Consider the following 56,522-nt stretch of genomic DNA (forward strand, 5'->3'; position numbering starts at 1 on the left):
CTGCGCCGGATGTACGGCGGCACCGACGGCGTGGACGGGTTCGGCGGCGAGGACATCTTCTACTACATCACCCTCTACAACGAGCCCTACTCCCAACCCGCCGAACCCGCCGACCTCAACGTCGAGGGCCTGCTCAAGGGCATGTACCTGTTCAAGAAGTCGCAGGCATCGGGCCCGAAGGCGCAGATCCTGGTCTCCGGTGTCACCATGCCCGAGGGGCTGCGGGCGCAGCAGCTGCTCGCCGACGAGTGGGGGGTGGCCGCCGACCTGTGGTCGGTCACCTCCTGGGGTGAGCTGCGCCGCGACGGCATCGAATCGGAGCGGCAGGCCCTGCGCGACCCCGGCACCGACGCCCCGCTGCCCTATGTCACGCAGGCGTTGTCCGACGCCGCCGGCCCGTTCGTGGCGGCCTCGGACTGGATGCGCGCGGTGGCCGATCAGATCCGTCAGTGGGTCCCCGGCTCGTACACCACCCTGGGCACCGACGGGTTCGGCTTCTCCGACACCCGCCCCGCCGCCCGCCGGTACTTCAACGTCGACGCCGAATCCATCGTCGTCGCCGTCCTGTCCGCCCTCGCCGGCGAAGGCACCCTCGACCGCTCCAAGGCCGTCGAGGCCGCCAACCGGTACCGCATCGACGACGTCCGCGCCGCGGCCGTCTCGTACACGGATACCGGTAGCGCGTAACGCGGAGATCCTCACCCACCGCCGCCCGTGTGTCCGTCGGACAACACGGGCGGCGGTGGGCGTAGGTTCTTGACTATGGTCGAGCAGAGTCCGTTGGTCTCCCGCAGACGACAAACCCGGGATCCGTTGCCCGACGCACTGTTGCGTCGCGTCAAACAGTTTTCCGGTCGCCTCTCGACCGAGGCCGTCACGACGATGCAGGATCAGCTGCCGTTCTTCGACGACCTCGACGCCGCTCAACGCTCCAACGTGCAGTTGCTGGTTCAGACGGCGGTCGTCAACTTCCTCGAGTGGCTCAAGAACCCGGACAGTGACATCCGGTTCAGCCTGGACGCGTTCCAGGTGATTCCGCAGGATCTCGCGCGCAGGCTAACCCTCAGCCAGACGGTGGACATGGTCCGCGTGGCGATGGAGTTCTTCGAGCAGTGGCTCCCGGCGCTCGCCCGCAACGACCAGCAGCTGATCGCCCTCACCGAGGCCGTCCTCCGTTACGGTCGAGAACTGGGTTTCGCGGCCGCCTCGGTGTACGCGAGTGCCGCGGAGTCCCGCGGTGCGTGGGACACCCGGCTCGAGGCACTGGTTGTCGACGCCGTGGTCCGTGGTGACACGGGTTCCGACATGTTGTCGCGGGCGGCGACCCTCAATTGGGACGCCACCGCTCCCGCCACCGTCATCGTCGGCACTCCCCCCGAGGACGAACGGGTCTCCGTCGTCGGCACGGTCCACACCATCGCGCAGAAGCACGGGCGCGCCGCCCTCGCCGTGGTACAGGGTTCCCGGCTCGTGATGGTCGTCAGCGGCGAGCTCCAGGAGGGGTCGGGGCACTCGAGTTTCATGACCGACCTGCTCGGCAAGTTCTCGGACGAGCCGGTGATCATCGGACCGACCACGCCGACGCTGGGCGCGGCTCACTTCAGTGCCGTCGAGGCGCTCGCCGCGATGCAGGCGGTCGCCGGCTGGCGGGGCGCCCCTCGGCCCGTCCACGCCGCCGAGTTGCTACCCGAGCGCGCACTGCTCGGGGACAACGCCGCAGTCACCGCTCTGAACGACCATCTGGTCGCGCCGCTGGCGGCCGCCGGAGGTGTTCTCACCGACACTTTGGACGCATATCTCGACTGTGGAGGTGCGGTTGAGACTTGTGCCCGGCAGCTGTTTGTTCATCCAAATACTGTGCGGTATCGACTCAAGAGAATCGCCGAAGTCACCGGTCGCGATCCGACGAATCCGCGGGATGCGTATGTACTCAGAGTGGCCGCCACGGTGGGTCGATTGACACATTCCCATAACGAACCCATATCACGTTTAACACCAGTCACACCCTTCCCATTCGGAGAAGCAGGGCTGTAACGAACGTCTGTCCAGATTCGATGCGAGGACCCCACGTGCAATTTTGTGGGAACCCAACAAATCCGCCGACAAAGGTTCATCCGCAACGACATCTCGCAGCACCCGGTTGACGGTGTTCTCTTGAAGAGTGATTTCGTTGCTCGCCCCGGGTCAGGGCTCTCAGACTCCCGGCATGCTCATCCCTTGGTTGGAGCTGCCGGGTTCTCATGACCGTGTCGCACTGTGGTCGAAGGCTGCCGGCCTCGACCTCGTCCGCCTCGGTACCACCGCGACAGCGGAGGAGATCACCGATACGTCGGTGACGCAGCCTCTCGTCGTGGCCGCCGCACTCCTCGCCTTCGAGGAACTCGACGCGCGTGGCCTGGTTCCCGCAGACACCGTCGCGGCCGGGCACTCGGTCGGTGAACTCGCCGCAGCCGCTGTCGCCGGAGTCCTCTCCGCCGACGACGCCGTCGCCCTCGCCGCCGTCCGCGGCGCGGAGATGGCCAAGGCCTGCGCACTCGAGCCGACCGGCATGTCCGCGATCCTCGGGGGCGACGAGGCCGAGGTGCTCGCCCGCCTCGACGAACTGGGCCTCGAACCGGCCAACCGCAACGCGGCGGGCCAGATCGTCGCGGCAGGTCTGCTGTCGGCGCTCGAGGAACTCGCGGCCAACCCGCCGGAGAAGGCGCGGGTTCGCGCTCTTCCCGTCGCAGGCGCGTTCCACACTCGGTTCATGGCTCCCGCGCAGGAGGCCGTCACCGAGGCTGCGTCCAAGATCACACCGGGTGAACCCACCCGCACTCTGCTCTCCAACGCCGACGGCGCACCGGTCGCATCCGGAGCCGACGCACTGACTAAACTAGCCGCGCAGGTAACCCGACCTGTGCGTTGGGACCTGTGTACCGCAAGCCTGCGGACCGCTCAGGTCTCCGCGATCGCGGAACTTCCACCAGCCGGAACCCTCGTCGGTATCGCCAAGCGTGAAATGCGCGGCACGCCGACTCTGGCTCTCAAGACCCCGGGGGATATCTCCGCGCTAGCCGAACTGACAGAACTCGGCTAGTTTGCTGCGCGCACCTCGGTGCGTGCAGGGCCCGCAGGCGCGGCCGATGGGGACGTGCCTGCACAACTCCAGATACATCTACACCGAATCAGAAGGGAGCCACTCAGTGGCCGCCACCCAGGAAGACATCATCGCCGGACTCGCGGAGATCATCGAGGAGGTCACCGGTATTGAGCCGTCCGAGGTGACCATCGAAAAGTCTTTCGTCGACGACCTCGACATCGACTCCCTCTCCATGGTTGAGATCGCCGTCCAGACCGAGGACAAGTATGGCGTGAAGATCCCCGACGAGGATCTCGCCGGACTGCGCACCGTCGGTGACGCCGTGTCCTACATCCAGAAGCTCGAAGCAGAAGGTGGCGCCGACGCGGACGCTGTGAAGGCGAAGCTCGAAGCTGCCAAGAACGACGAGGAGTGAGCTCAGCCGTGACTTCCGCCTCGACCAACGGGAAGCAGTTCCCCAACATCGTCGTCACGAGCCTCGCGGCCACGACGTCGATCGCTGGTGACGTGGATGCCACGTGGAAGGGCCTGTTGGCCGGCGAGAGCGGCATCGACACCATCCGGGAAGCCTTCGTCACGGAGAACGACCTTCCGGTGACGATCGGCGGCAAGCTCAAGGTGTCGCCCGACGAGTCGCTGTCCCGGGTCGAGATCCGCCGGATGAGCTTCGTCGAGCGGCTGGCGCTCGTCCTGGGCCGTCAGGTCTGGGAGAACGCCGGCAGCCCGGAGGTCGACAAGGATCGCCTCGGCGTCGTGATCGGCACCGGACTGGGCGGCGGCGAAGCTCTGATCGACGCCGTCGAGAAGATGAAGGCCGGTGGGTACCGCAAGGTGTCGCCGTTCGCCGTCCAGATGGTGATGCCCAACGGCCCGTCGGCCACCGTCGGACTCGAGCTCGGGGCCCGCGCCGGAGTGATCACTCCCGTGTCGGCGTGCTCTTCGGGTTCGGAGGCCATCGCCCATGCGTACCGCATGCTGGTGATGGGCGACGCGGACATCATCGTCGCCGGTGGTGTGGAGGGTTACCTCGACGCCGTGCCGATCGCGAGCTTCGCGATGATGCGCGCGCTGAGCACCCGCAACGACGATCCGAAGGCGGCTTCGCGGCCGTTCGACAAGGATCGTGACGGCTTCGTGTTCGGTGAGGCCGGAGCGATGATGGTCCTCGAAACCGAGGAGCACGCCAAGGCTCGTGGTGCCACCATCCACGCCCGTCTGCTGGGCGCGGGAATCACCTCCGACGGGTTCCACATCGTCGCTCCCGATCCTTCGGGTTCGGGCGCTGCGCGGGCCATGACGAGGGCGATCGAGACTGCTGGATTGACGAAGTCGGACATCCAGCACATCAACGCGCACGCCACGGCCACGCCGATCGGTGACACGGCAGAGGCGAACGCCATCAAGGCTGCCGTCGGCAACCATGCTGCGGTGTACGCACCGAAGTCCGCGTTGGGGCACTCGATCGGCGCCGTCGGTGCGCTCGAGGCGGTGCTCACGGTCCTGAGTCTGCGTGACGGAGTCATTCCGCCCACGCTGAATCTCGAGAATCAGGATCCAGAGATCGACCTGGATGTCGTCAAGGGCGAAGCCCGTTACGGCGAGATCGATTTCGCGATCAACAACTCGTTTGGTTTCGGTGGGCACAACGTCGCGCTCGCCTTCGGCCGGGCCTGACAGCCGGTCCTGCTAGATCGCGGGTGGAGACCCCTTCTCTGAAGGGGTCTCCACCCATCGACAGCCCACCCGGGCCCGCCACAAGGAGGACGCGATGACAATCTTGGCACCCGCGACGAAGTCCGATGCGTCGATCGATCCGCGCGATCCCCTTGCGCGCCTGGAGAAGCTGTTCGACGCCGGGACGGTCGTCCCACTCCATCCGCGTGACAAGTCCGGTGTTCTGGCCGCGTCCGGCAACATCGACGGTGTCCGCACCATCGCCTACTGCTCCGATGCCACCGTCATGGGCGGTGCCATGGGTGTCGAAGGCTGCAAGCACATCGTGACGGCGATCGACACCGCCCTCGAGGAAGACGCCCCGATCGTGGGTCTCTGGCACTCGGGTGGCGCGCGTCTCGCCGAGGGTGTCGAGGCCCTGCACGCCGTCGGACTGGTCTTCGAGGCCATGGTCCGCGCGTCCGGCCGCGTCCCACAGATTTCCGTCGTCCTCGGCTTCGCAGCCGGCGGTGCGGCGTACGGTCCCGCGCTGACCGACATCGTCATCATGGCGCCGGAGGCCCGCGTCTTCGTCACCGGACCGGACGTGGTCCGCAGTGTCACCGGTGAGCAGGTCGACATGGTGTCCCTCGGTGGTCCCGACACGCACACGAAGAAGTCGGGTGTCGCGCACATCGCCGCCCACGACGAGGGCGACGCCCTGCACCGGGCACGCCGCCTGGTGTCGATGTTCTGCGAGCAGGGCGAGTTCGATCAGGCCGCGGCCGCGCACGGCGACACCGATCTCCGCGCGCTCATGCCCGAGTCGGCGAAGCGCGCCTACGACGTCCGCCCGATCGTTCACGAACTTCTCGACAACGTCGAGGGTGAGTCGAGTTTCGAGGAACTGCAGGGCAATTACGCCCGCAGCATCGTGACCGGTCTCGGACGCCTCGGTGGCCGCACCGTCGGTGTCATCGCCAACAATCCGCTCCGCCTGGGTGGCTGCCTGAATTCGGAGAGCGCCGAGAAGTCGGCTCGTTTCGTCCGGCTGTGCAACGCATTCGGCATCCCGCTCGTCGTGGTCGTGGACGTTCCCGGATACCTCCCCGGGGTGAGCATGGAATGGGAAGGCGTCGTGCGCCGCGGCGCCAAGCTGCTGCACGCATTCGCCGAAGCCACCGTTCCCCGCGTGACTGTCGTGACCCGCAAGATCTACGGCGGCGCCTACATCGCCATGAACTCCCGCGCGCTCGGCGCCACCGCCGTCTACGCGTGGCCCGATGCCGAGGTCGCCGTCATGGGCGCCAAGGCCGCCGTCGGCATCCTGCACAAGCGCGCCCTGGCGGCAGCGCCGGAAGAAGAGCGCGAGGCCCTGCACGAGCGTCTGGCTGTCGAGCACGAGAGCATCGCCGGTGGCGTCGACCGCGCCGTCGCGATCGGTGTGGTGGACGAGGAGATCGACCCTGCCAAGACGCGCAGTGTCATCACCGCCGCCCTGGCCGCCGCTCCAGCCGGCCGCGGTGACCACAAGAACATCCCGCTGTGATCTGAGCTCTGTTCGAGAGAAGGCCCCCGCCGTTGTTGTGGCGGGGGCCTTTTCGCGTCCGTGAGCGGGGTGTCAGCCGACGTCGCGGCGCAGCCACGTGACCTCGGCGCCTTCTCCGCCGCTGCGGAACGGCTCGAGAGCCTCGTCCCAGGCGGTTCCGAGCGCGTAGTCCAGTTCGGCGGCGATGTCGCCCCCCGCTTGCATCAGTGCCCGCAGGCGCATCTCCCCCACGACGACATCGCCGTTCGCGCTGGTGGACCCGTGCCACAGGCCCATGCCGGGCACGTGGCTGTACCGTTCGCCGTCCACGCCCTCACTGGCGTCCTCGGTGACCTCGAACCGCAGCATCGGCCAGGCGCGGAGCGCGTTGACCAGCCGTGAGGCGGTGCCGACGGGCCCCACCCAGCTGGTGGTCGCGCGCAGAACGCCGTTGGAGGCCGGCTGCGAGGTCCATTTCAGGTTGGCTCGGCAGTCGAGGGTCGCGGTCAACGCCCACTCGATATGGGGGCACAACGCGGCGGGCGACGAGTGTATGTAGACAACACCATCCGTCGCGTCCGCGAACTGATTCAATGCGCGCACTCGAGCCTCCTGCTTCGACGAGGGACGTCTTCCCCAACGGCCTCAGTCGGTGTGTGCAGCACGCTCGGTTGACCAGTGTGCCTTGTGATGCCTGTGTTGCGCCAGTGATTCGAGCAATCGGTGTGTCATCACCTTCTGCGTTCCGAGAGGATACCGTCGCTCAGCTCAGTCCACAGAGGCTTGGCCCAGTCGCCGAAATCCCGGTCCGTCAACGCGACGCACGCCAGTCCGGCGGCCGGATCAACCCACAGGAAAGTGCCGGACTGACCGAAGTGGCCGAACGTCTGCGGCGAGTTGCTCGCGCCCGTCCAGTGCGGGCTCTTGCCCGAACGGATCTCGAATCCCAGACCCCAGTCGTTGGGCCGCTGTGAGCCGTATCCGGGCAGAATTCCGTCCAGCCCGGGAAACTGCACGGATGTGGCGTCCGCGAACGTCTGAGGCGAAATGAGGGCCGGGCGGAACAGTTCTGCTGCGAACCGGCCGAGATCGCCCGCCGACGCCTGCGCTCCGTGCCCGGCAGGCCCGACGAGCGCGGACGTGCCCATCGACAGCGGGGCGAAGACGGATTCCGCGACGTAGTCGGCGAAATCGATCGAGGTCTCGGCGGTGAGGAAGTCGGCGAGCACCTCGTAGCCGGCGCTCGAGTAGATCCGCTTGCGCTCCGGTGCCGTCTGCACACGGTTCGCGTCGAACGCGAGACCCGACGCGTGCGCCAGCAGATGACGCACGGTCGAGCCCTCCGGGCCTGCGGGCTGGTCGAGTTCGACGGCCCCCTCCTCGGTGGCCACCAGGACTGCGTACGCGCAGAGCAGTTTGGTCACCGAGGCCAGGGGGAAGACGCGCTGCTGGTCGCCGCACTCGCCGATCACCCCTTCGTCGCGCGACAGGACCACCGCCGCAGCGTTGTCCACGGGCCATCGGGCAATCTGATCGAGACTCTGCACCCGGTCAGCCTACGAGAGCGGCCCGCGGTCAGCCGCGGCGAGCCGTCACCAGTCGGCTTCGGTGTACCGGATGACGCCGCGAATGTTCTTGCCGTCGAGCATGTCCTGATACCCGTCGTTGACACCTTCGAGGGTGTAGGTGCGGGTGATCATGTCGTCGAGGTTCAGCTGCCCCGACTTGTACATGGCCAGCAGGTTCGGGATCTCGACCCGGGCGTTTCCGCCGCCGAAGATGGTGCCCTTCAGGTCCTTCTGCAGCATCGAGAAGAGGAACAGGTTCAGCTTGACGTCCATGTCGGTCATCGCGCCCATGGCCGTGACGACGCACGTGCCGAACTTGCTGGTGAGCAACAGGGCTTCCTCGACGTATTCGCCGTGCATCTCCCCGACCGTGATGATCGTCTTCTGCGCCATCAATCCGTTGGTGAGCGCGATGATCGGCTCGATTGCGGCCGCGGCACTCTCGAACGCGTGGGTGGCCCCGAACTTCAGCGCCTGTTCCCGCTTCCACGGCACCGGGTCGATGGCGAAGATCTGACGCGCTCCGGACGCCACCGCGCCCTGCAGTGCGCTCATGCCGACGCCGCCGACACCCATGATGACGACGGATTCGCCCGGCTTCACCTCAGCCATCCGCGTCGCCGAACCCCACCCGGTGGGAACGCCGCAGCCGACGAGGGCGGCGACGTCGAAGGGAATGTCCTTGTCGATCTTCACGACCGACGTCTCGTGCACGACCATGTAGGGCGAGAACGTCCCGAGGAGACACATCGGGATGACGTTCTCGCCGCGCGCGTGGATGCGGAAGGTGCCGTCACTGATCGCCAACCCGCTCAGGAGCCCCATTCCGAGGTCACAGAGATTCTGATGTCCCGCCGAGCACGCTGGACAGCGTCCACAGGCAGGCACGAACGAGAGCACCACGTGGTCGCCGACTTCGAGGTCCTTCACCTCCGGGCCCAACTTGGTGATGACGCCGGACCCTTCGTGGCCGCCCATCACCGGGAAGGACGCCATCGGCATCGAACCGGTGACGATGTGATGGTCGGAGTGGCACATTCCGGCGGCTTCCATGCGAATCTGCACCTCGCCCGCAACCGGATCGCCGATCTCGATCTCCTCGACCGACCATGGCTCGTTCAGGCCCCACAGGATCGCACCCTTGGTCTTCATGTGACTCCCAACCCTTCATTCATGTCTGCGCATCTGCTGATGTGACGATAGACACAAACGGGCCGAATTGGAACACGTTCTACCGAATCGGGTCCGGGAATCCGAAACTGTTACCCCGACACGTCGTGGAGGTGGTGGATCGGATCGTGGACGAAGTATTTGGCCAGCGACTCCACCGTGAACGACGCGCCGTCGCTCCGCCGTCCGGTCCGCACCCGCAATTCCGGCGCGACGGCCTCGAAGTCGTCCGCCACCGCCGCGCCTGCCGCACGCAGTTCGGCGTCGACGACGGCCGGATCCTGCTCGTTGTAGCGCTCGGCGACCGCGGTCTCGTCCTGATCCCAGTTCGGGAACAGTGGATCCGTCTCGTCGAGCACGATCCGGAGCCGGACGTCGAAGATCCGGAACACGTCGCGAACGTGTGCGGCGTACTCGAGCGCCGACCACGTCTGTTCGTCCGGCCGGACCGTCACGTCGGGGCGAGTGAGGACCGGCGACCAGGCCTCCACGTTCGCCCGGACCAGGGCCGGAATGTCCTCGTACCGGGTTGCCGCCGAGTCGAACCCGCAGTCGGGGCATGCCCGGTCGAGGACCCAGGTCCAGTTCTTCGTGTCGGGAGTGATCGCCATGTCGGTCATCGTAGAACGGCCACACGATCCCGCCGTCAGAGTGCCGCCCACCGGTACGGTCGCGAGCATGCACGCCACCTTCCTCGGTGTTTCCACGATCCTGTTGTCCGACGGCGAGACGTCGCTGATGACGGACGGGTTCTTCTCCAGACCTTCGCTGCTGCGATCGGTACTCCGGCCGCTGCGCCCCGACGGTGCCGCCGTCGACCGGGCCCTCACGCGAACCCGAACCGACCGCCTGGCCGCCGTCCTCGTCGCGCACTCGCACTACGACCACGCGATGGACTCGCCGACGGTGGCGGAGCGCACCGGCGCGGAACTCGCCGGTTCGCCGTCGACGCGTCACATCGCCGAGGGTTACGGGTTCGCGATGGACCGGTTCCGGACGATCCAGGTGCGGACTCCCCTGAGGTACGGCGCATTCGAGGTGACGGCGCTGCCCGCCGAGCACAGCCCCCGAGCGAAGTTCCCGGGCACGATCGAACATGCGGTGCACCCGCCGGCGTCGATCGGCGAATACGCGCAGGGCGACTGCTTCTCGTTCCATTTCGCGCACCCCGACGGCCGCGTCCTCGTCCACGCCAGCGCGAACTTCGTTCCCGGAGCGCTCGACGGATACGACGCCGATACCGTCTATCTCGGCATCGGCACGCTCGGCAAGCAGTCCGACCGGTTCCGCCGCGACTACTGGGACGCACTCGTGACCCGGACCGGAGCACGTCGCGTGATCCCGATCCACTGGGACAATTTCTGGAAGCCGCTCGACCGGCCGCTGACGCCGCTCCCCCGCTTCGCCGACAACTTCCGGCGGTCCCTGCGGTTCCTCACCGAGAAGGGCCGGGCCGAGGGTGTCGACGTGCGACTCCCGGTTGCCTGGGAACGCATCGATCCGCTGGCCTAGTCCGGGCTCCGCCCACTCATAGCTTGTAACCGATCGTCCGGAGCAACGCCTTACGGTCGGCGACGTCGGCATCGGCCTCGACGCCGGCAGGCGGGCGGCCGTCGATCACGCCGGCGATGCCCCGGCCGAGTTCCGTCTCGGCCACGATGATTTCGAGGGGGTTGGCGGTGGCGCAGAAGATGCCGCACACCTCCGGCACCTGCTTCAGCGTGTTCAGGACGTTCACCGGGTAGCCGTCCTCCACGAACACGAAGAACGAGTGTCCCGCTCCGACCGCGACGGCGTTGCGGGTGGCCAACTCGACGAGACGGTCGTCGTTGCCGGAACAGCGCACGAGGCGAGGCCCCGAGGCTTCGCAGAACGCGATACCGAACCGGAGGTGGGGGCTCACTCCCACCAGCGCCTCGTGCACGTCCTCGACGGTCTTGATGAAGTGGGACTGACCGACGATCACGTTCATGTCGTCGGGCTTGTCGATCGCCACGATCTGCAGCTCCACGATGGCCTCCTCGGATGACCTTTCAGTCTGCCCCGCTGCGGCGCGGAGAACAACGACGGAGCGGGCGTTCGACCACCTGGGATCCGCGGAAAACGGTGGGGCGGGCGGGGCTCGAACCCGCGACCAATGGATTATGAGTCCACGGCTCTAACCGACTGAGCTACCGCCCCATCGCCGCACTATTCGCGATCGCGGCGTGCCGATGTTACCGTGCGCCCGCCGTGGGCGCGTAGCCGGGACGAAGCCCGCCCTGACAGGACTTTTCGTGGTCGGCGGACCGAATCGTGTCCCGACGTGGACACTGCCCCGTCGCCGTGTGTGCGAACGCGTCTTCCGGGGTACGCGTGTGATCCGCACTGCGGAGGATCACGAGACGGGAGCACAGGATGAGCGTCGAACGACCAGGACCGGAACCGGACGATGCACCGGCGCTCGACGACGGAGGGGGCGTTCAGCCGGGTGACACGCCACCGGATGCCGGCCAGACCTCGGGTTTGTCGCATCCGCAGCCGATGCCGGGCCGGACGGTGCCGATCCTCGCGTTCATCGTGGTGGGGCTACTCGTCCTCGCGGTCGCGGCCTTCTTCGTCGCCCGCGTGTTTGCGTTGTTCGACTGAGGTGACCGGCGCCGATGCGTCTGCGACGAGTTCGTATCGTCGCCCGTACGTTTCGACGAGGGCCTGGATCGCGGCGACCACCGGCACCGACACCAGGGCGCCGACCGGGCCGAACAGCGAGGCGCCCACGATCACCGACCCGAACGCGACCGCGGGGTGGATCGAGACCGTCGCGGACGTGATGCGCGGGTGCAGCACGTAGTTCTCGATCTGCTGGTAGACGGTCCCGAACACGATCACCCACACACCGTCCATCGGCTGGGACGCCGCCGCGATGATCGCTGGGAGGGCGATCGCGAGGTAGGTGCCCAGGGTGGGGACGAACTGCGAGACGATGCCGGTCCACAGTGCCAGCGGCAGCCAGTAGGGCACACCGATCACCACGAGGAAGATGCCGGTGGCGACCGAACTCACGGCAGCGAGGATCAGCCGCGACACCACGTATCCGCCGGCCTTCTCGACCGAGATCTCCCAGACCACCGAGATGACCCGCTGTTGCCGCGCCGGACACCAGCTCGAGATCGTGCGGCGAAGCGCCGGCCCCTGCGCGGACATGTAGAACACGAACAGCAGCAGCGTCAGCATCTGGAACACGACGCCGAGCAGCGAGGACAACACACCCAGAACTCCCGGCGTGAACCGCTCGGCGAGGTCTCGGATGGTCTCGGGCGTGAGGTGGATCAGAGCCTCGCCGGTCGCGAAGTCGGTGTCGAACACACGATTGGACCAGTCGGTGACCGAGGACAACGCGCCCGGCAGGGCCTTGAGGAGCTGGGCGAGTTGCTGGGCGAGCAGTGTCCCGAAGAGTGCCAGGAATCCGATGGCGAAGACGAACAACGCCAACAGCACGAGTCCGGTGGCGGCGCCGCGCCGCAGCCCCCGGCGCTCGAGCCAGTCGACGACCGGTTCGATGGTGATACTGAACAACCACGCGAGGAACAGCAACCCCAGAAAGCTCCGCAGGTTGACGAACAGCCAACCCGACAACTGGTAGGCGGCGACGGCCAGCAGAACGTAGAGGATCGAGGGCGCCAGCCACCGCGGGGCGTCGCTCGTGCCGAAGCGCCCGATCGACCGTGCCCGCTCGGTTTCGCCGCCGTCCTCGCTCATCGCACACCCCGCGGTCGATTGCTGCCGATACAGCCGGAATGTACTCGCCCGCGAGTGTGCACCGATCCGAATTGGCCGGGCGCAGCAGAAAACCCCGCCCGGATGAACCGGACGGGGTTTCGATGCTCCCCCGGCTGGACTCGAACCAGCAACCGTCCGATTAACAGTCGGAAGCTCTGCCAATTGAGCTACAGGGGATTATTCTGCTGTGCTTCGCCGTTCCCGGCGATGCGAGAGAAACTGTAGCGCATTGCCCCACCCCAGTACCAAATCGCCTGCCTGTCGACGCATCAGGCAGGATGGGTGCAGGTCGTTGTGCGTCGGGAGGAAGCGGGAATGATGCGGTTGTTGATCGGTATCGCTGCGGGGTACGTGCTGGGTACGCGAGCAGGACGTGCGCGCTACGAACAGATCAGCCGGGCCACCAAGGCCGTGGCCACCAGCCCGGCCACGAAGAAGGTGTTGCAGATGTCGCGGCAGAAGCTGTCCGACTCCCTGAACACTCAGCCGAAGCTCGAGCCCATGAAGCCACTCGACGAGGAAACGACCATCCTGGTTCCCCAGGATCAGCTCAAGAAGAAGTAGCCGGCAGTGGCCGGTTCAGCCGGCCATCCCGTCCCGGTTGGTGTCACCGATCGCCTGATCGAGCAGGCTGCGGCGGTACTGCTCCAGGGCGACGAGGTCGCCGAGCAGCGAGTGGAACTCGTCCGACGCCGTCGCCGGCGAGATGCGCTGCAGCTTGGATTTCAGTTCCGCCACCTGCTCTCCCACCCACACCTCCTGCAGGCGTGCGATCACTCCGGAAATGTATCTCGGCACGGTGTCCTCTTCGGCGGGCAACGGCTCGACGGCGAGTTCCGACACGAGGGACGCCGCGGTGACGTCGTCGACACCGCGGCTGACCGCGTCGACCCATTCGCCGCCGCCGAGGCCCGCGCTGGTGCCGCCGGACGCGATCATCGACTCGCGGATCACGACGTACGTCGGATGCGTGAACGTCTCCACCGGCAGCGAGTCGAACACGGTGCCCGCGATCGACGGGTACTGCAACGCGCCCTTCAGCGCCTCCCGCTGCGCCCACAGCGTCGGATCGTTCGGCCGGGGCCGGGTGAGCCCGACCGGCAACTGTGGGGTGTCCTGGTCCTCGCCCCGGGAGGCCTTCTTCTTCAGCGGCGCAGGCAGCGACCCGCGGGTGGACGCCCGTTTGCGCGCCTCGTCCCGCACCCGCTGCCGGACGGCGGCGATGTCGTCCCAGCCCACCCAGCCCGACAACTGGACGGCGTAGCTGTCACGCAGCGTCGCTTCCTTGATCTGCGCGACCACCGGCACGGTGCGCCGCAGCGCCTCGACCCGGCCCTCGGCGGTCTCGAGGTCGTGCTCGGTGAGGATCGACTTGACCACGAACTCGAACATCGGTGTGCGACGCGCCACCAGGTCGCGCACGGCGGCGTCACCGGACTTCTGCCGCAGCTCGCACGGGTCCATGCCCTCGGGTGCCACGGCGACGAACGTCTGCCCGGCCATCTTCTGGTCGCCCTCGAACGCCTTCATCGCCGCGGCCTGGCCGGCGGCGTCCCCGTCGAACGTGTAGATGATCTCGCCGCGAAAGTAGCTGTCGTCCATCAGCAGTCGCCGCAGCATCGCGAGGTGGTCCTCACCGAACGCGGTGCCGCAGGCGGCGACGGCGGTCTTGACCCCGGCCACGTGCATCGCCATGACGTCGGTGTATCCCTCGACCACCACGGCCTGATGTCCCTTGGCGATGTCGCGCTTGGCGAGGTCGAGCCCGAACAGCACCTGAGACTTCTTGTACAGCATGGTTTCCGGCGTGTTGACGTATTTGCCGGGCATGGTGTCGTCGTCGAACAACTTGCGGGCGCCGAACCCGATGACGTCGCCGGACAGGTTCCGGATGGGCCAGAGCAGGCGCCGGTGGAAGCGGTCGATGTGACCACGCCGCCCGGCTTTCGACAGGCCCGCGGCCTCGAGTTCCTTGACGTCGAAGCCCTTGCCCAGCAAGTGCTTCGTGAGGATGTCCCAGCCGTCGGGTGCATACCCGCACCCGAACTGCTGCGCGACCTGCGCGTCGAAGTTCCGTTCCGTCAGGTAGTCGCGGGCCGCCTGCGCGTCGGGTTCCTGCAAGCGCGCCGAGTAGAACTCCTGCGCGGCCGCGTTGGCCGCGACCAACCGGGAGCGGGTGCCACGGTCGCGTTGTACCGAGGTGCCGCCGCCCTCGTACGAAATGGTGTAGTTCAACCGGTCGGCGAGCTGCTCGACGGCCTCGACGAAACTGACGTGGTCGATCTTCTGGAGGAACGAGTAGACGTCGCCGCCCTCGCCGCACCCGAAGCAGTGGTAGTGCCCGTGGTTGGGGCGGACGTGGAACGACGGCGACTTCTCGTCGTGGAACGGGCACAGCCCCTTCATGGAGTCGCCGCCCGCGCGCTTGAGGGAGACGTATTCCCCCACGATGTCCTCGATCCGTGTGCGCTCGCGAATGGCCGCAACGTCACGATCAGGGATTCTGCCAGCCACGAACGACAGTCTAGGCGCTCCGCCGCAGCCCGAACTTCCGCCTCTGGGTCAGCAGTTCGACGGGGCGGGAATCCCGGCGAATCGGTCGCCGAGATAGCCGAATGCGGGACCGGCACCGAGCATGGTGGCGGTGCCGTGGTCGGCGCCCGGGATCACGTCGAACTGCACGCGCGCACCCTGTGAGCAGTACCGGGCGACGGTGTTCTGCACCGGCCCGATGGCGACGAGAGGGTCCGCGCTGCCGTGCCAGACGAACATCGGCGTCCTCGGGACTCCCGGATACAGTTCGACGCTGTTCTCGTCCATCACCGCGCGGCCGGACGGGTCGGCGAGGATCCCGGGACCGTTGGTCAGGTCGGGCAGCGACTTCCCCGCACCGGCGCCGAGGATCGAATCGGTGCACATGTTGCTCATCTGTGTCCGCAGGGCGAGTCCGTCGCCGTTGAGGCCGTCCCCCAGCGGTGAACGCGTCGGGTATTCACGCTCGAGACCGATGGCGGCCGCGAAACCCAGGCCGAACGCCTGCGAGCGCGTGCTACCCAAACGGTCGGCCAGTTCACCGATGTTGACCGGTGTGCCGCCCTCGGCGGCGCCCACGATGTTCAGTTCCGGGGCGTAGGTGGGTGCGAGTGCCGCGGCCCAGTTGGTCGCCATGGCACCGCCCGAGTAGCCGGCCAGCCCGACCGGGCTGCCACCGAGACCCGCTTCCGGGAGCCGCTGCGCGGCGCGGACGCCGTCGAGCACGAGCCGGCCGCCGAGTTTCGCGGCCCCGTATGCGCTGGTCGGTCCGAGGTGGTCGGGCACGGCGACGGCCCACCCCCGCGCGAGCAGGGCGTTGAGGGCGGGCCCCTCCTGAATTCCGCCGTTGAACAGCTGATGCGATGGCGCGCACTCGAGCCCGAGCGCGTTGACGAACGGCTGATAGGACACCAGCGGCCGGTTCGCGGGAGTGCCGCGGGGTACCAGCACCGTGGTGACCGCGGCGATGGGCGCTCCGGCGGAGTTGGTCGACTTGTACTTCACCTGCCAGGCGTCGGCGGTGGGGAAACCGGTGGCGGCGACCGGTCGGCTCGCCAGCACGTCACCGTCGGCGCGTGCCCCGACGTCGGCGGGCGCACCGTAGAACGGGTCGGAGTCCGCGAACGGATACGCGGGCGCGGCCTGCGCCGCGGGTGGGGCCAGCAGGGCGGCACCGACCGCCACCGCCAGCGCTGCGGACGTCGAACCGATGACCTTGCGCACTGCAGACTTCATCCGGTCTCCCTGACCATTGGGTGCGAGCTGTCTGTAGACCTATTCGTAGCACCGCGGCGGCCGGATGGGTCCGACTTCCGGCTTTGTCAGCCCCAGCTCGCCTGGGCTCCGAGACTGGACTTGTCGACGCGTTCGAGCCGGCTCTCGGTGTAGGAGGCGATCTGGTCGACGACGACCCGGACCCGTGCGGGGTCGTCGGCCGCGGCGTTCCAGGCGGGAACCAGGATGGGGTCGAGACCGGCGGGTGCGGTCACGAGTAGCCATTCGGCGACGCGGTGGACGCGGTCACGCTGGCGTGCCTGCCGTGCCCGGTGGCCGGCATCCGACATCACGTAGTTCAGTGCGAACGTCTTGAGCAGCGCCACCTCCGCCGCGACCACCGGCGGGACCACCAGGTCGGCGTCGTACCGGGCGACCGGCTTGTCGCCGTGGACGTCGCGGGTCCCGATGATCGCGGCGGTCGCGAACCGGCCGACCAGTTCACTGGTGAGATTCTTCAGGGCGACCGAACTGGTGAGCGTGCCGTCGTAGCTGCCCACCTCGACGACGACGGGCAGAAGGCTCAACCGCGTCGCGGCCTCGACCAGTTCCTCGACGTCGAGTCCCGGGAACTCCGACGCTCCGAACTCGGCGAGCGCCCGCTGATCCACCGGATCGGCCAGCGAACGCAGATCGATGCGCCCGTCGATCACGCCGTCCTCGACGTCGTGCACGGAGTAGGCGACGTCGTCGGCCCAATCCATGACCTGCGCTTCGAGACACTGGTGGCCGTCGGGGGCCCCCTCGCGGATCCACGCGAGCACGTCGGCGTCGTCGTCGTAGGCCCCGAACTTCGCGCCGGGTCGCGGCCGGGTCCACGGATACTTGATCGCCGCGTCCAGCGACGCGCGGGTCAGGTTGAGCCCGGCACTGCTTCCGTCGGGGTACAGCACCTTCGGTTCGAGGCTCGTGAGGATGCGCAGATTCTGGGCGTTGCCCTCGAACCCACCGCAGCTTTCGGCGACCTCGTCGAGGGCCTTCTCCCCGTTGTGGCCGTACGGCGGGTGACCGATGTCGTGCGCGAGGCCGGCGAGGTCCACCAGATCGGGATCGCAGCCGAGACCGTCGGCGATCCCGCGGCCGATCTGCGCCACCTCGATCGAGTGCGTCAACCGCGTGCGCGGGGTGTCGCCGTCCCGGGGGCCGACCACCTGGGTCTTGTCGGCGAGTCTGCGGAGCGCGGCCGAGTGCTGGACGCGGGCGCGGTCGCGGGAGAAGACGGATCGGTGTTGCGCGGCCTCGATCTGGCTGCCCGGGATTCCCGCCCGTTTCGGTGCCTCGCGGACCCGGCGGGCGACGTCGTGCGCGGAGTACACGTCGCCGAGGGGTGTCGTGTGTGCTGTCATCGATGTCTACTGTCCCGCCGTGTAAGGGAAGTCGGCCGAGAAGTGGGTGAGCTGGTACCAGATCAGCGCCCCTGTCTCCCGGGCGATTCCGTGCAGCTGGGATTCGCGGGTGAACACGGCGGGCCCCTGCCGGGTGGGCGCCGTCCAGGCGTCGAGTCCGGCGTCACGTGCCATCGTCCGGGTCCGCAGCGAATGCCAGGGGTCGCTGACGAGGACCGCCGAATCGATGCCCTGCTCCCCCATCGCCTCACTCACCGCCTCGATGCTGAGCAGGGTGTCGGACCCTTCCTCGACCGCGGTGATGCTGTCGGCGGGGACGCCGCGCGAGATCAGATAGTTCTTGCCGGACGCCGCCTCGGTGTACTCGTCGCCCTCCTGCTTGCCGCCGACCGTGATGACCTCGGGGGCCACCCCCCGCTCGTACAGCTTGTATGCCTGCTCGAGCCGGGCCTCGAACACCGACGACGGGGTTCCCGAATACTGGGCGGCGCCGAGCACGACGATCGCGTCGGCGGCGGACGTGTCGTCGATCCGCGCGACCTGCCACACCCGGACCGCGGTGCCGAGCACCAGCGCTGCGGCGAGGAGGACGACGCCGGCGATGATCCGGCGGGTCCACCGGGCCAGCGTGCCGGCGAACCCCAGGCGCGCAGAACGGCGCGGGAGGTCGTGGCGTTCACGGCTCGGTGCAGAATTCACTCCCTGATTCTGCCAGCTGTCGCCGAACTGTCCCGATGACGACTCGCCACACCCGATAGATTTGCTGCCATGCCACTCGCAGCGCGCCTCGAGCAGACGCCGTCGTCCCGCCCCCGACTTCCCCGTGCTCGGCGGTTCGCCGCCCTCGGCGCCGTCTCCGCACTCCTGACTCTCGTGGCAATCCTGTTCTCTCCCGCGATCGCGTCGGCGGACGCACCGTTCCGCCTTCCCGGCCAGATCACGGACACCGTCGGCGTGCTCGACGCCGACCAGCAGAGCGACGTCCAGGCCGCGATCGACCAGCTCTACGACGAGCACAAGGTGCGGTTGTGGGTGGTGTACGTTCCCGACTTCAACGGGCTCGGCGCCGGTCCGTGGGCGGATCAGACGGCGCAGGCCTCCTCGCTCGGCGACCGCGACGCCCTGCTCGCGGTCGCGACCGTCGACCGCGAGTACGCCCTCATCGCACCGGACGGACTGTCGGAGATCACCAGCGACGAGGCCGAGTCGATCCGCGTCGATGCGGTGGAACCCGCCCTGCGCGAGGAGGATTGGGCCGGCGGCGCGATCGCCGCGGCAGGCGGCCTTGGCGACGCGATGAGTCCGGGCGAAGGAATGTCCGTGCGCACACTGCTGATCGGCGGAGGTGTGGTCGTCGTGGGTGCGGGTGGCGTCGTGCTGTATTCGCGGAAGAAGAAGCACGACCGCTCCCGGGCCGGGGTCGAGGCGGCGCGCAGCATCAGCCCCGAGGACACCGCCGCGCTGACGGCGCTCCCGCTGCCGACCCTGGACGAGCGCGCCAAGGAGGTGCTCGTCGAGACCGACGACGCGCTGCGCACGAGCCAGGAGGAACTCGAACTGGCCCGCGGCGAGTTCGGCGAGCAGGCCACGGCGTCGTTCACGGCGGCGTTCGACACGGCGAAGGCGACACTCGCGGCCGCGTTCACCGTCCGTCAGCGACTCGACGACGCGATCCCCGAGACCCCAGGGCAGCAGCGGGAGATGCTCATCGACATCATCACCTCGTGCGGGCGCGCCGACCGCGAACTCAACGAGAGGGTTCAGGAGTTCGACGGGCTCCGGGACCTGCTGATCAACGCCCCCGACCGACTCGACGCGCTCACCCGGGACATGGTCGCGCTGACCGTGCGCATCCCCGATTCCACGCAGACCCTCGCCACCCTGCAGACCGAATTCCCGGCCGCCGCACTCGCTTCCGTCGCCCACAACGTGACGATGGCGGAGGAGCGGCTCGCGTTCGCGGAACGGGCCGTGGCCGACGGCAGGGACGCGATCGCGTTGCCGCCCGGGAAGCAGGGGCCGGCGGTGTCGGCGATCCGCGGAGCCGAGGGCGCCCTCGAACAGGCCCGGACGCTACTCGACGCCGTCGACCACGCCGCGGAGGACATCCGGCACGCCATCGCCACGCTGCCGGCCGCGATCACCGACGTGGAGGCCGGGATCGCGGCCTCGGGACAGTTCACCGAGCAGGGTGGGGACCGGCTCGCGTCGGCCCGCGCCGCGGCCGAGGCAGCACTGGCGGCGGCCCGGACCGCCGCGGACACCGACCCGCTCGGCAGCTTCACCCAGATCGTCAAGGCCGACGCGGAACTCGACACCGTCCGCGCCGAGGCGCAGGAATCCCGGCAGCAGGCCGAGCGTGCGCAGCAGCGCCTCGAACAGGACCTCATGGCCGCGCAGTCGCAGGTCACGGCGGCGTCGGACTTCATCGGCACCCGACGCGGCGCGGTGGGAGCGGACGCCCGGACCCGCCTGACCGAGGCGCAGCGGCACCTGGCGGGCGCGCAGCAACTGCGCGCCACCGACGCCTCCCGCGCGCTTCAGCACGCTCAGGCGGCGGCCGGCCTGGCGGCCGACGCACTGCACCTGGCGCAGAACGACGTGAGCCGCTGGGAGTCCCGCCGGCGCCCCGGGCCCGGAAGCGGTGGCGGGAATGCCACCGGAGCGATCCTCGGCGGCATTCTGATCGACAGCATCCTGCGCGGCGGTTTCAGCGGCGGCGGCAACTGGGGAAGCCGGGGCTCCGGCGGCGGTCGCAGCAGCGGCCCGCGGTCCTTCGGCGGGCCGAGCAGCTCCGGCCGGATCAGTGGGGGCGGCCGATTCTGACGTCCTCCCCAGTCTTCGTCGCACTCGCCTGCGTCGCGGCCACCGCCTGCGGCGCCCTGTCGGGCTGCGCGGGCGGGGACCCGCCCGCGGACGACGCGATCCCGCTGTCGGCGGAGGCCTATCGCAGCCGGGAGGACGACGCGGCGGGCGGGCGGATTCACGTGCGGATAGCGAACACCGGCGATGCGCCCGTCGCCGTGACCTCCGTGGCATTGGACAGTCCCGGTTTCGAGGCGGCGCCCGAGACCCGGCGCGAGGTCGAACTCGGCCCCGGCAACCGGATCGATGTCGAGGCCGAGTACGGCCCGGTTCGCTGCGACACTCCCCCGGAGCCGGCGTACGCCCTGATCGGTGTGGCCGGCGCGTCACCGGTGCGGGTGCCGCTCACCACCCCATACGACGTCCTCGGCCGTATCCACGACGGCGACTGCGCCGCAGAGGATCTGGCGCGGGCCGTACCGGTGACACTGATCCCGGCGGCGGGACCGCCCGAGCCGACCGCACCCCTGCCCGCCCAGCTCGTCGTGAGCCGGGGAACGGCGTCGGGTGACATCCGGCTGGACGAGATCGGCGGCAGCGTCCTGTACGCGCTGCACGGCGCACTGCCCGCCACCATGCGGGCGGACGAGGACCGGCTGAGCGTGGACATCACGATCGACGCGGCGCGCTGCGACCCTCATGCCCTCGCGGAAGCGAAGAAGCCCTTCGTCTTTCCGCTGTGGATCGCCGTCGGCTCCTCGGAACCGGAATACTCGCGCATTCCGGTCTCCGAGGAGAACCGGCGAATCCTGACGAACTATCTGACCGCCACCTGCGACGCGCGCAGGTGACGGCGGATCAGGAACCGATGAGGCGCTGCGCCAGGTAACCCTCGACCTGGTCGAGCGCGACCCGCTCCTGAGCCATGGAGTCGCGCTCACGCACGGTCACGGCGTGGTCTTCGAGCGTGTCGAAGTCCACGGTGATGCAGAACGGGGTGCCGATCTCGTCCTGACGGCGGTAGCGGCGGCCGATCGCGCCGGCGTCGTCGAACTCGACGTTCCAGTGCTGACGGAGCGTCGCGGCGAGATCCTTGGCCTTGGGCGTCAGGTCCGCGTTACGCGACAGCGGCAACACCGCTGCCTTCACCGGAGCAAGACGACGGTCCAGACGCAGAACGGTGCGCTTGTCGACGCCACCCTTCGCGTTCGGCGCCTCGTCCTCGGTGTACGCGTCGACGAGGAACGCCATCAGCGAACGCGTGAGACCGGCTGCCGGTTCGATGACGTACGGCGTGTACCGCTCCCCGGTGGCCTGGTCGTAGTAGTTGAGGTCGGTGCCCGAGTGCTTCGAGTGGGTCGACAGGTCGAAGTCGGTGCGGTTGGCCACACCCTCGAGCTCGCCCCACTCACTGCCCTGGAAGTGGAAGCGGTACTCGATGTCGACGGTGCGCTTGGAGTAATGCGACAGCTTGTCCTGTGCGTGCTCGTACAGGCGCAGGTTGTCCTTGTTGATGCCGAGACCGGTGTACCAGTCCATGCGGTAGTCGATCCAGTACTGGTGCCACTCTTCGTCCTCGCCGGGCTTGACGAAGAATTCCATCTCCATCTGCTCGAACTCGCGGGTGCGGAAGATGAAGTTTCCGGGCGTGATCTCGTTGCGGAAGCTCTTGCCGATCTGGCCGATGCCGAACGGCGGCTTCTTGCGCGACGTGGTGAGCACGTTGGCGAAGTTCACGAAGATGCCCTGCGCCGTCTCCGGGCGAAGGTAGTGCATGCCCTCTTCGCTCTCGACCGGGCCGAGGTACGTCTTGAGCATCATGTTGAAGTCACGGGGCTCGGTCCACTGACCGACCGTGCCGCAGTCGGGGCAGCCCACGACGTCCATCGGGACGTCGTCCGGGTTGTCGAGGCCCTTCTTCTCCGCGTACGCCTCCTGCAGGTGGTCCTGACGGTGACGCTTGTGACAGTTGAGGCACTCGACGAGCGGGTCGTTGAACACGCCGACGTGACCGGACGCCACCCACACCTCGCGGGGCAGGATGACCGAGGAGTCGAGGCCGACGACGTCCTCGCGGCTGGTGACCATGTTGCGCCACCACTGCTTCTTGATGTTCTCCTTGAGCTCGACACCCAAGGGGCCGTAGTCCCAGGCCGACTTCGTGCCTCCGTAGATCTCACCGCACGGGTAGACCAGGCCACGACGCTTGGCGAGATTGACGACGGTTTCGACTTTGGACTTCGGTGCCACTCGGGTGCTCTCCATCTGGGTAATAGATGCATGGTTCACGTGCGCTTTTCGGAGCCCAGCCTATCTGCCCGATCGCAGTCGGTTCACCCACCCGGTTGACATGCGTATTCGTGCATATCAAAATGGAATCGATTTGCAATAAGGTGAGGGTGATCCTCCCGGGGCCGACGGGCCTCGCGGCCACGGTCCCGTCCATTGTCCGGCACACCGAAGGAGATCACTGGTGAGCGTCATCGATCCCGGGGATCTGCATCCGTTCGAGGCGGCGGCGCCCGCTCCCGTGCCGTCGAAGGAGACGCTGGCAGCGGCCGGCGACATCCTGCGCGCCCTCGCGGCCCCCGTCCGGATCGCGATCGTCCTCCAGCTCCGCGAATCGGAACGGTGCGTGCACGAACTCGTCGGCGCACTCGGAGTCACCCAGCCACTGATCAGCCAGCATCTTCGCGTACTCAAGGCCGCGGGAGTCGTGCGCGGCGAACGCACCGGACGTGAGGTCCTCTACCGCCTGGTGGACGACCACCTCGCCCACATCGTCGTGGACGCCGTCGCGCACGCCGAGGAAGGATAGAAGCCTTGACCCAGAACACCGGCCAGCGCAAACCCGTCGTCGTGGGAGTACGCGCGACCAAGCAGCGCAGCGCCATCTCCGCGCTCCTCGACGACATCGAGGAGTTCCGGTCGGCGCAGGAACTGCACGACGAACTCCGCAAGCGCGGCGAGGGCATCGGGCTGACCACCGTCTACCGCACCCTGCAGACGCTCGCCGACGCCGGAACGGTCGACGTCCTGCGCACCGACACCGGCGAATCCGTGTACCGGCGCTGCTCGTCCGGACATCACCATCACCTCGTCTGCCGTGCCTGCGGTTACACCGTCGAGGTCGAGGGACCGACCGTCGAGCAGTGGTCGCAGTCGATCGCCGACGCCCACAGCTTCTCCGACGTCAGCCACACCATCGAGATCTTCGGTCTCTGCAAGGACTGCACCGCGACGCAGTGAGCGTCAGGGGATCAGTCCCTGCCGGGCGGTGTCCGCGCCGCTCAACGCGAGAAGCAGCATCGTGGTCAGCGCCTCGTCCTGGAGCCCGGCCGCCGGGAACGTGTACCGCAGGATGACGTCCGCGAGCCGGCCGTGACCGAACACCGCGATCGAACCGAACTGCAGTGCGCTGTTCCGCTCCGCGACCTTCTTGTGCAGCGACGCGCTGACCGGGCGATCCCAGGCCAGCACGCACGTCATCGACAGCACATCGAGGCCCTCGGTGAGGGTCATCGCACTGATCGAGCACAGCGCCCCGGCGTACTCGAAACTCAGCGATCCGTCCTCCGCCCGGGCGACGGTGGCGAAGTGCTCGAGCGCGTCCGCCGCCCGTCCGAGCAGCGCGGGCGCCCCGTCGACGGTCATTTCACCCCACCGAACCGACGGTCACGCGACGCGTACTCGACACACGCCGCCCACAGGTCCCGGCGGTCGAAATCAGGAAACAGCTTCTCCTGGTACACCATCTCGGCGTAGGCCGACTGCCAGATCAGGAAGTTGGACGTACGCTGCTCGCCGGACGGCCGGAGGAACAGGTCGACGTCCGGCATGTCCGGCTCGTCGAGGTACCGGGCCACGGTCGCCTCGGTGATCTTCTCCGGGTCCAGTAGCCCCGCCGCGACCCGCCTGCCGATCTCCTTCGCCGCGTCGGCGATCTCCGCGCGCCCGCCGTAGTTGACACACATGGTCAGGTTCATGACCGTGTTGTGCTTCGTCAGCTCCTCGGCGATCTCGAGTTCCTTGATGACGCTGCGCCACAGCTTGGGACGGCGACCCGCCCACCGCACGCGCACCCCCATCTCGTGCATCTCGTCGCGGCGACGCCGGATCACGTCGCGGTTGAATCCCATCAGGAAGCGGACCTCCTCGGGGCTGCGTTTCCAGTTCTCGGTGGAGAACGCATAGGCCGACAACCATTCGACGCCCATCTCGATGCACCCGCAGACGGCGTCCATCAGCACGGCCTCGCCGCGTTCGTGGCCTGCGGTCCGGGGAAGTCCCCGCTCCTGCGCCCAGCGGCCGTTGCCGTCCATCACCAGCGCGATGTGCCGGGGAACGAGTTCGGTTTGCAGGCCGGGCGGGCGGGCGCCCGAGGGGTGCGGGTCCGGCGGCCGGATCTGGCGCTCGGCCCCGGAATTATGCGGGGCTCGAGGTTCGCGTCGTCGAATCACGGTCCCCATCCTGCCTGACCGAATCCTCCACCCGTACCGCCGCATGCGGTCGTGCTCGTTCGATCAGCGGGAGAGTGCGGAGTTGCCGTTCGAGGTGCCACTGCAGATGCGCCGCGACGAGACCGCTGGCCTGCCCCCGCAACGACTCGGGCACTTCCTCCGTGCTCGCCCAGTCGCCGCGAAACAGCGCATCCATCAGGTCGAGGACCCCCGGTGACGGCGTGGCGGCGCCCGGCGGCCGGCAATGGACACACACCGCTCCCCCGGCCGCCACGTGGAATGCCCGGTGCGGCCCGGGTGCGCTGCACCGCGCGCAGTCGTCGAGGGCGGGAGCCCACCCCGCAAAACCCATGGCCCGCAACAGGAAGGCGTCGAGGATCAGCTCGCACGGGCGGTGGTGCTCGGCGACGGCCCGCAGCGCCCCGACCGTCAGGCGATGCAGTTGCGGTGCCGGGGCCCGTTCCTCACCGGCGAGCCGCTCGGCGGTTTCGAGGATCGCGCACGCCGTCGTGTACCGGGAGTAGTCGTCGACGATGTCGGTCGCGAACGCATCGACGGTCTGGACCTGGGTGACGATGTCGAGGTTGCGGCCCGGGTAGAGCTGCACGTCGATGTGCGCGAACGGCTCGAGCCGGGCACCGAACTTGGACTTCGTGCGGCGCACCCCCTTGGCGACCGCGCGCACCAGACCGTGCTGCCGGGTGAGGAGTGTGACGATACGGTCGGCCTCGCCCAGCTTGTGCTGGCGCAGGACCACCGCAGTGTCTCGATACAACCTCACCGGTCCAGTCTCCCACGTCGAGGCGACCACATTCCGCAGGCCGAGCCGCGGGCGACGGTCAAGGCTGGGTGCGCCCGTCGCGCACAGCGTCGACGACGTCGCGGACCCCGTCGATGACGAGTTGGGGCTGTTCGATGTTGATGTTGTGGCCGCTGTTCGTGTTCGTGACATGTGTGGCACCCGGAACGAGTTGGGCCAGATCCTCCTGCGCCTTCGGCTGCACGGCGTCGAGGGCCGGGCCGTAGCCGGGATGGATGTCGGCGGGGAGACTTCCGTTCGCGATGCCCTCCGCGATCTGCGGCGCCACCGAGCGGTCGGCGGAGAGGACGACGAGCGGCTGGGGCCGGATCGGTTCGGCGGCGCGGATCTCGTCGAAACTGCGGACGAAGTCGACGCGCTCGAGGTCCGGGTATTCGTCGAGACTGTCCTGCTGCGGGGTGTTGAGCCGCAGGAACTCCTGGAACTGCTCCGGGGGCAGGAGTGTCTGCAACTCCTCCGACTGCGCGTCGATCAGCACCAGGCCCGCCACCTCGTCGGGATGGGTACCGGCGAAGAGTCTCGCGATCTGACCGCCGTAGGAGTGGGCGGCCAGAACATAGGGACCGGACCCGACCTCATCCGCGGCGCCCAGCAGCGACTGGAGGTCGGCGACCGCGTCCGCGGTGGTGATCGGCTGCGGGACCGGGTCGCTGCGGCTCAAAGCGTCCCCGCCCAGCACGACTCCCGGCCGATCATACGAGCAGACCCGCGTGAACTCGGCGACTCCGTCGAAGGCCGAGGTGCTCGCCGGATCGGCCGTCGTCGTCCACTGATCGGCACCGAACCGGAGACCGGAGACGAACACGACGGTCGGTGTGCCTGTGCCCGCACACTCGAGATAGATGTTCCGGCCCCCGCCGACGTCGACGGTGCCGGCGAAATTCTCGCTCGTATTGCCGTCGTCGCCCGTTCCGCACGCGGCGACGAGCACCACGACCCCCAGAGTCGTGAGCCACCCCGACAATCGCGGCCACATCGGCACGACGCACCTCGAAACCCGTCCGGAAACGCAGACCGCTTCCGGGTGATCCGTACCCCGCTCTCACCGGATCAAACCCCGGACGCCGCCCACGTCAGCTGAAACGCTGCTCGAGGTGCACCGTCACCTCCACTCCGGCACCGTCCTTACCGATCAGCTTGCACAGTGCGATCTTCAGGGGAAGCCAGTGCGGACCATCACCCGAGGGCATCAGGGTGGCAGTGAACGGGTGGCCGTCGATCGTCCCGCCAACCTTCACCGGCCGCCTCGTTCCGAGAAGCTCGGCGGAGTCCGGCACGGTCACGTACGTCGCGAACGCCCCGTCCTTCTGGATCGGCGCCGTAAAGGTGTGCGCGAGCGGTTGTGGGGTCTTCGGTGCCGGCATTCGTGGCTCCTCCGGTCGAGTGTGATGCTGCGGTCGAAGGTAGGACTCCCGGAGCGGGCCGGAATCATCGGTCGTGAGCAGGATCACCTCCCCCGGTCACACCTGGAACCGGTACCCCATCCCGGCCTCGGTGATGAGGTGACGCGGATGGGACGGGTCGTCCTCGAGTTTGCGTCTCAGCTGCGCCAGATACACCCGCAGGTAGTGGGTCTCGGTGGCGTACGCCGGGCCCCACACCTCCCGCAGCAGTTCCTTCTGCCCCACCAGCTTGCCCTTGTTCCGCACGAGCATCTCGAGCATCCCCCACTCGGTCGGCGTCAGGTGCACCTCGGCCCCCGCCCGCCGCACCGTCTTCGCCGCCAGGTCGACCGTGAACGAATCCGTCTCCACCACAGGTTCACTCGTGTCGACGGCCGTTGTCGCCCGGCGGGCGGCCGCACGCACCCGGGCCAGGAACTCGTCCATCCCGAACGGCTTGGTGACGTAGTCGTCGGCGCCGGCGTCGAGGGCCTCCACCTTGTCCGCGGAGTCGGTCCGCGCGGACAGCACGATCACCGGTGCGGGGCACCACCCGCGGAGGCCGGCGAGCACTTCGGTCCCGTCCATGTCGGGTAGCCCGAGGTCGAGCACGATCACGTCCGGCGGTCGCTCGGCCGCGGCGCGCAGGGCGGCGGCCCCGGACGCGGCCGTCACCACGTCGTATCCGCGCACACTCAGATTGATCCGCAGGGCGCGGAGAATCTGCGGTTCGTCGTCGACGACGAGAACTCTCGTCATGGATGCTCCCCTCCCGCCCCGGCCAGTTCCACCACCATCGTCAGACCACCGCCGGGGGTGTCGGTGGCGCTGATGGTCCCGCCCATCGCGTCGACGAATCCGCGGACGACGGACAGCCCGAGCCCGACTCCCGTGGTCGTGTCGCGGTCCCCCAGTCGCTGGAACGGGGCGAACATCTCGTCTGCCCGCCCACGCGGAATTCCCGGCCCGGTGTCAGCGACGGTGACGACAGCGCGGTCTCCCACCGCCGCGGCACCGACCCGGATCACGGAGTCCTCACCGTAGCGGAGTGCGTTGTCGATCAGATTCGCGAGCACCCGCTCGAGCAGGCCCGAATCCGCCATCGCTGTGACCGCCCCGACGTCGACTTCCACCCTTTCCCGGGCCCGGGTCCCGGTCCGGCCGCCGATTCCCAGACCCACCAGCGCCCGGTGCACCACCTCGTCGAGATACACCGGCCGCAGCGTCGGGGTCACCACTCCCGCCGCGAGCCGGGAGGAGTCGAGCAGGTTGCCGACGAGAGAGGTGAGGACGTCGGCCGATTCCTCGATGGTCGCGAGCAGTTCGGCGGTGTCCTCCGGGGAGAAGTCGACGTCGTCGCTACGCAGGCTGGACGCGGCGGCCTTGACCGCGGCCAGCGGGGTCCGGAGGTCGTGGCTGACGGCGGACAGCAACGACCGCCGCAGCCGGTCGGCCTCGGCCAGGGCCTGCGCCTGCCCCGCCTCCTGCGCGAGCTCGGTCTGGCGGATCATGCCCACTGCCTGGTTGGCGACGGCGAGCAGCACGCGACGGTCCCGGGCGTGCAGTTCGCTGCCGCGCAGTGCGAGCGCGTATTCCCCCTCCCCCACCTCGCAGACGGTGTCGGCGTCGTCGACGCTCACCGGTGGGTGCTGCCCGACGGACCCCACCGGACCGAGGTCCCGGTGCAGCACGCTGACCGAATCCTGGCCGTAGGTCTCGCGCACCTTCTCGAGCAGGGTGTCGAGGTCGGCACCGCGCAGTACCGATCCGGCGAACAGCGCCAGCAACTCGGCTTCCTGCGACGCCCGGCGCGCTTCCCGTGACCGCTTGGCGGCCGCGTCGACCAGGACCGCGACGGCGACCGCGACCACGAGCAGCACGACCGTGGTGATGAAGTTGTCCGGCTCGGCGATGGTGAAGCTGCGCACCGGCGGCGTGAAGAAGTAGTTGAGGAACAGACCCGAGATCAGCGCGGAGAACGCCGCAGGGGCGACACCGCCGAGCAGCGAGACGAGCAGCACCACGATGAAGAACAGGGCTCCCTCGCCGACCAATCCGAGCCACCGGTCGACGGCACTCATCACCACGGTGGCCACCGACGGTACGAGGACCGCGGCGATCCAGGCGATCACCGTGCGCGAACGGGATCCCACCGGCGACAACCGCCGCGGGCGATGGGACTCGCCGTGCGTCACCATGTGCACGTCGATCGACCCGGACTGGTGCAGCACGCTCGCACCGATTCCCTCGTCGAAGATCCGCGCCCACCGTGAGCGTCTCGACGTGCCCAGCACCAACTGTGTGGCGTTCGCGGTCCGGGCGAAGTCGAGCAGCGTGGTCGGGACGTCGTCGCCGACGACGCTGTGCAGGCTCGCCCCGATGCTCGCGGCGAGCGTGCGCACCTTACCCATCTCCGGAGCCGAGACACCGGCGAGGCCGTCGCCGCGCACCACGTGCACGACGATGAGCTCGGCGCTGGATCTCGACGCGATCCGGCCGGCGCGCCGAACCAGCGTCTCCGATTCCGCACCGCCGGTCACCGCGACCACCACCCGTTCCCGGGCCTCCCACGTGTCGGTGATCTTGTTCTCCGCACGATATTTCGCGAGTGCGGCATCCACCTGGTCGGCCACCCACAGCAGGGCGAGTTCGCGGAGTGCGGTGAGGTTCCCTTTCCGGAAGTAGTTGCTCAGCGCCGCGTCGACTTTGTCCGCGGCATAGATGTTGCCGTGGGACAGTCTGCGGCGCAAAGCCTCCGGAGTGATGTCGACCAATTCGACCTGGGTGGCGGCGCGCACCACCTCGTCGGGGACCGTTTCCTGCTGCACCACGCCGGTGATCCGCTGGACCACGTCGTTGAGGCTTTCGAGGTGCTGAACGTTGAGCGTCGAGAGGACGTCGATCCCCGAGCCGAGGAGGATCTCCACGTCCTGCCAGCGTTTCTCGTGGACGCTGCCCGGTGTGTTCGTGTGCGCGAGCTCGTCGACGAGGACCAGCGCCGGCCTGCGGGCCAGCACCGCCTCGACGTCGAGTTCCCGGCCGAGCGTGCCCCGGTAGGCGATCAGCTTGGGCGGAATCAGTTCGAGGTCACCGAGCTGCGCCGCCGTGCGGTCGCGGCCGTGGGTCTCCACCACGGCCGCGACCACGTCGCACCCCCGCTCCCGGCGGCGGTGCGCCTCACCGAGCATCGCGAACGTCTTGCCGACGCCCGGTGCGGCACCGAGATAGATGCGCAGTTCACCGCGTCGGCGTTCGACGTCCCGGCGCGCGCCGTCGGTTCCGGTACCACTCACCTCGCCATCATCCACCAGCGGTGGGGGCCGTGCACTCAGGAGCGGTCAGGCCGAGGGCCAGATTCAGTTCGAGGACGTTCACCCGTTCCTCACCGAGGAAGCCGAGTTGTCTTCCCTCGGTGTTCTCGTCTACCAGTTGACGTACCCGGGTCTCGCCGAGGCCGTTCACCGCCGCCACCCTCGGCACCTGCAACGCCGCGTACGCGGGGCTGATGTGCGGGTCGATGCCCGAGCCGGATCCGGTGACCGCGTCCGCCGGTACCGCGGAGGGGTCCACCCCTTCACGCGCGGCGATCGTCGCCCGCCGGTCGGCGATGAACGTCGCCAGGATCTCGCTGCTCGGCCCCTGGTTGGTGGGCAGGGCAGTAGCGGGGTCGCCCGGCGCGAACGGATCCTGTTCGGCCACCGACCCGGTGACCCGGTTGTGGAAGAACGGATCCGGCTCCCCCGCCGGCACCTGCGGGTCGACACCGACCCACCGGCTCCCGACGACGCACCCGGTGGTGTCGCGCATCGGGGAGCCCTCGGCCGCTCCGGCGCCGATCCTGCTCACCCCCCACACGGCGGCGGGATAGAGCACACCGAGGACTGCCGTGAGTGCGAGCAGGACGAGTAGTCCGGCCCAGGTCTGCCGGAGCAGACCGATGAGAAATCGCATGCGGGATCACCCAATTCCGGGAACGAGACGGACGACGAGGTCGATGAGCCAGATACCGGCGAACGGCGTGATCACGCCGCCGAGGCCGTAGATCAGCAGGTTGCGGCCAAGCAGCTTCGACGCCGAGGACGGACGGTAACGAACGCCTTTCAGCGACAACGGGATCAGCGCGACGATCACGACGGCATTGAAGATCACCGCCGACAGGATGGCCGATTCCGGGGTGGCCAGCCGCATGATGTTCAGCGTGTTCAGCTGCGGATAGATGCCGCTGAACAGGGCAGGGAGAATCGCGAAGTACTTGGCCAGGTCGTTGGCGAGCGAGAACGTGGTGAGCGCCCCGCGCGTGATGAGCAGTTGCTTGCCGATCTCCACCACCTCGATGAGCTTGGTGGGATCCGAATCGAGATCCACCATGTTCCCGGCTTCCTTCGCCGCCGACGTGCCGGTGTTCATCGCCACCCCGACATCCGCCTGGGCCAGCGCCGGGGCGTCGTTGGTGCCGTCCCCGGTCATCGCGACGAGCCGGCCGCCCTCCTGCTCCCTCCGGATCAGCGCGAGCTTGTCCTCGGGTGTCGCCTCGGCCATGAAGTCGTCGACTCCGGCCTCGGCCGCGATGGCCTTTGCCGTCAACGGGTTGTCGCCGGTGATCATCACCGTGCGAATCCCCATGGCCCGCAGTTCCGCGAACCTCTCGGCGATGCCCGGTTTCACCACGTCCGACAGCGCGATCACGCCGAGCACGGTCGCTGTGTCTCCGCGGACGGCGGCGACCACCAACGGCGTTCCCCCGGCCTGCGCGATCTGGTTCACACTGTCGGTGACCGCAGGCGCCGCCTGCCCGCCCAGCGCCTGCACCCAGGTCAGCACCGCGTCGCTCGCGCCCTTGCGGATCCGGGCGCCGTCGATGTCGAGTCCGCTCATCCGGGTCTGCGCCGTGAACGGCACGAACTCGGCCGCTCTCTCCGCCTCGGACGGCGCCGGGTCCAACCCGAAGTCGCGGGCACACAGGTCCACGATGCTGCGGCCCTCGGGGGTGCCGTCCGCGAGGCTGGACAACCGTGCGGCCGTGGCCAACTCGATCGCGGAAACCCCCGGGGCGGGATGCAAGGCCGTGGCCTGCCGGTTGCCGAACGTGATGGTGCCGGTCTTGTCCATCAGCAGTGTGTCGATGTCGCCGGCGGCCTCCACCGCCCGCCCCGACATCGCCAGGACGTTCCGCTGCACCAGCCGGTCCATCCCGGCGACACCGATGGCCGACAGCAGGGCCCCGATAGTGGTGGGGATCAGGCACACCAGCAGAGCGATCAGCTTGATCGGATCCTGCTCCTGGCCCGCGTACAGACCCATCGGACCGATCGCGACGACGGCCAGCAGGAAGATGATCGTCAGCGACGCCAGCAGGATGTTCAGCGCGATCTCGTTCGGCGTCTTCTGCCGCGCCGCTCCCTCCACGAGGGCGATCATCCGGTCCACGAACGACTGTCCGGGGGCCGCGGTGATGCGCACGACGATCCGGTCGGAGAGCACGGTCGTGCCACCGGTGACGGCACACCGGTCACCGCCGGATTCGCGGACGACAGGCGCCGACTCGCCGGTGATGGCCGACTCGTCCACGGTCGCAATGCCGTCGACGACGTCACCGTCCCCGGGTATCACCTCTCCCGCCTCGACGACGACCCTGTCGCCGACGGTCAGTGCGGTCCCCGCGACCGACTCCACCCCGCCGCTCGCCGTGATTCGGTGGGCGACCGTGTCCTGCTTCACCTTCCGCAGGCTCGCCGCCTGCGCCTTGCCCCGGCCCTCCGCGACCGACTCGGCCAGATTCGCGAACAACACGGTGAACCACAGCCAGGCGACGACAGCCCAGGAAAACACCGACGGGTCGACGAGGGCCATGACGGTGGTGACGACGGAACCGACGAACACCACGAACATCACCGGGTTGCGGGCGAGGTGCCGGGGGTCGAGTTTGCGCAGGGCGCCCGGTAGCGCCGTCACCAGCTGAGCGGGGCTGAAGATTCCCGCCTTCACGGGCGCCGGGCCGTGGCCGCCTTCCGGCGTGGTGGTCGCCGCCCCGGTTTCCGGACGACTGGTCACGTTCACACTCACTGCAGAGCCTCCGCGATCGGTCCCAGCGCGAGGGCCGGGAAGAATGTCAACGCCGCGACGAGCACGACGGTGCCGGTGAGGAGCCCGGTGAACATCGGGCCCGCCGTCGGCAGGGTTCCGGCGCCCGCTGCCGTCTTCTTCTGCGACGCCAGGGATCCGGCGAGCGCGAGGACGAAGATGATCGGAAGGAACCGGCCGAACAGCATGCACAGGCCGAGCGCGGTCTGGAACCAGTCGCTCGTCGCCGTCAGCCCGCCGAACGCACTGCCGTTGTTGTTCGAGGCCGACGCGAACGCGTACAGCACTTCCGAGAATCCGTGGATGGATCCGGGACTTCCCGGGTCGCCACCGTTGCCCTGGTAACCGGTGGTCGAGGACAGGATCACGGTGATTCCGGTCCCGATCAGGACGAGCGCCGGCATCACCAGCACGGACAGGGCGGCGAGTGTGATCTCCCGCTGCCGCAGCTTCTTGCCGAGGTATTCGGGTGTGCGGCCGACGAGGAGTCCACCGACGAAGACGGCGATCAGGGCGAGGACGAGAATTCCGTAGAGCCCGGTGCCGACACCGCCGGGCGCGATCTCGCCGAGCAGCATGTTGAGCAGAGCGGCTCCGCCGCCGAGCGGCGACAGGCTGTCGTGGGCCGAATTCACCGCGCCCGTGGACGTTCCGGTGGTGCTCACGGCGAACAGCGCCGTACCGGGGATTCCGAAACGAACCTCCTTGCCCTCCATCATCGCGCCCGCGGCGGTGGCGGCGACGCCGCGCCGACCCGACTCCGCGGCGAGCGTGACCGCGAGGAGCGATCCCCACAGGATGCCCATCACGGCGAGCAGGGTCAGACCCTGGCGGTGCCCGGACACCTCGCTCGCTCGGTCGTGAGGGTCGCCGACCATGGTGCCGAACGTGCGGGTGAGGGAGACCGGGATCAGCAGGATCGCGAGGATCTCGACGATGTTGCTGACCGGCGTCGGGTTCTCGAACGGGTGCGCCGAGTTGGCGGCGAGGATCCCGCCGCCGTTGGTGCCGAGTTCCTTGATCGCTTCCTGCGAGGCGACGGGCGCGAGTGCGTTGCTGACGGAGTTGCCGTCCAGACCGGTGGACGCGAAGCCCGGGTGGAAGGACTGGATCACGCCCTGGCTCAGCAGGATCAGCGCGATGACGAAGGAGAACGGCAGCAGAATACGCAGGCTGCCCCGGGTGAGGTCCACCCAGAAGTTGCCGATCTCACCGCCGCGCGACACCCGGACGAACCCGCGGATCAGCGCCACCGCGACGGCCATGCCCACGGCTGCGGACACGAAGTTCTGCACGGCGAGCCCGACCGGCTGGGTCAGGTTGCTCATCGTGGTCTCGGGCGCGTACGACTGCCAGTTGGTGTTGGTCACGAACGACACGGCCGTGTTGAACGCCACCGCAGGACTGACCCCGGAGAGGTCCCCGGACAGCGGCAGCACCCCCTGGATGCGCTGCAGGGCGTAGAGGAACAGCACGCTCGCCGCGGAGAATCCCAGCACGCTGCCCGCGTAGCCGTACCAGGTCTGCTCGGTGTGCGGGTTGATGCGGCACAGGCGGTACATCACGGATTCGACCCGCAGGTGACGGCGTGATTCGTACACGTGCGCCATGTAGTCGCCCACCGGCACGTACGCGACCGCGAGTACCGCGAGGACGAAGGCGACCTGCAGTCCGGCCGCCAGGGCAGGCGTCATCAGAACCGCTCCGGGTCGGTGAGCGCGATCAGGAGGTACACGACGAGCGCGGCGGCGATCGCGACGAGCGCGACCGCGAGTATCCCGGCACCCGTCATTTCACGCGTCCGGTCTGCAGGGCACGGAGAACGAGCGCGCAACAGGCGAATCCGCCGAGGACGAGCGTGACGTAGGCCACATCGGCCATGTGAGGATCCCTCTTCGTACTGATCCTGCGGTTCAGCGCAGGCATGACACCCCACGGTTGCGGGGTGTCATGCCAGCATCACGCCGGATCTCGGCGAAAGAGGCGGCGCTGACGAAGCGCTTACGGGACTCCTACGGCTCTTGACGCTTTCCTTACGCGGTCCGGGTCAGCCGCGACACGGATGCGGGTACGGGCGTGCCGCTCGCCACCCACGGTGCCGGGACGGGCGCACCGGCGACCGACCGAACGGGGACCACCCCGGCCCAGGCGCTGCTGGTTTCGGTGGGTTCACCCGGCGGTGCGTCCCGCACCTTGACGGTCCATTGGCCGGGTGTGATCGGGAGGGCGAGGGCCAGTGTCGCGGCGAGTTCCTTGCGCCGGTGCCCCCGGACCTCCGTGCTGCGGCCGGGGATCAGCACGTCCGACAGCGCGTTCAGGGCGTCGGCGGATTCGTCTGCGCCGAGGGTGACGAGGTTGCCCCGCACCACCGCCGAACGGTAGTTGGCGGACGAGTCGAACAGGGTGTCCGCGACGACGATTCCGTCGAGCATCGCGACGCACAGCACCGCCGGTGCGCCCGCCGCCACCTGCCGCAGCGCACCGGCCCCGGTGGAGCCGTGCAGCAGGATCCTGTCGCCGTCGCGGGCGTACAGCATCGGCACGGCCCACGGCAGCCCGTCGACGACGGTGGCGAGGGTGCCCATCGGCGCGGCGTCGAGGACGGCGTCGAGTTGCGCTCGTTCGGTGCGGGCACGGTCCGGGTATCTCATGATCTTGTCCACGACATCATCCTCACCCCCATGTGGATCACCTTCCAGATCCACAATCACCAATATCGGCAGACCAGTATTATAGGGACATGCCCCGGATCAGCCCCGAACTACACCTGACGTTGCGGCTCCCCGATACCGACGCGCCGCTGCGGCACCGCATCGCGGAGTCGGTCCTCGACGAGATCCGCGTGGGTCGCCTGCGGCCCGGCGACCCTCTGCCGTCCACGCGGGCGCTGGCCGAACACCTGACGGTCGCGCGGGCGTCGGTGGTCGATGCCTACGACGAACTCTGCTCGTCCGGGTATGCGCATGCCCGCGCCGGTTCCGGCACGCGGATCGCACCGGGCGCCGACGTGGCGGCCCGCGCGCACGTCGCCTCACACCCGGTCACCCGAACCTCGGAGCGGGCCTCCTCTGCAGCCCCCGCGAAGCCGGAGGCGCTGTGGGATCTCACTCCGGGTCACCCCGATCCCGCCCTGATCTCCACCACCGACTGGCGCCGGGCGTGGCGGTCGGCCGCGACCGCGGCCGTGACCTCGGACGTCCCGGGCCCCGACGCGCACCCGGAGTTGCGACGGTCCCTCGCGGAGCATCTACGCCGCACCCGGGGGATCGCAGCGCGCCCCGACGAGCTGGTGATCGTCCCCGGAGTGGGCGCCGCGCTCCGCACCCTCGTCGCCGCTGCGGGACTCGGCGGCCGGGACGTGGTGTTCGAGGAGCCCGGCTACAGCCGGGCCCGCACCGTCCTCGACGGTGCGGGGGTGCGGACGCGCTGCGTATCCGTGGACGGCGACGGCCTCGACTCCGCACTGCTGCGGGCGACCGATGCCGCGGTCTACTGCACGCCTGCTCATCAGTATCCGATGGGTGCCCGGATGCCGGTGGGCCGCAGAGCCCGGCTCGTGGCCGACGCCGCGGCGTCCGGAACGGTGATCATCGAGGACGACTACGACGGCGAGTTCCGCTACGACGTGTCGGCGCTGCCCGCTCTGCGCAGCATCGACCGCGGGTCCGAATGCGTGGCGTACGTGGGCACGGCGTCGAAGATCCTCACTCCCTCGATCCGGGTGGCGTGGGTGATCGCCCCTCCGGCCCTGCGGCCGAAACTCGTCCGGGCCCTCGACGCCAGCGGTGAGGCGTGCTGCGCGATCACTGCCCTCGCGCTGGCGCATTTCATCGCCTCGGGTGCGCTGTCACGGCACCTCGCCCGCGCCTCCCGCACCTACTCGGCCCGCCGGGCGGCCTTCGTCACCGCACTGCAGCAGCAACTGTCCGCGGTCGACACGGACGGTGTCGGGCTCGCGGGCATCGAGGCCGGTCTCCACGTCGTCCTGACGCTGCCCGGTTCCGTCGACGACGTCGCCTTGTCTGCTGAGCTGCAGGACCACGGAGTGACGGTCCCGAGCCTCGCCGACTACCGCACCACACCAGGCGGACCGCGGGGGCTGGTCTGCGGGTACGCCCGGCTGCCCGAATCGCGGGCTCGCGGGGCGGCCGAGGCGATCGGCGGGGTAGTCCGGCGACATCTCGGCTGATACTGTTCGTTCGAACGAACAGTCACGGGGAGGGGCGACATGAGCGCGGGACAACTGGACGATCGACGGCAACGCGACGACGACGGGGATCGGTCCCCGGGACTCGTCGAGCAGGTGCAGGCGCTGGCCTCCGGCGCCACCACCTCGGTCGCGGCCACCCGCGCCGCCCTCGACCGCATCGACGCGAGCCAGCCGACGCTCAACGCGTTCAAGGTGATCCGCCGGACCAAGGCACTCGCCGAAGCCGCCGAGGCCGACCGCCGGATCGCCGCCGGTGAGCGTCTGCCGCTGCTCGGGGTCCCGATCGCCGTGAAAGACGACGTCGACGTGGCCGGCGAGCCGACCGCGTTCGGGTGCCCGGGCGACTTCCCACCCGCGGCGCGGGACTCCGAGATGGTGCGACGACTGCGCGCCGCCGGTGCCGTCGTCGTGGGCAAGACCAACAGTCCCGAGCTCGGACAGTGGCCGCTCACCGGCGGACCCGCCTTCGGGTACACCCGCAATCCCTGGAACGGTGACCACACCCCCGGAGGCTCGTCCGGCGGCGCCGCGGCGGCCGTGTCCGCCGGTGTGGTGTCCGCGGCGATCGGTTCGGACGGCGCCGGGTCCATCCGCATCCCCGCCGCCTGGACCAACCTCGTCGGGATCAAGCCTCAACGCGGCCGAATCTCCACCTGGCCGGCAGCCGAGGCGTTCTACGGCCTCACCGTCAACGGCCCGCTGGCCCGGACGGTCGCCGACGCGGCCCTGCTCCTCGACGTCGCATCGGGACCGCACGAGGGCGACCTGCACACGCCTGCACCGGTCACCGTCAGCGACGCCGTCGGCCGCGACCCCGGACCGCTGCGCATCGCACTGTCGCTGCGGATCCCGTTCACCGCGACCCCCACGACGCTGCATCCCGAGGTCCGCCAGGGCGTCGCACGGGTCGCCGAGGCGCTGCGCAGGCTCGGCCATCGCGTCGTGGTGGACGACCCCGACTACGGGGTCATGTTCGGGCTCGGCTTCCTCCCGCGGTCGATGGCCGGCATCGACGACTGGGTGCGGAAGATCCCGGACCCGTCACTCGTCGACCCCCGCACGAAGGGCAACGCCAAGACCGGACGACTGTTGCGTGGGGCACCGCTACGGGCCGCCCGCGCAGCCGAGCCTAGGATGCAGCGACGGGTCGGGGCGATCTTCGACAAGTACGACCTCGTCCTCGCCCCGACCACCGCGACTCCCCCACCGAAAGTCGAGGGGATCGACGGCATCAGCTCGTGGGCCACCGACAAGGTGATCACCGCGGTCTGCCCATACGCGTGGCCGTGGAACGTGCTGGGCTGGCCGAGCGTGAACGTCCCGGCCGGGTTCACGTCCGGCAACCTGCCGACCGGAGCCCAGCTGATGGGACACGACGGCACCGAGCCGCTGCTGGTGTCGGTTGCGGCCCAACTCGAGTCGGTGCTGCGGTGGGACCTGGAACGTCCCGAGAAGTGGTGGTGACCGATGGCTTCGACGGACGTTCGTGACCGCATCCTCGCGGCGGCGTTGCACATCGTCGGCACGGAAGGCATTCCCGGCGTGACCAATCGGCGGATCGCCGCGCAGGCCGGCGTGTCGCTCGGCTCCATCACGTACCACTTCCCGACACAGACGGACCTGTTGCGCGCCGCATTGTCCGGGTTCGTGACGGAGGAGACGCAGCGTCTGTCGGAGCTGGCGGAGGGGTACCGGGACAAGGGGCTGAGTCTCGAGGACGCCGCGGCACTCACCGGGAAGGTCGCGAAGGATCTGGCGTTCTCCGCCGAGCGGATCGCCCCGTTCGAGCTGTACATCCAGGCGGGACGCGACCACGAGCTGCGTCAGGCCGCCGCCGAATGTTTCGCCGCGTACGACGATTTGACGGTGACGATCCTCACCGCCCTCGGCGTCCCCGACGCGGCGTCCGTCGCGCCGACCATCGTCGCCACCATTGCCGGTCTGCAGCTCAGGAGACTCGCGACCGGAAGTGACGGCGATCACGACTTCGCGACATCGGTGCTCCTTCTTCTCAGGGGCGCCGGCCCCGCCGCCTAGAACCCCAGGCGGCCCAGCTGTTTCGGGTCGCGCTGCCAGTCCTTGGCCACCTTGACGTGCAGTTCGAGGAAGATCCTGGTGCCGAGCAGCTTCTCGATCTGCAGCCGGGCCTTGGTCCCCACCTCGCGGAGTCGGGCGCCGCCCTTGCCGATCACGATGCCCTTCTGGGACGGGCGTTCGACGTAGAGCAGGGCATGGACGTCGAGCAGTTCGCCCTGCTTCTCGGTGCGTCCCTCGCGAGGGATGATCTCCTCGATGACCACGGCCAGGGAGTGCGGCAGTTCGTCGCCGAGGCCCTCGAGCGCGGCCTCGCGAATGAGTTCGGCCATCAGCGTCTCTTCGGGTTCGTCGGTGAGTTCGCCGTCCGGGTAGAACGCCGGCCCTTCCTCCATCTTCGACGCGAGGACGTCGACGAGCACCTCCACCTGCTCGCCGGAGGCGGCGGACACCGGCACGACATCCGACTCGGGACCGAGGAGCTTGGACACGGCCAGCAACTGCTGCCCGATCATGTCCTTGCTGACCTTGTCGATCTTCGTGACGATGCCGATGAGTGTGGTCTTCGGCGCGATGTGACGGACCTGCTGCACGATCCACCGGTCGCCGGGGCCGATCTTCTCGTCCGCCGGGATGCACAGGCAGATCACGTCGACCTCGGAGTAGGTGTCGCGCACGAGGTCGTTGAGGCGCTGGCCGAGGAGCGTCCGGGGGCGGTGCAGACCCGGGGTGTCGACGAGGATCAGCTGCGCATGGTCGCGGTGCACGATCCCGCGGATCGTGTGTCGGGTGGTCTGCGGACGCGAGGACGTGATCGCGATCTTGCTGCCCACCAGCGCGTTGGTCAGCGTGGACTTGCCCGTGTTGGGCCGTCCGACGAAACAGACGAATCCGGAACGGAATTCGGTTTTACTCATGTTGCTCCTCGATCACGGATCCATCGGTTCGCGCAAAGACGACGGCCGCCTGCGCACTGACTTCGTGTAGGGCGGCGACGCCCGGGTCTTCCGGGTTCCCGCCGATCACGACTGCGGCCTCGAAACCCTCGGCGCCACTGGACACCGCCGCCGCGACGGCCGCCTGCAGCGCGGTCAGCGACAGCGACGTCAGCGAGACCGCGCCCGCCGAGTAGGTACGGCCGTCGAGATCGCGGACGGCGGCACCCTGACCACTTCCGGTGCGGCCGAACGCTCCTCGCGCGAGCACGACCAGTTTGGCGTCTTCGTCGCCCAGGTCAGTCATCGTGATCCTCCCGGTCGCCGTCGCCACCGTCGTCGTCGATCGGCGCGCGTTGCACGAAGACCGTGCTGATGCGCACCCGTCCGCGCACGTCGGGTGAGCCCTCGCCGCGGAGGACGAGACCGTGCGACACGACCTCCGATCCCGGGAGCGGGACCCTGCCGAGTTCGTATCCGATGAGCCCACCGACTGTTTCGACCTCGTCGTTCTCCACCTCGATGCCGAACAGTTCACCGAGATCCTCGATCGGCAGGCGCGCGGAGACCCGGTACATGCCGTCGCCGAGATCCTCCACCGGCGGTGTCTCGTCCTGGTCGTATTCGTCAGCGATCTCACCGACGATCTCCTCGATGACGTCCTCGATGGTGACGAGCCCGGCGATTCCGCCGTATTCGTCCACCAGAACGGCCATGTGGTTGCGGTCGCGCTGCATCTCGGCGAGCAGACTGTCGAGGGGCTTGGAATCGGGCACGAACACGGCGGGCCGCATCACGTCGCCGACGCGGACGCTGCGTCCGCCGTCGCGCGAGTGGTACGTCTCCTGCACGAGATCCTTGAGGTAGACGACGCCGAGCACGTCGTCGACGTTCTCCCCGATCACGGGGATCCGCGAATGTCCGCTGCGGACAGCCAGCGACGTCGCCTGTCCGGCGCTCTTGTCGTTCTCGATCCACACCATTTCGGTGCGCGGCACCATCACCTCGCGGGCCGAGGTGTCGCCGAGTTCGAACACCGACTGGATCATCCGGCGTTCCTCGTCGGCCACCACGCCGCGTTCCTGCGCCATGTCGACGAGTTCGCGCAGTTCGATCTCGGAGGCGAAGGGGCCGTTGCGAAATCCCTTACCCGGGGTGATGGCGTTACCGATCAGGATCAGGAGGCGACTGATCGGGCCGAGCAGAGTTCCGATGACCTGCAGGGGTACCGACGTGATCAACGCGATCGAGTACGCGTGCTGGCGACCGAGCGTCCGGGGGCCGACCCCGATCACCACGTAGTCGACGAGCACCATGATGATCGCGGTGAACGTGAGCGCCCACACGGGTTCGAGGAGATCGGACAGGCCACCGACGAGCACCACCGTCGCCGTGATCTCGCACAGGATGCGCAGCAGCACCATGAGATTCACGTAGCGGGGGCGATCCGACAGGATGCGGAGCACGCGGGTGGCGCCGGGGCGATCCTCCTTCGCCATCTCCTCGATGCGCGCGGACGAGATCGTGTTGAGTGCGGAATCGACGGCGGCGAAGACACCACCGAGCGGGACGAGGACGATCGCGAGGACGATCAGCGCGATGGCGCTACTCACAGAAGACCCTTCACGTGGCGGTTACTGGTCCGGTGAGTCGAAGAAGCCGGCCTTGCCGAGCAGCTTCTGGTCCCGGGCAGCGAGTGCCGCGTCGCGTTCGGCCCTGCGCAGATCCTCGTACCAGTCGTCGAGCAATTGGTTCTGCAGGCCGAACATCTCCTTCTCCTCCTCCGGTTCGGCATGGTCGTAGCCGAGGAGGTGGAGCACACCGTGCACGGTGAGCAGAGCGAGTTCGTGTGCGAGCGGGTGACCGGCCTTGTCGGCCTGGTCCGCGGCGAAGGACGGGCACAGCACGATGTCACCGAGCATCGACGGTCCGGGTTCGGGCGAGTCCGGGCGACCGCCGGGCTCGAGTTCGTCCATCGGGAACGACATCACGTCGGTGGGACCGGGCAGGTCCATCCACCGCATGTGGAGGTCGGCCATGGTGGCCGAGTCCACGAGGACCATCGACAACTCGGCCGCGGGGTGCACGTCCAACCTCGCGATCACGAAGCGGGCAACGCTGATCAGCTCCTCCTCGGAGACGTCCATGCCCGATTCGTTCGAGACTTCGATGCTCATGTGTGTCGCTTCCTCCTGGTTCCGGCGACACTCACCCTACCGTCGTGGAGAACGCGAGTGCGCCGCTCTCCGCTGTGCGCGGTTCCCGAGCTCGACCTTGCCGTCCCGGTCCGCCTCGAACCGCTCGTACGCGTCGACGATGTCGGACACCAGCCGGTGCCGGACCACGTCGCTGCTGTTGAGTTCGGCGAAGTAGATGTCGTCGATGTCGCCGAGGATCTCGGCGGCCGCGCGCAGACCCGACCGGGCACCACCGGGAAGGTCGACCTGCGTGACGTCACCGGTGACGACGACCTTGGATCCGAAGCCCAGGCGGGTGAGGAACATCTTCATCTGCTCGGCGGTGGTGTTCTGCGCCTCGTCGAGGATGATGAACGCGTCGTTGAGTGTGCGACCACGCATGTATGCCAGCGGCGCCACCTCGATGACCCCCGACTGCATCAGCTTCGGGATGGCCTCGGGGTCCATCATGTCGTGCAGCGCGTCGTGCAGCGGCCGCAGATACGGATCAATCTTCTCGTGCAGCGTGCCGGGCAGGAACCCGAGCCGCTCCCCCGCCTCGACCGCGGGGCGGGTGAGGATGATCCGCGACACCTGCTTGGTCTGCAGGGCCTGCACCGCCTTCGCCATGGCGAGGTAGGTCTTGCCGGTACCGGCGGGCCCGATGCCGAACACGATGGTGTTGGCGTCGATCGCGTCGACGTACCGCTTCTGGTTCAGCGTCTTCGGCCGGATCGTCTTGCCGCGCCGCGACAGGATGTCGAGGGTCAGGACCTCGGCGGGCGATTCGCTCAGCCCCTGCGTGAGCATGCCGACCGTGCGACGCACCGCGTCGGGGGTCAGCGGTTGCCCGCGACCGACGATGGAGCCCAGTTCGGCGATGACCCGTTCGGCCAGGGCGACGTCGCCCGGCCGTCCCGTCAGCGTGACGGCGTTGCCGCGTACATGGATGTCTGCGTCCAGGACCCGTTCGAGAGCGCGCAGATTCTCGTCGGAAGAACCGAGGAGAGGCGGGACCGTTTCGGGTGGGAGATCGATACTCGAACGCACGGTGCGTTCCGCCGGACGCGTGGCGCCGAACGTCTCGCCGTTCTGGTCTTGTTCGCTCACGTGAGGAATATGGCCTTCTTCCCGGTTCCTGGTCGGTCACGACGGTCGTCGTGATGAGGGAAGTCTATCGCTCGCAGGTCACACCGCCCACCCGATTACGGGACGCCGTCACGACTTCGGGACGTCCGGATGCTCGCGCAACCATTGCCGCGCCTCGTCCACGACGCGGGCGCCGTCGGCCGGTGACAGCCCGAGCACCGCGAGGTACGCGACCGCGAACGACTCCCCCGAATCCTGCACTTCGCCGGAATTCGCCTGGTCCAGCAGGGTCATCGTCATCGATTCCGCGAGCGCTACGAGCACCGGCGGCGACAGGTACGACGAGAACACCCCGGACCGCTGCCCGTGCTCGACGACCCGCACGTCCCGGTCGCGCACCACCCCGAGGAGGTCGTGGATGCGCTGCTCGCCGAGTTCGCGGCGGGCGAACGACAACAGCATGCGGAACCGGTCGCCGATCGGCCACGTCCGCAGCGCCATCGCCGCGACCGCGAGGTCGGGGCGCTCCGGCTGCTGCGCCTCGTCTCCCATCGCGGCCACCAGGGCGCTGGAGGCCTCGTCCGCGATGCCCTCGACGAGCGCCTCCCGGCTGGGGAAGTGCGCGTAGACGGTGCGGCGCACGACCCCGGCGGCGCGGGCGACGTCGTCCATGCTCGCGTCCGGGTCCGCGACGAAGGCGGTGACTGCGGCGTCGAGGATCCGCGCACGGTTGGCGCGCGCGTGACTTCGGCGGGTCTTCCCGGGGTCACCGGGCGACTTCGTCGGGACCGACACAGGCGGAACTCCCTCGCTGGGTGGTGTGATCTACGCCAATCTTACTTGCACACCGGCGTGCAAATAACTAACTTACACATTACTGTGCAACTAACTGTTCAGGCCTGATCGAGCACTACTCCGAGGAGCGTCGACATGACCACCGTGATGAACACACCGGTCGCCCGGATGGACGGGCCGTACCCCCGGCGCTGGGCCGCGCTCGGCGTGCTGTGCCTGAGCCTGCTGATCGTCGTGATGGCGAACACCGCCCTGATCGTCGCGGCCCCCGACATGACCCGCGACCTCGCCCTGAGCAGCGCCGACCTGCAGTGGGTGATCGACGGATACACCGTCCCCTACGCCGCGCTGATGCTGCTGTTCGGCGTGATCGGCGACAAGTACAGCCGGCGCGGAGCGCTGCTCACCGGACTGCTCGTGTTCGGCGGCGGCGCCGTCGTCGGCAGCCTCGCCGACACCACCACGGCCGTCGTCACCGCGCGCATGATCATGGGCGTCGGAGCGGCGATCATCATGCCCGCCACGCTCTCCCTCCTCGTGGCGACCTTCCCGCGTGCGGAACGGGCCCGGGCCATCGCCGCCTGGGCCGCGACGTCCGGCCTCGCCATCGCCCTCGGCCCGCTGCTCGCCGGCTGGTTGCTGGAGAGCCACTCGTGGAGCGCCACTTTCCTCATCAACGTGCCGATCGCCGCCGTCGCGTCGGTCGCGGCGCTGATGCTCGTCCCGCCGTCGAAGGCCGACACCGGCGGTCCGATCGACTGGCTGGGCGGGCTGCTGTCGGTGGTGACCATCGGATCGCTCGTGTACGCGATCATCGACGGATTCCACTTCGGCTGGGGCGCAGGCGCTGTCGGCGCCGCCATCACCGCGGCCGTGGGTCTCGGCCTGTTTGTCGCATGGGAGCTCCGCCATCCGCAGCCGCTGCTCGACGTCCGCAGGCTGGGCCGGCACGAGGTGGGCGGCTCCACCCTGGCCGTGCTTCTGCTGTTCCTCGCGGCGTTCGGGTCGATCTACTACGTGTCGCAGGAATTCCAGTTCGTCCTGGGACTCAGCCCCCTCGCCACCGGCGTCCACCTGCTGCCGCTCGCCGCTGCGGTGTCGGTCGGCTCGGTGCTCAGCGGGCGCGTCCACCCGAGGCTCGGCACCCGGGTCACCGTCGTCGCCGGCATGGTGATCGCGGCGGCTGGTGTGCTGCTGATGACGACCGTCGACGGCGGTTCGGAGTACCTCGACTTCCTCGCGCCGCTGGTCCTGCTCGGTATCGGAATCGGCCTGAGCGTGTCCCCCGCCACCGACGCCATCATGGGCAACTTCCCCGAGAGCGACCTCGGCGCCGCGGGCGGTCTCAACGACACCGCGATCGAACTGGGCGGATCGCTCGGGATCGCGATTCTCGGATCGGTCCTCGCGTCGGCGTACAAAAACGACATCGCCGGCTTCCTCGGCACGCTGCCCGTCGGTCAGCTGTCCGGCGAGCGGGCCGCGCAGGCCGCTCAGGCCGTGGACGTCGCGGGAGACTCGATCGGCGGGGCGTCGGTCGTGGCCGGGGAACTGAGCGCCGACCCGCTGCTCGCGTCACAGTCCCAGGCACTCCTGGACGCCGCGGGTGCGGCGTTCGGGAACGCCATCTCCCAGGCCAGCCTGGCCGGCGGACTCGCACTGGGCATCGGGGCCGTGCTCGTGGCCCTCGTTCTGCCCGGACGCACGGTGACGCCCGAATCCGGGGTCCGCAGTTCAGAACTCGCCGGCGTCGGACAGTAGGGCGTCCCGCGAGATCTTCCAGCAGTCGGTCTCGGGATTCAGGAAGGCGTAGTGGTCTTCGCCCTCGACGACATGCAGCGCGACCGGATCCCCGGCCGCCCGCGCGGCCTCGCTGTACCGCACACTCACCTTCGCCGGAACCTGCGCATCTTCCGTGCCGTGCACGCACACCACCGGCACCCCGGTGGGGATGCGGTGCAGTGGGGACGCGGCGCGGTACCGATCGGGGTCTTCGTCGAAGGGGACTCCCAGCAGATCCTCGATGTAGCCGATCCGCCGGCCACGCTCCCCGGCGGACGCGAGGTCGAGGGCGCCCGCCTGGGACACGATCCGCTCCGGCCGGACCGCCGTCTGCTTCGCCCCGGCGAGCCACACCGCGAGCTGTCCACCGGCAGAGTGGCCGACGACCCGGACCTTCGACAGGTCGAACGGGACGGGCGACTGTTCGGCGACCGGACCGGCGATCGCGTCGAGCGCGGCGAGAACGTCGGCGGACATCTCGTCCCACCGGCCGCCCGCACCGAGCCTGCGGTATTCGATGTTCCAGACGGCGACGCCGTGGCGCGCCAGATCGACCGCGAAACTCGTGCCCAGGTTCAGGTGGTACTTCCCGCTCCAGAAACCGCCGTGGACGACCATCACCACCGGGACCGCGGCGGCCACCGGCTCCTCGGGCGGGTAGAAGTGCCCGAACTGCTGCGGTTCGGTTCCGTAGGCGATGCGAATGCGGTCCACGGACAGTCAGGCTAGCGGGGCCGCGCCCCAGCGGTCCGTGAGGACACCGATGGCGCCCAGCGCGACGGCCGCGGCGGTCGAGGTCCGCAGAACGTGCGGACCGAGCAGCACCGGGACGGCGCCGGCGTCCGTCAGCGCGGCGATCTCCTCCTCGGAGATACCGCCCTCGGGACCGACGACCAGCACTATCTCGGCCGCCGAGCGCAGCGGAAGCTCGGCGAGGCCCAGGGTGGCCGCCTCGTGCAGCACGGCGACGACGCCGCCCCGGCCGACCACCTCACGAACGACGGCGAGCATCCCGGCGGTGCGGTGCAGTTCCGACACTTCGGGGACGATCGCCCGCCGGGACTGCTTGGCGGCGGCGAGAGCCGCGCTACGCCAGCGAGCGACACCCTTCGCGACCTTGGGGCCCTCCCACCGCGCCACACACCGCGACGACTGCCACGGCACGATCGCGTCGACCCCGGCCTCGGTGGCCAGCTCGACCGCCAGCTCGGACCGCTCCGCCTTCGGAAGCGCTTGCACCACAGTCACACTCGGCGACGGCGCCGACACCTGACGACGCTCGTGAACCGTGAGTTCGAGCCGGTCCTTCCCGGCCACCGTCACCTCGGTGTCGGCGAGACCACCCCGTCCGTCGGCCAGCACGATCCGCTCCCCGACACCGATCCGGCGCACCGTCGCGGCATGCCTGCCCTCCGGGCCGTCCAGGACCGCGGTGCTCCCCACCTCGGGCAGCGGGTCGAGGAAGAAGACCGTCGCCGCCACGGTCAGCGACCGCTGAACGCTTCACGCAGGCGTGAGAACAATCCGCCGCTGTGCTGCGACTGGGTGGAGACGACCTCGGCGACGTCGCGGTCACGCAGGTCCTTGAGTTCGCGGAGAAGCTTCGTCTCCTTGTGGTCGAGGCGCGACGGAACCACGACCTCGAGGTGGGCGTGCACGTCGCCGCGGATGCCGGAACGCAGCTTCGGCATGCCGTGCCCGCGCAGGACCGTCACCGATCCCGGCTGGGTTCCCGGCTCGATGGTGATCTCCTTGGGCCCGTCGATGATCGTGTCGATCGTCACGGTCGTGCCGAGGGCGGCGTCGATCATCGGCACCCGAATGGTGCAGTGCAGGTCTTCGCCATCGCGCACGAACACCTCGTGCGCCTGCTCGACCACCTCGACGTACAGGTCGCCTGCGTGCCCGCCACCGGGGCCGACCTCGCCCTGCGCGGCGAGCCGGATCCGCATTCCGCCTCCGACGCCTGCAGGGACCTTCACCGTGATGTCGCGGCGGGCGCGCACCCGGCCGTCGCCGCCACACTTGTGGCACGGGTCGGGGATCGTCTCGCCGGCGCCGCGGCAGGTGGGGCACGGCCGCGACGTCATGACCTGACCGAGGAACGAACGCTGCACAGACTGGACCTCGCCCGCGCCGCCACACGTCTCACAGCGCACCGGCGCGGAGTCGCCGTTGGTGCCCGCACCGGTGCAGCTGTCGCACAGGATCGCCGTCTCGACGGTGACCTGCTTGCTCACGCCGGTCGCGCACTCCGCCAACATCAGCCTGGTGCGCAGGAGTGAATCGGCGCCCGGCTGGACGCGGCCGCGCGGCCCGCGGCCTGCACCGCCTCCACCACCGAAGAACGCTTCGAACACGTCGCCGAGGCCGCCACCGAAACCGCCGCCGAAGCCGGCACCGCCTCCGCCGCCACCCGAGGAGAGGGGGTCGCCGCCGAGGTCGACGATGCGACGCTTCTCCGGATCGGACAGCACCTCGTAGGCCGTCGAGATGTCCCGGAACCGGGCCTGCGCGGCCTCGTCGGGGTTCACGTCGGGATGCAGTTCCCTCGCAAGCTTGCGGTACGCGCGCTTGAGCTCCTGATCGGTCGCCTTCTGATCGACGCCGAGCGTTGCGTAGTAATCCCGTGCCACGTTGAGTCTCTCGTCCTTCTCTACTTCGTTATCTCGCTACCGGTACGTGTGCTCGCCCCACGGCGGCGCTGTCGCCGGGGCCCGCCGTCACCGCTCGGCGAGCACCTGGCCGATGTATCTCGCAACGGCTGCCACCGATGCGATTGTTCCCGGATAGTCCATTCGGGTGGGTCCGAGCACGCCCATTCCGCCGAGCACGGTGCCTGCCGCACCGTAGCCGGTCGAGATGACGGAGGTGCCACGCATCTGCTCCACCTGGGTTTCCTCGCCGATCCGCACCGTCACCGTGCCCGCGTCCTGCGTGGCGGCCAGCAATTTGAGCACCACCACCTGCTCCTCGAGCGCCTCGAGGACCGCACGCAGCGAACCGGGGAATCCGCTGATTCCCGAGAAGTCGGCGGCGTTGCGGGTCAGGTTCGCGGTGCCGCCGAGGACCAGCCGCTCCTCGGGATGCTCGACGAGCGTCTCCACCAGCACGGTGGCCGAACGGATCACGGCGTCGCGCAGATCCTCCGGTGCCTCGTCGGCCAGTTCCGAGGCGGCGATGGACGCCGCCGCCAGCCGCTTGCCGTCGAGGGCGCCCCCGAGCAGTCCGCGCAGCCGCGCCAGGTCCTCGTCGTCGAGCACGTCGCCGAGTTCGACGATGCGCTGATCCACTCGGCCCGAATCGGTGATGAGCACGAGCAGCAGGCGGGCCGGCGTCAGAGCGACCACCTCCAGATGCCGGACCGACGACGCCGAGAGTGTGGGATATTGCACAACCGCGACCTGGCGTGTGAGTTGCGCGAGCAGGCGCACACCCCGCCGGAGAACGTCGTCCAGGTCCACCCCGGACTCGAGGAAATCGAGGATCGCGCGCCGCTCCGCCGTCGACAGCGGCTTCACGTCGGCGATGCGGTCGACGAACTGCCGGTAGCCCTTGTCCGTGGGAACACGGCCGGAACTCGTGTGCGGCTGGGCGATGTAGCCCTCGCTCTCGAGGAACGCCATGTCGTTGCGGACCGTCGCACTGGAAACACCCAGGCTGTGCCGCTCGACCAGCGCCTTCGATCCCACCGGCTCCTGGGTCGAGACGTAGTCGGCGACGATGGCGCGGAGAACCTCGAACCGTCTGTCGTCCGTACTCGACATCGCCGTCCACCTCCAGTTCTCGATCATCACGAGCAGCGGCGTCACCGAACCTTCGTTCGGATCGGCCGCCACATCCCCTGCGCTACGTGCAGATGCACATGCATCTCGGCTCGGTCCAGTCTAATCGTCGCGGCGCCGGTACCGGTTCAGGCCTTACTGTGGTGACCGGAGACGAGCAGATGCAGCGACCACGGGCGGATGACGAGCGATGATTTTCAAAGGTGTCATGGACGGCAAGCCGTACCCGGACCACGGGTTGTCGCTGCGCGACTGGTCCAAGATCCCACCCCGGCAGGTGCGGCTCGACGAGATCGTCACCACGACCAAGGTTCTCGAACTCGACCGGCTGCTGTCGGAGGACTCGACGTTCTACGGCGACCTGTTCCCGCACGCGGTCCAGTGGCACGGGGTGCTCTACCTCGAGGACGGGCTGCACCGGGCCGTGCGCTCGGCGCTGCGGAACCGCGTCGTGCTGCACGCCCGCGTCTTCGACTACGACGAGATGCCCGGCATCGTCACGGCCTGAGCTGTCGAAGGCTGAGCGTCAGCGCAGCACCGTCCTGACCACGGCGTCGGCAAGGAGCCGCCCACGGTCGGTCAGCACCAGGTGCTCGCCCTCGCGCACCAGCAGTCCGTCGGCCACCACCGTCTCGGCTGCGCGCTGCTCCTCGGCATCCAGCTCCGCCACCGGAAGCCCCGTGCGCAGCCGCGCCGTCAGCATCACCCGCTCGACGTGGACGTCCTCCGCGGTCAGCTGTTCGCTCCCACCGACGGGCAGGCTTCCCGCCGCCAGCTGGTCCGCGTAGCGCGCCGGGTGCTTGACGTTCCACCAGCGCACTCCGCCGACGTGGCTGTGTGCGCCCGGCCCGGCGCCCCACCAGTCCCCGCCGTCCCAGTACCCCAGGTTGTGCCGGCAACGCGATTCGCTCTTCGTGTCACCCGCCCCGGCGCCGTTGTCCTGGCTGGCCCAGTTCGACACCTCGTACCAGGTCAGACCCGCGTCGGCGAGCCGCGCGTCGATCCGCTCGTACCGCGACGCCAGGACGTCGTCGTCGGGCGCGGGCAGTTCCCCGCGGCGTACCTTCCTCGCCAGTGCGGTCCCGTCCTCGACGATCAGCGCGTAGGCGGACACGTGGTCCACCCCGGCGGAGAGCACCGCGTCCAACGAGAGGTCGAGGTCCTCGTCGCGCTCCCCCGGAGTGCCGTAGATGAGATCGAGATTGACGTGCTCGAACCCGGCGGCCCGCGCCTCCTGCGCCGCCGCCACGGCACGTCCCGGTGTGTGGGTTCGGTCGAGCACCTTCAGGACGTGCTGCGCCGCCGACTGCATGCCCAGCGAGATCCGCGTGAATCCGCCGGCGAGCAACCTGTCGAAGAACTCCGGCGACGTGGACTCCGGGTTCGATTCGGTAGTCACTTCGGCGCCCTTCGCGAGGCCGAAACTCGACCGGACCGCATCGAGGACGTCCGACAGTCCGTCGCCGCCGAGAAGTGACGGCGTGCCGCCGCCGACGAACACCGTGTCGACGGCCGGGGCGCCCGTCATCTGCGCGGCGAGGTGGAGTTCGCGGCGCAACCCCTCCATCCACGACTGCGGCGACGCCGACGTCCCCAGCTCGCCTGCCGTGTACGTGTTGAAATCGCAGTATCCGCAGCGTGTGGCACAGAAAGGTACGTGCACGTAGATCCCGAACGGGCGGCTCCCCACACCTTGCAGGGCACTCCCGGGCAGCACGAATGCCGCCGCCTCGTCGCGACCGACCGTGGTAGTGCTCGTTCCGTTCACCGTTCCAGTCTCCCAGGCTTCTCGACCCACGGTCCCCACCCGACCGTCGCGGGCCCTCCCCGTGATATTTCCCGCAAAAATGGTGGAAATCGGTGCCCGGCTCTGCGTGGGCGATCTGACGTGGCACAATGGTCGGCATGACCGGACCCGGAGTGCGACTTGTGGCGCGTCGTCACGTCGATCTCAAGCGCGTCTGCAGCTGTTGTTGTCTGCCCTGTATCGCGCAGTAATTCAGCCTGTCAGCCCGTTCATCTTTCTTCTCGACTTCCGGCCGGATTCGAATGCCCCGAGCGAGGACCAGCCCTCCTCCTCGGCCTCAGCCGGTGCATCTTGAGATTCAGGAGTGCTCCATGACGTCGACCACCGACGCCTCCCCCGCTGCCGTCGACGCAGCACCCGCGCGCACGGCGAAGCCGGCTCGGCGACGCGCCGAAGGCCAGTGGGCCCTCGGCTACCGCGAGCCCCTCAATGCCAACGAGCAGGCCAAGAAGGACGACAACCCGCTCAACGTCCGGGCCCGTATCGAGAACATCTACTCGAAGCAGGGCTTCGACAGCATCGACAAGGGTGACCTGCGTGGCCGTATGCGCTGGTGGGGTCTCTACACCCAGCGCGAGCAGGGGTACGACGGCACCTTCACCGGTGACGAGAACATCGACCTGCTCGAGGCCGAGTACTTCATGATGCGGGTCCGCTGCGACGCCGGCGCCCTGAACGTCGAGCAGCTCCGCACCATCGCCGGGATCTCCACCGAGTTCGCGCGCGACACCGCCGACCTCTCGGACCGCGAGAACGTCCAGTACCACTGGATCGAGGTCGAGAACGTCCCGGAGATCTGGAAGCGCCTCGAAGGCGTCGGTCTCAAGACCACCGAGGCGTGCGGCGACTGCCCCCGCGTCGTCCTGGGTTCACCGCTGGCAGGCGAGTCACTGACCGAGGTCCTCGACCCCACTCCCGCGATCGACGAGATCGTCCGCCGCTACATCGGCAAGCCCGAGTACTCCAACCTGCCGCGCAAGTTCAAGACCGCAATCTCCGGTCAGCAGGACGTGGTGCACGAGATCAACGACGTCGCGTTCGTCGGGGTCAACCACCCCGAGCACGGTCCCGGTCTCGACCTGTGGGTCGGCGGCGGGCTGTCCACCAACCCGATGTTGGCGCAGCGGGTCGGCGTCTGGGTGCCGCTCGACGAGGTTCCCGACGTGTGGGAGGCCGTCGTGTCGATCTTCCGCGACTACGGCTACCGCCGGCTGCGGAACAAGGCCCGCCTGAAGTTCCTGATCAAGGACTGGGGCGTCGAGAGGTTCCGCGAGGTTCTCGAAACCGAGTACCTGAAGCGCAAACTCATCGACGGCCCCGCGCCGGAGAAGCCCACCCGGCCGATCGACCACGTCGGTGTGCAGAAGACCCGCAACGGTCTCAACGCCGTCGGCGTCGCCCCCATCGCGGGCCGCGTGTCGGGCACGATCCTGGCCAAGGTCGCGGATGCCGCGGAGCGGGCGGGCAGCGACAAGATCCGCTTCACGCCGTACCAGAAGCTGATCATTCTCGACGTCGCCGACGACAAGCTCGAGCAGCTGATCGCCGACCTGGACGAGGTGGGCCTGCCCGCGCGTCCCTCGCACTGGCGCAAGAACCTGATGGCGTGCTCGGGCATCGAGTTCTGCAAGCTGTCGTTCGCGGAGACGCGTAAGCGCTCGCAGGTGCTCGTCCCCGAACTCGAGCAGCGGCTCGCCGACATCAATGCGCAGCTCGACGTGCCGATCACGATCAACATCAACGGCTGCCCGAACTCCTGCGCCCGCTCGCAGGTCGCCGACATCGGGTTCAAGGGGATGCTCGTCGACGACGGCGAGGGCAACCAGGTGGAGGGCTTCCAGGTTCACCTCGGCGGCAGCCTCGGATTCGATTCGGCCTTCGGCCGGAAGCTTCGCCAGCACAAGGTCACCAGCACCGAACTCGGTGACTACATCGATCGCGTCGTCCGCCACTTCGTGAAGCACCGCAACGAGGGTGAACGCTTCGCGGAGTGGGTCGTGCGCGCAGACGAAGGAGACTTGCGTTGAATCTCGCCACAGCCACACAGGACGACCTTCGGCTCCTTGCCGCGCAGGGGGCGGCAAGTCTCGAGGGTGCCTCCGCGCACGAACTGCTGCGGTGGACGGAAGAGACGTTCGGCAGCGACTACATCGTCGCCTCGAACATGCAGGACGGCGTTCTGGTCCACCTCGCAGCCCAGGTCCATCCCGGCGTCGACGTGCTGTTCCTCGACACCGGCTACCACTTCGCGGAGACCATCGGCACCCGCGACGCCGTCGAGCAGGTGTACGGCGTCAACATCGTCAACGCGCGGGCCGAGGCGAGCGTCGCCGAACAGGATGCGGCGGAAGGCAAGGATCTGTTCGCCCGCGAACCCAACCGGTGCTGCGCACTGCGGAAAGTCGCCCCGCTGAAGAAGACCCTGTCCGGCTACAAGGCGTGGGTCACCGGCATCCGGCGAGTCGAGGCGCCCACCCGCGCCAACGCCCCCCTGATCTCGTTCGACGACGCGTTCGGTCTGGTGAAGATCAACCCGATCGCCGCGTGGTCCGACGAAGACATGCAGTCCTACATCGACGAGCACTCGATTCTGGTGAATCCGCTCGTCGACGAGGGCTATCCGTCCATCGGGTGCGCTCCGTGCACCAGCAAGCCAGCCCCCGGCAGCGATCCGCGCAGCGGCCGCTGGGCCGGTCAGGCCAAGACAGAATGCGGGTTGCACGCCTCATGACCATCGACATCTCCAATTCCCTCGCCGAATCCGCCGTGCGGCCGCAGTTGGACGGGTCGCAGTTCGACACGCTCGACGCACTCGAGTCGGAGGCCATCCACATCTTCCGTGAGGTCGCGGGCGAGTTCGAACGCCCCGTGATCCTGTTCTCCGGCGGCAAGGACTCCACGGTGCTGCTGCACCTGGCGATCAAGGCGTTCTGGCCTGCACCGCTGCCGTTCGCGCTGCTGCACGTCGACACCGGACACAACCTGCAGGAAGTCCTCGACTTCCGCGATCACGTCGTGTCCAAGTACAACCTGCGCCTGCACGTGGCGAAGGTCGAGGACTACCTGGCAGACGGCCGGCTCACCGAGCGCCCCGACGGGATCCGCAACCCTCTCCAGACCGTTCCCCTGCTCGACGCCATCGCCGAGAACCGTTTCGACGCGGTCTTCGGTGGCGCTCGACGCGACGAGGAGCGCGCCCGGGCCAAGGAGCGCATCTTCTCGCTGCGCAACGCATTCGGCCAGTGGGACCCGAAGAAGCAGCGCCCCGAGCTGTGGAACCTGTACAACGGCAAGCACTCCCCCGGTGAGCAGGTCCGCGTCTTCCCGCTCAGCAACTTCACCGAACTCGACATCTGGCGGTACATCGCCCGTGACAACGTCGAACTGGCCAGCATCTACTACGCGCACCAGCGCGAGGTGTACCAGCGCGACGGCATGTGGATGACGCCCGGCGTGTGGGGCGGACCGTCCGAGGGTGAGGATCTGCAGACGCTGTCGGTGCGGTACCGCACCGTCGGCGACGGATCCACCACGGGCGCAGTCCTTTCCGAGGCCGACGACAACGCGGCGATCCTCGCCGAGGTCGCAGCGTCCCGGCTGACCGAGCGCGGCGCAACCCGTGGCGACGACCGAGTTTCCGAAGCGGCCATGGAAGACCGCAAGCGAGAGGGCTATTTCTGATCATGAGCGATCTTCTGAGGCTTGCCACCGCCGGCAGTGTGGACGACGGCAAGTCGACCCTCGTCGGCCGTCTGCTGTACGACACGAAATCGGTTCTCGCCGACCAGATCGACGCCGTCACCCGGGCGTCAGTCGACAAAGGGCTGTCCACGCCCGACCTGTCCCTGCTGGTCGACGGCCTGCGCGCGGAGCGTGAACAAGGCATCACGATCGACGTGGCGTACCGGTACTTCGCGACCCCCCGACGCTCGTTCGTCCTCGCCGACACTCCCGGGCACGTGCAGTACACCCGGAACACGGTGTCGGGCGCGTCCACCGCGCAGATGGTCATCCTGCTGGTCGACGCCCGCAAGGGTGTTATCTCCCAGACGCGCAAGCACGCAGCCGTTCTCGCGCTGCTCGGCGTCCCCAAGCTGGTGCTGGCCGTCAACAAGATCGACCTCGTCGAGGATCCGGCCACCGTGTTCGCGAACATTTCGGCGGAGTTCAACTCGCTGACCAATTCGCTCGGCTGGGCGTCCGAGGACGTCGTCGAGATCCCGGTGTCGGCCCTGCACGGCGACAACGTCGCGGTGCGTTCGGAGAACACCCCGTACTACGACGGCCCCACGCTCATCGAGCACCTCGAGTCGGTGCCCGTCGACGCCGAACCCCACCGGGTCGGCCTCCGTTTCCCTGTCCAGTACGTGATCCGTCCGCGGACGGCGGAGTTCCCGGACTACCGCGGGTACGCCGGACAGGTCGCCGCGGGTGAGGTGACCCCGGG

56 protein-coding genes, 2 tRNA genes and 1 pseudogene (1 of these 59 running past the window's edge) are annotated in these 56,522 nt (G+C 68.6%); 23 read left to right on the forward strand and 36 right to left on the reverse strand.

The window, feature by feature from the left end; genetic code table 11:
* The 6 genes and pseudogenes from ACFVJ3_RS33265 to ACFVJ3_RS33290 form a co-directional block, all read left to right on the forward strand.
* A pseudogene (locus ACFVJ3_RS33265) lies at positions 1-687 on the forward strand (pyruvate dehydrogenase (acetyl-transferring), homodimeric type); the annotation flags it as partial.
* Between the two features lie 75 nt (positions 688-762).
* Positions 763-2,034, forward strand: coding sequence for a CdaR family transcriptional regulator (locus ACFVJ3_RS33270; protein ID WP_005261202.1), 1,272 nt, complete (start codon positions 763-765; stop codon positions 2,032-2,034).
* A gap of 127 nt (positions 2,035-2,161) precedes the next feature.
* Positions 2,162-3,079, forward strand: a complete 918-nt coding sequence (locus ACFVJ3_RS33275; RefSeq protein WP_378456118.1) for an ACP S-malonyltransferase — start codon at positions 2,162-2,164, stop codon at positions 3,077-3,079.
* Positions 3,080-3,185: 106 nt separating this feature from the next.
* Positions 3,186-3,497 carry a meromycolate extension acyl carrier protein AcpM gene (gene acpM / locus ACFVJ3_RS33280; RefSeq protein WP_378456119.1) on the forward strand — a complete coding sequence of 104 codons (312 nt, stop codon included), beginning with the start codon at positions 3,186-3,188 and terminating at the stop codon, positions 3,495-3,497.
* An 8-nt stretch (positions 3,498-3,505) separates the two neighbouring features.
* Positions 3,506-4,756: a KasA/KasB family beta-ketoacyl-ACP synthase gene (locus ACFVJ3_RS33285; RefSeq protein ID WP_005571522.1), complete on the forward strand. Its 1,251-nt coding sequence runs from the start codon at positions 3,506-3,508 to the stop codon at positions 4,754-4,756.
* Positions 4,757-4,850: 94 nt separating this feature from the next.
* Positions 4,851-6,284 carry an acyl-CoA carboxylase subunit beta gene (locus tag ACFVJ3_RS33290; RefSeq protein ID WP_378456120.1) on the forward strand — a complete coding sequence of 478 codons (1,434 nt, stop codon included), beginning with the start codon at positions 4,851-4,853 and terminating at the stop codon, positions 6,282-6,284.
* 72 nt (positions 6,285-6,356) lie between these two features.
* Here ACFVJ3_RS33290 and ACFVJ3_RS33295 read toward each other — a convergent pair whose 3' ends face one another.
* The 4 genes from ACFVJ3_RS33295 to ACFVJ3_RS33310 form a co-directional block, all read right to left on the reverse strand.
* On the reverse strand, positions 6,357-6,866 hold the full coding sequence (locus ACFVJ3_RS33295) for a DUF3145 domain-containing protein (RefSeq protein WP_378456121.1): 510 nt from the start codon (positions 6,864-6,866) through the stop codon (positions 6,357-6,359).
* Between the two features lie 128 nt (positions 6,867-6,994).
* Positions 6,995-7,810, reverse strand: a complete 816-nt coding sequence (locus tag ACFVJ3_RS33300; RefSeq protein ID WP_378456122.1) for a serine hydrolase domain-containing protein — start codon at positions 7,808-7,810, stop codon at positions 6,995-6,997.
* Between the two features lie 45 nt (positions 7,811-7,855).
* Complete coding sequence (locus ACFVJ3_RS33305; protein ID WP_005247847.1) at positions 7,856-8,983, reverse strand: NDMA-dependent alcohol dehydrogenase; 1,128 nt, start codon at positions 8,981-8,983, stop codon at positions 7,856-7,858.
* Positions 8,984-9,093: 110 nt separating this feature from the next.
* Positions 9,094-9,612, reverse strand: coding sequence for a DinB family protein (locus ACFVJ3_RS33310; protein WP_378456123.1), 519 nt, complete (start codon positions 9,610-9,612; stop codon positions 9,094-9,096).
* Positions 9,613-9,679: 67 nt separating this feature from the next.
* Between ACFVJ3_RS33310 and ACFVJ3_RS33315 the strand changes: the two genes are divergently transcribed.
* Positions 9,680-10,513 carry an MBL fold metallo-hydrolase gene (locus ACFVJ3_RS33315; RefSeq protein ID WP_378456124.1) on the forward strand — a complete coding sequence of 278 codons (834 nt, stop codon included), beginning with the start codon at positions 9,680-9,682 and terminating at the stop codon, positions 10,511-10,513.
* Positions 10,514-10,529: 16 nt separating this feature from the next.
* Here the strand turns inward: ACFVJ3_RS33315 and ACFVJ3_RS33320 are convergent, their stop codons facing one another.
* Together ACFVJ3_RS33320 and ACFVJ3_RS33325 are read right to left on the reverse strand one after the other, a co-directional pair.
* Positions 10,530-11,012, reverse strand: coding sequence for an adenosine-specific kinase (locus ACFVJ3_RS33320; protein WP_378456125.1), 483 nt, complete (start codon positions 11,010-11,012; stop codon positions 10,530-10,532).
* A gap of 96 nt (positions 11,013-11,108) precedes the next feature.
* Positions 11,109-11,182 (reverse strand) — tRNA-Ile (locus ACFVJ3_RS33325).
* A gap of 216 nt (positions 11,183-11,398) precedes the next feature.
* Here ACFVJ3_RS33325 and ACFVJ3_RS33330 point away from each other — a divergent pair.
* A complete protein-coding gene (locus ACFVJ3_RS33330) occupies positions 11,399-11,629 on the forward strand; it encodes a DUF6480 family protein (RefSeq protein WP_082324995.1) in 231 nt (76 codons plus the stop codon).
* Here the strand turns inward: ACFVJ3_RS33330 and ACFVJ3_RS33335 are convergent.
* Together ACFVJ3_RS33335 and ACFVJ3_RS33340 are read right to left on the reverse strand one after the other, a co-directional pair.
* Positions 11,570-12,739, reverse strand: coding sequence for an AI-2E family transporter (locus ACFVJ3_RS33335; RefSeq protein WP_378456126.1), 1,170 nt, complete (start codon positions 12,737-12,739; stop codon positions 11,570-11,572). The two genes, ACFVJ3_RS33330 and ACFVJ3_RS33335, sit on opposite strands and share 60 nt — an antisense overlap.
* Before the next feature lie 125 nt (positions 12,740-12,864).
* Positions 12,865-12,937: transfer RNA gene (locus tag ACFVJ3_RS33340), tRNA-Asn, on the reverse strand.
* Between the two features lie 138 nt (positions 12,938-13,075).
* Between ACFVJ3_RS33340 and ACFVJ3_RS33345 the strand changes: the two genes are divergently transcribed.
* Positions 13,076-13,324 (forward strand): hypothetical protein, encoded by a 249-nt coding sequence (locus tag ACFVJ3_RS33345; RefSeq protein ID WP_005570860.1) that lies wholly within the window; start codon positions 13,076-13,078, stop codon positions 13,322-13,324.
* A 15-nt stretch (positions 13,325-13,339) separates the two neighbouring features.
* Here ACFVJ3_RS33345 and dnaG read toward each other — a convergent pair whose 3' ends face one another.
* From dnaG to ACFVJ3_RS33365, 4 genes are all read right to left on the reverse strand, one after another.
* Positions 13,340-15,274, reverse strand: coding sequence for a DNA primase (gene dnaG / locus ACFVJ3_RS33350; protein WP_378456127.1), 1,935 nt, complete (start codon positions 15,272-15,274; stop codon positions 13,340-13,342).
* Between the two features lie 48 nt (positions 15,275-15,322).
* On the reverse strand, positions 15,323-16,528 hold the full coding sequence (locus tag ACFVJ3_RS33355) for a lipase family protein (RefSeq protein ID WP_378456128.1): 1,206 nt from the start codon (positions 16,526-16,528) through the stop codon (positions 15,323-15,325).
* Positions 16,529-16,614: 86 nt separating this feature from the next.
* Positions 16,615-17,913: a deoxyguanosinetriphosphate triphosphohydrolase gene (locus tag ACFVJ3_RS33360; RefSeq protein WP_378456129.1), complete on the reverse strand. Its 1,299-nt coding sequence runs from the start codon at positions 17,911-17,913 to the stop codon at positions 16,615-16,617.
* Between the two features lie 6 nt (positions 17,914-17,919).
* The gene (locus ACFVJ3_RS33365) at positions 17,920-18,612 is read right to left on the reverse strand and encodes a YdcF family protein (RefSeq protein ID WP_378456130.1); all 693 of its coding nucleotides are present in this window, start codon (positions 18,610-18,612) and stop codon (positions 17,920-17,922) included.
* 69 nt (positions 18,613-18,681) lie between these two features.
* Between ACFVJ3_RS33365 and ACFVJ3_RS33370 the strand changes: the two genes are divergently transcribed.
* Both ACFVJ3_RS33370 and ACFVJ3_RS33375 read left to right on the forward strand, forming a co-directional pair.
* Positions 18,682-20,739, forward strand: a complete 2,058-nt coding sequence (locus ACFVJ3_RS33370; protein WP_378456131.1) for a TPM domain-containing protein — start codon at positions 18,682-18,684, stop codon at positions 20,737-20,739.
* A 161-nt stretch (positions 20,740-20,900) separates the two neighbouring features.
* The gene (locus tag ACFVJ3_RS33375) at positions 20,901-21,569 is read left to right on the forward strand and encodes a hypothetical protein (protein ID WP_378456132.1); all 669 of its coding nucleotides are present in this window, start codon (positions 20,901-20,903) and stop codon (positions 21,567-21,569) included.
* Positions 21,570-21,576: 7 nt separating this feature from the next.
* Here ACFVJ3_RS33375 and ACFVJ3_RS33380 read toward each other — a convergent pair whose 3' ends face one another.
* Positions 21,577-22,968: a glycine--tRNA ligase gene (locus ACFVJ3_RS33380; RefSeq protein ID WP_005247885.1), complete on the reverse strand. Its 1,392-nt coding sequence runs from the start codon at positions 22,966-22,968 to the stop codon at positions 21,577-21,579.
* A gap of 223 nt (positions 22,969-23,191) precedes the next feature.
* Between ACFVJ3_RS33380 and ACFVJ3_RS33385 the strand changes: the two genes are divergently transcribed.
* Both ACFVJ3_RS33385 and ACFVJ3_RS33390 read left to right on the forward strand, forming a co-directional pair.
* Positions 23,192-23,536: a helix-turn-helix transcriptional regulator gene (locus ACFVJ3_RS33385; RefSeq protein ID WP_016879990.1), complete on the forward strand. Its 345-nt coding sequence runs from the start codon at positions 23,192-23,194 to the stop codon at positions 23,534-23,536.
* 5 nt (positions 23,537-23,541) lie between these two features.
* Positions 23,542-23,967, forward strand: a complete 426-nt coding sequence (locus ACFVJ3_RS33390) for a Fur family transcriptional regulator (RefSeq protein WP_073364421.1) — start codon at positions 23,542-23,544, stop codon at positions 23,965-23,967.
* A 3-nt stretch (positions 23,968-23,970) separates the two neighbouring features.
* Here ACFVJ3_RS33390 and ACFVJ3_RS33395 read toward each other — a convergent pair whose 3' ends face one another.
* The 12 genes from ACFVJ3_RS33395 to ACFVJ3_RS33450 all read right to left on the reverse strand — a co-directional run bounded on the left by ACFVJ3_RS33395 (position 23,971) and on the right by ACFVJ3_RS33450 (position 36,124).
* On the reverse strand, positions 23,971-24,372 hold the full coding sequence (locus tag ACFVJ3_RS33395) for a hypothetical protein (RefSeq protein WP_073364420.1): 402 nt from the start codon (positions 24,370-24,372) through the stop codon (positions 23,971-23,973).
* Positions 24,369-25,178, reverse strand: a complete 810-nt coding sequence (locus tag ACFVJ3_RS33400; protein WP_378456133.1) for an isoprenyl transferase — start codon at positions 25,176-25,178, stop codon at positions 24,369-24,371. The genes ACFVJ3_RS33395 and ACFVJ3_RS33400 overlap by 4 nt, the downstream gene beginning before the upstream one ends.
* Entirely contained in the window at positions 25,144-25,959 is an 816-nt protein-coding gene (gene recO, locus ACFVJ3_RS33405) for a DNA repair protein RecO (protein ID WP_378456134.1), read from the reverse strand. Before recO ends, ACFVJ3_RS33400 begins: the two co-directional genes overlap by 35 nt.
* A 58-nt stretch (positions 25,960-26,017) precedes the next feature.
* Positions 26,018-26,974, reverse strand: coding sequence for an alpha/beta fold hydrolase (locus tag ACFVJ3_RS33410; RefSeq protein WP_378456198.1), 957 nt, complete (start codon positions 26,972-26,974; stop codon positions 26,018-26,020).
* Positions 26,975-27,071: 97 nt separating this feature from the next.
* A complete protein-coding gene (locus ACFVJ3_RS33415) occupies positions 27,072-27,362 on the reverse strand; it encodes a DUF1905 domain-containing protein (protein ID WP_378456135.1) in 291 nt (96 codons plus the stop codon).
* Positions 27,363-27,458: 96 nt separating this feature from the next.
* Positions 27,459-28,139, reverse strand: coding sequence for a response regulator (locus ACFVJ3_RS33420; RefSeq protein WP_005247902.1), 681 nt, complete (start codon positions 28,137-28,139; stop codon positions 27,459-27,461).
* Positions 28,136-30,673, reverse strand: a complete 2,538-nt coding sequence (locus ACFVJ3_RS33425; protein ID WP_378456136.1) for a DUF4118 domain-containing protein — start codon at positions 30,671-30,673, stop codon at positions 28,136-28,138. The genes ACFVJ3_RS33420 and ACFVJ3_RS33425 overlap by 4 nt, the downstream gene beginning before the upstream one ends.
* 7 nt (positions 30,674-30,680) lie before the next feature.
* On the reverse strand, positions 30,681-31,331 hold the full coding sequence (locus ACFVJ3_RS33430; RefSeq protein ID WP_378456137.1) for a potassium-transporting ATPase subunit C: 651 nt from the start codon (positions 31,329-31,331) through the stop codon (positions 30,681-30,683).
* Between the two features lie 6 nt (positions 31,332-31,337).
* Positions 31,338-33,443, reverse strand: a complete 2,106-nt coding sequence (kdpB, locus tag ACFVJ3_RS33435; protein ID WP_378456138.1) for a potassium-transporting ATPase subunit KdpB — start codon at positions 33,441-33,443, stop codon at positions 31,338-31,340.
* Positions 33,440-35,155, reverse strand: a complete 1,716-nt coding sequence (gene kdpA / locus ACFVJ3_RS33440) for a potassium-transporting ATPase subunit KdpA (protein WP_378456139.1) — start codon at positions 35,153-35,155, stop codon at positions 33,440-33,442. Before kdpA ends, kdpB begins: the two co-directional genes overlap by 4 nt.
* Positions 35,155-35,253 carry a potassium-transporting ATPase subunit F gene (locus tag ACFVJ3_RS33445; RefSeq protein ID WP_378456140.1) on the reverse strand — a complete coding sequence of 33 codons (99 nt, stop codon included), beginning with the start codon at positions 35,251-35,253 and terminating at the stop codon, positions 35,155-35,157. The genes kdpA and ACFVJ3_RS33445 overlap by 1 nt, the downstream gene beginning before the upstream one ends.
* Before the next feature lie 241 nt (positions 35,254-35,494).
* Positions 35,495-36,124, reverse strand: a complete 630-nt coding sequence (locus ACFVJ3_RS33450) for a pyridoxamine 5'-phosphate oxidase family protein (protein ID WP_378456141.1) — start codon at positions 36,122-36,124, stop codon at positions 35,495-35,497.
* Between the two features lie 77 nt (positions 36,125-36,201).
* Here ACFVJ3_RS33450 and ACFVJ3_RS33455 point away from each other — a divergent pair, with 77 nt between their 5' ends.
* Genes ACFVJ3_RS33455 through ACFVJ3_RS33465 form a run of 3 tightly spaced genes read left to right on the forward strand, consistent with a single transcriptional unit; the run spans position 36,202 to position 39,708 of the window.
* A complete protein-coding gene (locus ACFVJ3_RS33455) occupies positions 36,202-37,650 on the forward strand; it encodes a PLP-dependent aminotransferase family protein (protein ID WP_378456142.1) in 1,449 nt (482 codons plus the stop codon).
* 39 nt (positions 37,651-37,689) lie between these two features.
* The gene (locus tag ACFVJ3_RS33460) at positions 37,690-39,135 is read left to right on the forward strand and encodes an amidase (RefSeq protein WP_378456143.1); all 1,446 of its coding nucleotides are present in this window, start codon (positions 37,690-37,692) and stop codon (positions 39,133-39,135) included.
* Between the two features lie 3 nt (positions 39,136-39,138).
* Positions 39,139-39,708 (forward strand): TetR/AcrR family transcriptional regulator, encoded by a 570-nt coding sequence (locus tag ACFVJ3_RS33465; protein ID WP_378456144.1) that lies wholly within the window; start codon positions 39,139-39,141, stop codon positions 39,706-39,708.
* Here ACFVJ3_RS33465 and era read toward each other — a convergent pair.
* The 6 genes from era to ACFVJ3_RS33495 all read right to left on the reverse strand — a co-directional run bounded on the left by era (position 39,705) and on the right by ACFVJ3_RS33495 (position 44,701).
* Positions 39,705-40,622 (reverse strand): GTPase Era, encoded by a 918-nt coding sequence (era, locus tag ACFVJ3_RS33470; protein WP_378456145.1) that lies wholly within the window; start codon positions 40,620-40,622, stop codon positions 39,705-39,707. The two genes, ACFVJ3_RS33465 and era, sit on opposite strands and share 4 nt — an antisense overlap.
* Positions 40,615-40,947, reverse strand: a complete 333-nt coding sequence (locus ACFVJ3_RS33475) for a cytidine deaminase (RefSeq protein WP_378456146.1) — start codon at positions 40,945-40,947, stop codon at positions 40,615-40,617. Before ACFVJ3_RS33475 ends, era begins: the two co-directional genes overlap by 8 nt.
* A complete protein-coding gene (locus ACFVJ3_RS33480; protein ID WP_378456147.1) occupies positions 40,940-42,253 on the reverse strand; it encodes a hemolysin family protein in 1,314 nt (437 codons plus the stop codon). The genes ACFVJ3_RS33475 and ACFVJ3_RS33480 overlap by 8 nt, the downstream gene beginning before the upstream one ends.
* Positions 42,254-42,274: 21 nt before the next feature.
* Positions 42,275-42,817, reverse strand: coding sequence for an rRNA maturation RNase YbeY (gene ybeY, locus ACFVJ3_RS33485; protein ID WP_378456148.1), 543 nt, complete (start codon positions 42,815-42,817; stop codon positions 42,275-42,277).
* A 36-nt stretch (positions 42,818-42,853) separates the two neighbouring features.
* Positions 42,854-43,927 carry a PhoH family protein gene (locus ACFVJ3_RS33490; RefSeq protein WP_378456149.1) on the reverse strand — a complete coding sequence of 358 codons (1,074 nt, stop codon included), beginning with the start codon at positions 43,925-43,927 and terminating at the stop codon, positions 42,854-42,856.
* Between the two features lie 108 nt (positions 43,928-44,035).
* The gene (locus ACFVJ3_RS33495) at positions 44,036-44,701 is read right to left on the reverse strand and encodes a TetR/AcrR family transcriptional regulator (RefSeq protein WP_378456150.1); all 666 of its coding nucleotides are present in this window, start codon (positions 44,699-44,701) and stop codon (positions 44,036-44,038) included.
* A 135-nt stretch (positions 44,702-44,836) separates the two neighbouring features.
* On the opposite strand from ACFVJ3_RS33495, the gene ACFVJ3_RS33500 reads away from it, so the two are divergent.
* On the forward strand, positions 44,837-46,462 hold the full coding sequence (locus ACFVJ3_RS33500; protein WP_378456151.1) for an MFS transporter: 1,626 nt from the start codon (positions 44,837-44,839) through the stop codon (positions 46,460-46,462).
* Here ACFVJ3_RS33500 and ACFVJ3_RS33505 read toward each other — a convergent pair.
* The 4 genes from ACFVJ3_RS33505 to hrcA form a co-directional block, all read right to left on the reverse strand.
* Positions 46,436-47,197, reverse strand: a complete 762-nt coding sequence (locus tag ACFVJ3_RS33505) for an alpha/beta hydrolase family protein (RefSeq protein ID WP_378456152.1) — start codon at positions 47,195-47,197, stop codon at positions 46,436-46,438. The two genes, ACFVJ3_RS33500 and ACFVJ3_RS33505, sit on opposite strands and share 27 nt — an antisense overlap.
* Positions 47,198-47,203: 6 nt before the next feature.
* On the reverse strand, positions 47,204-47,965 hold the full coding sequence (locus ACFVJ3_RS33510) for a 16S rRNA (uracil(1498)-N(3))-methyltransferase (protein ID WP_378456153.1): 762 nt from the start codon (positions 47,963-47,965) through the stop codon (positions 47,204-47,206).
* 2 nt (positions 47,966-47,967) lie between these two features.
* The gene (dnaJ, locus tag ACFVJ3_RS33515) at positions 47,968-49,119 is read right to left on the reverse strand and encodes a molecular chaperone DnaJ (protein WP_378456154.1); all 1,152 of its coding nucleotides are present in this window, start codon (positions 49,117-49,119) and stop codon (positions 47,968-47,970) included.
* 87 nt (positions 49,120-49,206) lie between these two features.
* Positions 49,207-50,250 (reverse strand): heat-inducible transcriptional repressor HrcA, encoded by a 1,044-nt coding sequence (gene hrcA, locus ACFVJ3_RS33520; RefSeq protein WP_378456155.1) that lies wholly within the window; start codon positions 50,248-50,250, stop codon positions 49,207-49,209.
* 208 nt (positions 50,251-50,458) lie between these two features.
* On the opposite strand from hrcA, the gene ACFVJ3_RS33525 reads away from it, so the two are divergent.
* Complete coding sequence (locus tag ACFVJ3_RS33525; protein ID WP_005261240.1) at positions 50,459-50,776, forward strand: type II toxin-antitoxin system VapB family antitoxin; 318 nt, start codon at positions 50,459-50,461, stop codon at positions 50,774-50,776.
* Between the two features lie 18 nt (positions 50,777-50,794).
* On the opposite strand, the gene hemW is transcribed toward ACFVJ3_RS33525, so the two are convergent.
* The gene (hemW, locus tag ACFVJ3_RS33530) at positions 50,795-52,036 is read right to left on the reverse strand and encodes a radical SAM family heme chaperone HemW (RefSeq protein WP_378456156.1); all 1,242 of its coding nucleotides are present in this window, start codon (positions 52,034-52,036) and stop codon (positions 50,795-50,797) included.
* 137 nt (positions 52,037-52,173) lie between these two features.
* Here hemW and ACFVJ3_RS33535 point away from each other — a divergent pair, with 137 nt between their 5' ends.
* The 5 genes from ACFVJ3_RS33535 to ACFVJ3_RS33555 form a co-directional block, all read left to right on the forward strand.
* The gene (locus ACFVJ3_RS33535) at positions 52,174-52,266 is read left to right on the forward strand and encodes an Ms4527A family Cys-rich leader peptide (protein ID WP_368681498.1); all 93 of its coding nucleotides are present in this window, start codon (positions 52,174-52,176) and stop codon (positions 52,264-52,266) included.
* A 120-nt stretch (positions 52,267-52,386) separates the two neighbouring features.
* Positions 52,387-54,102: a nitrite/sulfite reductase gene (locus ACFVJ3_RS33540; RefSeq protein ID WP_378456157.1), complete on the forward strand. Its 1,716-nt coding sequence runs from the start codon at positions 52,387-52,389 to the stop codon at positions 54,100-54,102.
* A complete protein-coding gene (locus ACFVJ3_RS33545; RefSeq protein WP_378456158.1) occupies positions 54,099-54,806 on the forward strand; it encodes a phosphoadenylyl-sulfate reductase in 708 nt (235 codons plus the stop codon). The genes ACFVJ3_RS33540 and ACFVJ3_RS33545 overlap by 4 nt, the downstream gene beginning before the upstream one ends.
* The gene (gene cysD, locus ACFVJ3_RS33550) at positions 54,803-55,756 is read left to right on the forward strand and encodes a sulfate adenylyltransferase subunit CysD (protein ID WP_378456159.1); all 954 of its coding nucleotides are present in this window, start codon (positions 54,803-54,805) and stop codon (positions 55,754-55,756) included. Before ACFVJ3_RS33545 ends, cysD begins: the two co-directional genes overlap by 4 nt.
* Before the next feature lie 2 nt (positions 55,757-55,758).
* Positions 55,759-56,522: the 5' portion of a sulfate adenylyltransferase subunit 1 gene (locus tag ACFVJ3_RS33555; protein ID WP_378456160.1), read on the forward strand. Its footprint extends 523 nt past the window's final position; the window shows 764 of its 1,287 coding nt (coding positions 1-764); the start codon lies at positions 55,759-55,761; its stop codon lies off the right edge, out of view.

Source organism: Rhodococcus sp. NPDC127593 (assembly GCF_042671975.1).
GTDB lineage: Bacteria > Actinomycetota > Actinomycetes > Mycobacteriales > Mycobacteriaceae > Rhodococcus_F.

What these genes read in the sequence shown, in the direction of transcription:
- ACFVJ3_RS33270 (WP_005261202.1), top strand. Translation starts at nt 763, where the DNA reads ATGGTCGAGCAGAGTCCGTTGGTCTCCCGCAGACGACAAACCCGGGAT.
- ACFVJ3_RS33290 (WP_378456120.1), top strand. Translation starts at nt 4,851, where the DNA reads ATGACAATCTTGGCACCCGCGACGAAGTCCGATGCGTCGATCGATCCG.
- ACFVJ3_RS33305 (WP_005247847.1), bottom strand. Translation starts at nt 8,983, where the DNA reads ATGAAGACCAAGGGTGCGATCCTGTGGGGCCTGAACGAGCCATGGTCG.
- ACFVJ3_RS33310 (WP_378456123.1), bottom strand. Translation starts at nt 9,612, where the DNA reads ATGGCGATCACTCCCGACACGAAGAACTGGACCTGGGTCCTCGACCGG.
- ACFVJ3_RS33315 (WP_378456124.1), top strand. Translation starts at nt 9,680, where the DNA reads ATGCACGCCACCTTCCTCGGTGTTTCCACGATCCTGTTGTCCGACGGC.
- ACFVJ3_RS33330 (WP_082324995.1), top strand. Translation starts at nt 11,399, where the DNA reads ATGAGCGTCGAACGACCAGGACCGGAACCGGACGATGCACCGGCGCTC.
- ACFVJ3_RS33335 (WP_378456126.1), bottom strand. Translation starts at nt 12,739, where the DNA reads ATGAGCGAGGACGGCGGCGAAACCGAGCGGGCACGGTCGATCGGGCGC.
- ACFVJ3_RS33345 (WP_005570860.1), top strand. Translation starts at nt 13,076, where the DNA reads ATGATGCGGTTGTTGATCGGTATCGCTGCGGGGTACGTGCTGGGTACG.
- ACFVJ3_RS33355 (WP_378456128.1), bottom strand. Translation starts at nt 16,528, where the DNA reads ATGAAGTCTGCAGTGCGCAAGGTCATCGGTTCGACGTCCGCAGCGCTG.
- ACFVJ3_RS33360 (WP_378456129.1), bottom strand. Translation starts at nt 17,913, where the DNA reads ATGACAGCACACACGACACCCCTCGGCGACGTGTACTCCGCGCACGAC.
- ACFVJ3_RS33370 (WP_378456131.1), top strand. Translation starts at nt 18,682, where the DNA reads ATGCCACTCGCAGCGCGCCTCGAGCAGACGCCGTCGTCCCGCCCCCGA.
- ACFVJ3_RS33395 (WP_073364420.1), bottom strand. Translation starts at nt 24,372, where the DNA reads ATGACCGTCGACGGGGCGCCCGCGCTGCTCGGACGGGCGGCGGACGCG.
- ACFVJ3_RS33410 (WP_378456198.1), bottom strand. Translation starts at nt 26,974, where the DNA reads ATGTGGCCGCGATTGTCGGGGTGGCTCACGACTCTGGGGGTCGTGGTG.
- ACFVJ3_RS33415 (WP_378456135.1), bottom strand. Translation starts at nt 27,362, where the DNA reads ATGCCGGCACCGAAGACCCCACAACCGCTCGCGCACACCTTTACGGCG.
- ACFVJ3_RS33420 (WP_005247902.1), bottom strand. Translation starts at nt 28,139, where the DNA reads ATGACGAGAGTTCTCGTCGTCGACGACGAACCGCAGATTCTCCGCGCC.
- ACFVJ3_RS33430 (WP_378456137.1), bottom strand. Translation starts at nt 31,331, where the DNA reads ATGCGATTTCTCATCGGTCTGCTCCGGCAGACCTGGGCCGGACTACTC.
- kdpA (WP_378456139.1), bottom strand. Translation starts at nt 35,155, where the DNA reads ATGACGCCTGCCCTGGCGGCCGGACTGCAGGTCGCCTTCGTCCTCGCG.
- ACFVJ3_RS33445 (WP_378456140.1), bottom strand. Translation starts at nt 35,253, where the DNA reads ATGACGGGTGCCGGGATACTCGCGGTCGCGCTCGTCGCGATCGCCGCC.
- ACFVJ3_RS33455 (WP_378456142.1), top strand. Translation starts at nt 36,202, where the DNA reads ATGCCCCGGATCAGCCCCGAACTACACCTGACGTTGCGGCTCCCCGAT.
- ACFVJ3_RS33460 (WP_378456143.1), top strand. Translation starts at nt 37,690, where the DNA reads ATGAGCGCGGGACAACTGGACGATCGACGGCAACGCGACGACGACGGG.
- ACFVJ3_RS33465 (WP_378456144.1), top strand. Translation starts at nt 39,139, where the DNA reads ATGGCTTCGACGGACGTTCGTGACCGCATCCTCGCGGCGGCGTTGCAC.
- era (WP_378456145.1), bottom strand. Translation starts at nt 40,622, where the DNA reads ATGAGTAAAACCGAATTCCGTTCCGGATTCGTCTGTTTCGTCGGACGG.
- ACFVJ3_RS33475 (WP_378456146.1), bottom strand. Translation starts at nt 40,947, where the DNA reads ATGACTGACCTGGGCGACGAAGACGCCAAACTGGTCGTGCTCGCGCGA.
- ybeY (WP_378456148.1), bottom strand. Translation starts at nt 42,817, where the DNA reads ATGAGCATCGAAGTCTCGAACGAATCGGGCATGGACGTCTCCGAGGAG.
- ACFVJ3_RS33500 (WP_378456151.1), top strand. Translation starts at nt 44,837, where the DNA reads ATGACCACCGTGATGAACACACCGGTCGCCCGGATGGACGGGCCGTAC.
- hrcA (WP_378456155.1), bottom strand. Translation starts at nt 50,250, where the DNA reads ATGTCGAGTACGGACGACAGACGGTTCGAGGTTCTCCGCGCCATCGTC.
- ACFVJ3_RS33525 (WP_005261240.1), top strand. Translation starts at nt 50,459, where the DNA reads ATGATTTTCAAAGGTGTCATGGACGGCAAGCCGTACCCGGACCACGGG.
- ACFVJ3_RS33535 (WP_368681498.1), top strand. Translation starts at nt 52,174, where the DNA reads ATGACCGGACCCGGAGTGCGACTTGTGGCGCGTCGTCACGTCGATCTC.
- ACFVJ3_RS33540 (WP_378456157.1), top strand. Translation starts at nt 52,387, where the DNA reads ATGACGTCGACCACCGACGCCTCCCCCGCTGCCGTCGACGCAGCACCC.
- cysD (WP_378456159.1), top strand. Translation starts at nt 54,803, where the DNA reads ATGACCATCGACATCTCCAATTCCCTCGCCGAATCCGCCGTGCGGCCG.